This window comes from Weizmannia acidilactici, from assembly GCF_008974185.1.
GTDB classification, from domain to species: domain Bacteria; phylum Bacillota; class Bacilli; order Bacillales; family Bacillaceae_C; genus Weizmannia; species Weizmannia acidilactici.
This window is the reverse complement of sequence record NZ_BKZP01000026.1, coordinates 1-46,832: the sequence shown is the minus strand read 5'-3', so window position 1 is coordinate 46,832 and position 46,832 is coordinate 1. Positions and strand designations below refer to the sequence as shown.

The 46,832-nt window shown below is 45.9% G+C and carries 48 protein-coding genes and 2 pseudogenes; 35 read left to right on the top strand and 15 right to left on the bottom strand.

Translation table 11 applies throughout. The features are described 5' to 3' along the window. Positions 1-91: 91 nt before the first annotated feature. The 7 genes and pseudogenes from BpJC4_RS11620 (at position 92) to BpJC4_RS11590 (ending at position 3,826) form a co-directional block, all read left to right on the top strand. Positions 92-343 carry a hypothetical protein gene (locus BpJC4_RS11620; RefSeq protein ID WP_253693708.1) on the top strand — a complete coding sequence of 84 codons (252 nt, stop codon included), beginning with the start codon at positions 92-94 and terminating at the stop codon, positions 341-343. 291 nt (positions 344-634) lie between these two features. Next, positions 635-883, top strand: a pseudogene (locus tag BpJC4_RS11615) (type I restriction-modification system subunit M N-terminal domain-containing protein); the annotation flags it as partial. A gap of 24 nt (positions 884-907) precedes the next feature. Further along, positions 908-1,099, top strand: coding sequence for a type I restriction enzyme endonuclease domain-containing protein (locus BpJC4_RS11610; RefSeq protein ID WP_253724316.1), 192 nt, complete (start codon positions 908-910; stop codon positions 1,097-1,099). A gap of 507 nt (positions 1,100-1,606) precedes the next feature. Next, entirely contained in the window at positions 1,607-2,803 is a 1,197-nt protein-coding gene (locus BpJC4_RS11605; RefSeq protein WP_151680907.1) for a trans-sulfuration enzyme family protein, read from the top strand. A gap of 177 nt (positions 2,804-2,980) precedes the next feature. Beyond that, on the top strand, positions 2,981-3,346 hold the full coding sequence (locus tag BpJC4_RS11600; RefSeq protein WP_151697937.1) for a transposase: 366 nt from the start codon (positions 2,981-2,983) through the stop codon (positions 3,344-3,346). Beyond that, on the top strand, positions 3,247-3,495 hold the full coding sequence (gene yxiS / locus BpJC4_RS11595) for a protein YxiS (protein ID WP_151697936.1): 249 nt from the start codon (positions 3,247-3,249) through the stop codon (positions 3,493-3,495). Before BpJC4_RS11600 ends, yxiS begins: the two co-directional genes overlap by 100 nt. Before the next feature lie 112 nt (positions 3,496-3,607). After that, positions 3,608-3,826: a hypothetical protein gene (locus BpJC4_RS11590; RefSeq protein ID WP_151680903.1), complete on the top strand. Its 219-nt coding sequence runs from the start codon at positions 3,608-3,610 to the stop codon at positions 3,824-3,826. Between the two features lie 126 nt (positions 3,827-3,952). On the opposite strand, the gene BpJC4_RS11585 is transcribed toward BpJC4_RS11590, so the two are convergent. The 6 genes from BpJC4_RS11585 to BpJC4_RS11560 form a co-directional block, all read right to left on the bottom strand. Beyond that, positions 3,953-4,243 carry a hypothetical protein gene (locus BpJC4_RS11585; RefSeq protein WP_151680902.1) on the bottom strand — a complete coding sequence of 97 codons (291 nt, stop codon included), beginning with the start codon at positions 4,241-4,243 and terminating at the stop codon, positions 3,953-3,955. 12 nt (positions 4,244-4,255) lie between these two features. Further along, on the bottom strand, positions 4,256-5,284 hold the full coding sequence (locus BpJC4_RS11580; protein WP_253693705.1) for a YeiH family protein: 1,029 nt from the start codon (positions 5,282-5,284) through the stop codon (positions 4,256-4,258). A gap of 876 nt (positions 5,285-6,160) precedes the next feature. Next, positions 6,161-8,107 carry an FtsX-like permease family protein gene (locus BpJC4_RS11575; RefSeq protein ID WP_151697934.1) on the bottom strand — a complete coding sequence of 649 codons (1,947 nt, stop codon included), beginning with the start codon at positions 8,105-8,107 and terminating at the stop codon, positions 6,161-6,163. Beyond that, on the bottom strand, positions 8,097-8,855 hold the full coding sequence (locus BpJC4_RS11570; RefSeq protein ID WP_151680900.1) for an ABC transporter ATP-binding protein: 759 nt from the start codon (positions 8,853-8,855) through the stop codon (positions 8,097-8,099). The genes BpJC4_RS11575 and BpJC4_RS11570 overlap by 11 nt, the downstream gene beginning before the upstream one ends. A gap of 97 nt (positions 8,856-8,952) precedes the next feature. Continuing rightward, positions 8,953-9,957 carry a sensor histidine kinase gene (locus BpJC4_RS11565; protein ID WP_151697933.1) on the bottom strand — a complete coding sequence of 335 codons (1,005 nt, stop codon included), beginning with the start codon at positions 9,955-9,957 and terminating at the stop codon, positions 8,953-8,955. Continuing rightward, on the bottom strand, positions 9,954-10,646 hold the full coding sequence (locus tag BpJC4_RS11560; protein ID WP_151680898.1) for a response regulator transcription factor: 693 nt from the start codon (positions 10,644-10,646) through the stop codon (positions 9,954-9,956). Before BpJC4_RS11560 ends, BpJC4_RS11565 begins: the two co-directional genes overlap by 4 nt. A gap of 336 nt (positions 10,647-10,982) precedes the next feature. Between BpJC4_RS11560 and BpJC4_RS16845 the strand changes: the two genes are divergently transcribed. The 6 genes from BpJC4_RS16845 to BpJC4_RS11540 all read left to right on the top strand — a co-directional run bounded on the left by BpJC4_RS16845 (position 10,983) and on the right by BpJC4_RS11540 (position 17,241). Further along, on the top strand, positions 10,983-11,117 hold the full coding sequence (locus tag BpJC4_RS16845) for a hypothetical protein (protein ID WP_259371268.1): 135 nt from the start codon (positions 10,983-10,985) through the stop codon (positions 11,115-11,117). Positions 11,118-11,375: 258 nt separating this feature from the next. After that, on the top strand, positions 11,376-12,146 hold the full coding sequence (locus tag BpJC4_RS11555; protein WP_151682013.1) for a class I SAM-dependent methyltransferase: 771 nt from the start codon (positions 11,376-11,378) through the stop codon (positions 12,144-12,146). 142 nt (positions 12,147-12,288) lie between these two features. Next, positions 12,289-14,196, top strand: coding sequence for a S53 family peptidase (locus BpJC4_RS11550; RefSeq protein ID WP_151681739.1), 1,908 nt, complete (start codon positions 12,289-12,291; stop codon positions 14,194-14,196). A gap of 348 nt (positions 14,197-14,544) precedes the next feature. After that, the gene (locus tag BpJC4_RS11545) at positions 14,545-15,954 is read left to right on the top strand and encodes an amino acid permease (RefSeq protein ID WP_151697932.1); all 1,410 of its coding nucleotides are present in this window, start codon (positions 14,545-14,547) and stop codon (positions 15,952-15,954) included. A 165-nt stretch (positions 15,955-16,119) separates the two neighbouring features. Then, the gene (locus BpJC4_RS16180) at positions 16,120-16,284 is read left to right on the top strand and encodes a hypothetical protein (protein WP_172968362.1); all 165 of its coding nucleotides are present in this window, start codon (positions 16,120-16,122) and stop codon (positions 16,282-16,284) included. A gap of 135 nt (positions 16,285-16,419) precedes the next feature. Then, positions 16,420-17,241 (top strand): hypothetical protein, encoded by an 822-nt coding sequence (locus tag BpJC4_RS11540; RefSeq protein ID WP_151681742.1) that lies wholly within the window; start codon positions 16,420-16,422, stop codon positions 17,239-17,241. Positions 17,242-17,413: 172 nt separating this feature from the next. On the opposite strand, the gene BpJC4_RS11535 is transcribed toward BpJC4_RS11540, so the two are convergent. Beyond that, positions 17,414-18,769 (bottom strand): MFS transporter, encoded by a 1,356-nt coding sequence (locus tag BpJC4_RS11535; RefSeq protein WP_151681743.1) that lies wholly within the window; start codon positions 18,767-18,769, stop codon positions 17,414-17,416. 205 nt (positions 18,770-18,974) lie between these two features. Here BpJC4_RS11535 and BpJC4_RS11530 point away from each other — a divergent pair, with 205 nt between their 5' ends. The 4 genes from BpJC4_RS11530 to BpJC4_RS11515 all read left to right on the top strand — a co-directional run bounded on the left by BpJC4_RS11530 (position 18,975) and on the right by BpJC4_RS11515 (position 24,398). After that, positions 18,975-19,289: an iron-sulfur cluster assembly accessory protein gene (locus BpJC4_RS11530; protein WP_151697931.1), complete on the top strand. Its 315-nt coding sequence runs from the start codon at positions 18,975-18,977 to the stop codon at positions 19,287-19,289. Positions 19,290-19,728: 439 nt separating this feature from the next. After that, positions 19,729-21,483, top strand: a complete 1,755-nt coding sequence (locus BpJC4_RS11525) for an ABC transporter ATP-binding protein (RefSeq protein WP_151697930.1) — start codon at positions 19,729-19,731, stop codon at positions 21,481-21,483. Continuing rightward, the gene (locus tag BpJC4_RS11520; protein ID WP_151697929.1) at positions 21,483-23,501 is read left to right on the top strand and encodes an ABC transporter ATP-binding protein; all 2,019 of its coding nucleotides are present in this window, start codon (positions 21,483-21,485) and stop codon (positions 23,499-23,501) included. Before BpJC4_RS11525 ends, BpJC4_RS11520 begins: the two co-directional genes overlap by 1 nt. Positions 23,502-23,657: 156 nt before the next feature. Next, positions 23,658-24,398: an NAD-dependent deacylase gene (locus tag BpJC4_RS11515; RefSeq protein WP_151681754.1), complete on the top strand. Its 741-nt coding sequence runs from the start codon at positions 23,658-23,660 to the stop codon at positions 24,396-24,398. A 38-nt stretch (positions 24,399-24,436) separates the two neighbouring features. On the opposite strand, the pseudogene BpJC4_RS11510 reads toward BpJC4_RS11515, so the two are convergent. Further along, positions 24,437-25,227 (bottom strand): annotated as a pseudogene (locus BpJC4_RS11510) (solute symporter family protein). A 61-nt stretch (positions 25,228-25,288) separates the two neighbouring features. Further along, positions 25,289-25,492 carry a DUF485 domain-containing protein gene (locus tag BpJC4_RS11505; RefSeq protein ID WP_151697928.1) on the bottom strand — a complete coding sequence of 68 codons (204 nt, stop codon included), beginning with the start codon at positions 25,490-25,492 and terminating at the stop codon, positions 25,289-25,291. Positions 25,493-25,767: 275 nt separating this feature from the next. Here BpJC4_RS11505 and BpJC4_RS11500 point away from each other — a divergent pair, with 275 nt between their 5' ends. Beyond that, positions 25,768-27,978, top strand: a complete 2,211-nt coding sequence (locus BpJC4_RS11500; protein WP_151697927.1) for an alpha-galactosidase — start codon at positions 25,768-25,770, stop codon at positions 27,976-27,978. A gap of 51 nt (positions 27,979-28,029) precedes the next feature. On the opposite strand, the gene BpJC4_RS11495 is transcribed toward BpJC4_RS11500, so the two are convergent. After that, a complete protein-coding gene (locus BpJC4_RS11495) occupies positions 28,030-28,305 on the bottom strand; it encodes an alpha/beta-type small acid-soluble spore protein (RefSeq protein WP_151681748.1) in 276 nt (91 codons plus the stop codon). A 169-nt stretch (positions 28,306-28,474) separates the two neighbouring features. On the opposite strand from BpJC4_RS11495, the gene BpJC4_RS11490 reads away from it, so the two are divergent. From BpJC4_RS11490 to BpJC4_RS11475, 4 genes are all read left to right on the top strand, one after another. Beyond that, on the top strand, positions 28,475-28,867 hold the full coding sequence (locus BpJC4_RS11490; RefSeq protein WP_151681749.1) for a CidA/LrgA family protein: 393 nt from the start codon (positions 28,475-28,477) through the stop codon (positions 28,865-28,867). Further along, positions 28,839-29,516 (top strand): LrgB family protein, encoded by a 678-nt coding sequence (locus BpJC4_RS11485; protein ID WP_151681750.1) that lies wholly within the window; start codon positions 28,839-28,841, stop codon positions 29,514-29,516. The genes BpJC4_RS11490 and BpJC4_RS11485 overlap by 29 nt, the downstream gene beginning before the upstream one ends. Before the next feature lie 40 nt (positions 29,517-29,556). Beyond that, a complete protein-coding gene (locus tag BpJC4_RS11480; RefSeq protein WP_151697926.1) occupies positions 29,557-31,176 on the top strand; it encodes a long-chain fatty acid--CoA ligase in 1,620 nt (539 codons plus the stop codon). Between the two features lie 100 nt (positions 31,177-31,276). Further along, entirely contained in the window at positions 31,277-31,885 is a 609-nt protein-coding gene (locus BpJC4_RS11475) for a lytic transglycosylase domain-containing protein (protein ID WP_151697938.1), read from the top strand. Between the two features lie 29 nt (positions 31,886-31,914). Here BpJC4_RS11475 and BpJC4_RS11470 read toward each other — a convergent pair whose 3' ends face one another. Both BpJC4_RS11470 and BpJC4_RS11465 read right to left on the bottom strand, forming a co-directional pair. Further along, positions 31,915-32,166, bottom strand: coding sequence for a GlsB/YeaQ/YmgE family stress response membrane protein (locus tag BpJC4_RS11470; protein ID WP_151681752.1), 252 nt, complete (start codon positions 32,164-32,166; stop codon positions 31,915-31,917). A 126-nt stretch (positions 32,167-32,292) separates the two neighbouring features. Next, positions 32,293-32,439 carry a small acid-soluble spore protein P gene (locus BpJC4_RS11465; RefSeq protein ID WP_151681753.1) on the bottom strand — a complete coding sequence of 49 codons (147 nt, stop codon included), beginning with the start codon at positions 32,437-32,439 and terminating at the stop codon, positions 32,293-32,295. Between the two features lie 111 nt (positions 32,440-32,550). On the opposite strand from BpJC4_RS11465, the gene BpJC4_RS11460 reads away from it, so the two are divergent. Together BpJC4_RS11460 and BpJC4_RS11455 are read left to right on the top strand one after the other, a co-directional pair. Next, positions 32,551-32,808, top strand: coding sequence for a hypothetical protein (locus BpJC4_RS11460; RefSeq protein WP_151681721.1), 258 nt, complete (start codon positions 32,551-32,553; stop codon positions 32,806-32,808). Positions 32,809-32,937: 129 nt separating this feature from the next. Beyond that, positions 32,938-34,182: an aminopeptidase gene (locus BpJC4_RS11455; RefSeq protein ID WP_151697925.1), complete on the top strand. Its 1,245-nt coding sequence runs from the start codon at positions 32,938-32,940 to the stop codon at positions 34,180-34,182. 87 nt (positions 34,183-34,269) lie between these two features. Here BpJC4_RS11455 and sspO read toward each other — a convergent pair whose 3' ends face one another. Further along, the gene (gene sspO / locus BpJC4_RS11450) at positions 34,270-34,419 is read right to left on the bottom strand and encodes a small acid-soluble spore protein SspO (protein WP_151681723.1); all 150 of its coding nucleotides are present in this window, start codon (positions 34,417-34,419) and stop codon (positions 34,270-34,272) included. A 256-nt stretch (positions 34,420-34,675) separates the two neighbouring features. Between sspO and acnA the strand changes: the two genes are divergently transcribed. From acnA to BpJC4_RS11420, 6 genes are all read left to right on the top strand, one after another. Next, positions 34,676-37,408 carry an aconitate hydratase AcnA gene (gene acnA, locus BpJC4_RS11445; protein WP_151681724.1) on the top strand — a complete coding sequence of 911 codons (2,733 nt, stop codon included), beginning with the start codon at positions 34,676-34,678 and terminating at the stop codon, positions 37,406-37,408. 120 nt (positions 37,409-37,528) lie between these two features. Beyond that, positions 37,529-37,654 (top strand): FbpB family small basic protein, encoded by a 126-nt coding sequence (locus tag BpJC4_RS11440; RefSeq protein ID WP_371862171.1) that lies wholly within the window; start codon positions 37,529-37,531, stop codon positions 37,652-37,654. 65 nt (positions 37,655-37,719) lie between these two features. Further along, positions 37,720-37,863 (top strand): acid-soluble spore protein N, encoded by a 144-nt coding sequence (locus BpJC4_RS11435; protein ID WP_151681726.1) that lies wholly within the window; start codon positions 37,720-37,722, stop codon positions 37,861-37,863. Between the two features lie 25 nt (positions 37,864-37,888). Further along, complete coding sequence (gene tlp / locus BpJC4_RS11430; protein ID WP_151681727.1) at positions 37,889-38,122, top strand: small acid-soluble spore protein Tlp; 234 nt, start codon at positions 37,889-37,891, stop codon at positions 38,120-38,122. Between the two features lie 347 nt (positions 38,123-38,469). Continuing rightward, positions 38,470-38,889 (top strand): acyl-CoA thioesterase, encoded by a 420-nt coding sequence (locus BpJC4_RS11425; protein WP_151681728.1) that lies wholly within the window; start codon positions 38,470-38,472, stop codon positions 38,887-38,889. 14 nt (positions 38,890-38,903) lie between these two features. Continuing rightward, positions 38,904-39,206 carry a hypothetical protein gene (locus BpJC4_RS11420; RefSeq protein WP_151681729.1) on the top strand — a complete coding sequence of 101 codons (303 nt, stop codon included), beginning with the start codon at positions 38,904-38,906 and terminating at the stop codon, positions 39,204-39,206. Positions 39,207-39,329: 123 nt separating this feature from the next. Here the strand turns inward: BpJC4_RS11420 and BpJC4_RS11415 are convergent, their stop codons facing one another. Further along, positions 39,330-39,623, bottom strand: a complete 294-nt coding sequence (locus BpJC4_RS11415) for a HesB/YadR/YfhF family protein (RefSeq protein WP_151681730.1) — start codon at positions 39,621-39,623, stop codon at positions 39,330-39,332. Between the two features lie 86 nt (positions 39,624-39,709). Next, the gene (gene plsY / locus BpJC4_RS11410) at positions 39,710-40,309 is read right to left on the bottom strand and encodes a glycerol-3-phosphate 1-O-acyltransferase PlsY (RefSeq protein ID WP_151681731.1); all 600 of its coding nucleotides are present in this window, start codon (positions 40,307-40,309) and stop codon (positions 39,710-39,712) included. 200 nt (positions 40,310-40,509) lie between these two features. On the opposite strand from plsY, the gene BpJC4_RS11405 reads away from it, so the two are divergent. The 5 genes from BpJC4_RS11405 to BpJC4_RS16390 all read left to right on the top strand — a co-directional run. Further along, positions 40,510-40,923, top strand: coding sequence for a CoA-binding protein (locus BpJC4_RS11405; protein ID WP_151681732.1), 414 nt, complete (start codon positions 40,510-40,512; stop codon positions 40,921-40,923). Between the two features lie 216 nt (positions 40,924-41,139). Continuing rightward, positions 41,140-43,119, top strand: a complete 1,980-nt coding sequence (parE, locus tag BpJC4_RS11400) for a DNA topoisomerase IV subunit B (RefSeq protein ID WP_151697924.1) — start codon at positions 41,140-41,142, stop codon at positions 43,117-43,119. Then, positions 43,116-45,560 carry a DNA topoisomerase IV subunit A gene (gene parC, locus BpJC4_RS11395; RefSeq protein WP_151681734.1) on the top strand — a complete coding sequence of 815 codons (2,445 nt, stop codon included), beginning with the start codon at positions 43,116-43,118 and terminating at the stop codon, positions 45,558-45,560. The genes parE and parC overlap by 4 nt, the downstream gene beginning before the upstream one ends. Positions 45,561-45,673: 113 nt before the next feature. Further along, positions 45,674-46,438: a YybI family spore inner coat protein gene (locus BpJC4_RS11390; RefSeq protein WP_172967495.1), complete on the top strand. Its 765-nt coding sequence runs from the start codon at positions 45,674-45,676 to the stop codon at positions 46,436-46,438. 166 nt (positions 46,439-46,604) lie between these two features. Then, the coding region (locus BpJC4_RS16390; protein ID WP_151697923.1) for a hypothetical protein at positions 46,605-46,832 on the top strand (228 nt) is incomplete at its 3' end.

The following is a 46,832-nucleotide window of genomic DNA, read 5'->3' as shown; positions in this document are numbered from 1 at the left end:
GTTTAGGCTGCGGGAATTTGGGCATTTACCGTGACCTATTATGAACGCCTACGTAATTTATAATGATTAACCAAGAAGGAGAGAATGCCCAGTGTATGAATTTTACCACGATCCGTATAGCCCGGCTGATTATTATCAGGAGCCATATGATCCTTACAGGCAATTGCAGCTGCCACAATTCCAGCGGCTGGAACGCAGAATTAACCAGCTGGAACGGCAAAATGAGCGCCAGGACAGGGAAATCCAGCAACTCCAGCGCCGTCTGCAGCGTGTAAACCAGCGCGTCCGCGTTTTGGAAAACAGGCTGCAAATCCCGTTTACGCCGTATGAAGGAGGATTTTAAAAAAAGGACCGGAAATTCCGGTTCTTTTTTTCATAAATCAGCGGGGCCAAAAGCTCCAGATCTGACATTGATATTGTTTTCAATTGCCGAATATAAATCGTAAGAATTTTATGGAAAATTCGCAAACACCTTATACTTGGAAGCCGTATTAATTTATAAAAAACGCAACATCAAACTGAACTTTTGGCATTTTAAAATGCATTTTTCAAAAGTCTCCCATATGGTGGGTGGCTTTTTTGCTATAATAAAAATAAAAACATATTCCAGAGGGAGTTTACTGTACATGGCAGAATCGGTTTTGAAGAAAAGTTATGGTCAGCGGCGGACAAATTGCGCAACAATATGGATGCCGCTGAATATAAACATGTGGTATTAGGGTTGATCTTTTTAAAATACGTGTCGGACACGTTCCAGGAAAAATGGGAGGAACTGATGGAACTGGATCCGTATTTTGCCGAAGACCGCTACGCTTACACGGCGGACGTAATTTTTTGGGTACCTGCCGATGCGCGTTGGAATTACATCTCGGAACGAGCGAAACTGAAGACGAGGTTTTGATCGCGATTGCGAAAGACTTGTCCAAAAACGGTGAAAGAACATCGCACCCACGACTGGGATAAGAAAGAACAGGCACAGGCCCGCTTGCGGCTCTTTATCAAAAAAGTGCTCCGTAAACACGGCTACCCGCCAAACAAAGAAACGAAAGCAGTCGAAGACGTTCTCGAACAGGCAAAACTGCAGGCTGCGGGAATGTAAACATAAAAAAATCGATTTTCTCTTTCTGGCCCGAAAAAGGTAATCGATTTCGATGCAGGCATCTGTAGTGTTGATTGTATCAGTGATCTGTTGTGATTTTTGCAACAAAAAAGAAATAACTCACCAGCCACGCATGGAAGGTCATTGTTTATGAGTAGGAGGCAATTCTTCTACAAAGAAATATTCCTCCCCGCTATACCCAATGGTCGAAGGGTTATTTCTCCCAAGGATTACTGCAAATCTTGCAGTGCTGCTGTATAACAGGGATACCGGCGCCAAATGGTGGTCCCTTTTATATGTGCATATTCTTTCTTACTGTAAACCAAAAAGGACAGTTAAAATAAATCTTTATCATGACACCAGGCTTGGCTCGAAGTTTTTTCATTGTGTAAGCCTGTTTTATTTAACTGCATGTTTACCTAAATATTACTTCTTGGTATAATAATAACAATTGATTGAAAATTTATTCTTTAACTACACTGAAAGAAGCAGAAGGGAGCCTGGTGAATGGAAAAAGAAAGTTTGAAACCGGCCGGAAAGAACTGGCGCCACAATGAAACCGTGGTGATCCACGCGGATGGCAGGAAAGGCGGCCCGGTATCTCCGCCCATTTATTATACCGCCACATTTGAAGCGGAAGATTCCGCTGATTTTGCAAAAATGGCTGGAACACCGCGTCATCCCGAATATTATACAAGATACGGCAATCCGGTACATGAACGTGCCGCAAAAATTCTTGCGGAGTTGGAAGGAACAGAAACCGCCCTTCTTACAGGTTCCGGTATGGGGGCCATTTCCACAACGCTCCTTGCCTTGTTGCGTGCGGGTGACCATGTGATTGCCCAGACACGGCACTATATGAGCACCGCGAAAATTATGGATGAGATGCTGCCGCGCTTTGGCGTGGAAGTCACTATTGTCGAACAATCGGATATTCATGCATTTGAAGAAGCGATTAGGCCGAATACAAAATTAATCATGGTTGAGACGCCGGCAAACCCTACACTTGTTATCACGGATTTGCGCGCTGTTGTCAATCTCGCACGCCCGCGCGGCATTCTCGTGGCAGCAGACAACACTTTTGCATCACCGATCAACCAGCGCCCGCATGACTTCGGCGTTGATATTGTCATACATAGTGTGACAAAATATTTAGGCGGGCACCATGATATTACAGCAGGCGCCATTTGTACAAGTGAACAATTGGCTGAACAAATTTGGCGTACACATACCTCAATCGGTTCGGTACTATCGCCAATGGATGCCTGGCTGTTATTGCGCGGACTACGGACGCTTCCAATGCGCGTGGAAAGAATTAATGCGAATGCCCTCGCTTTAGCGGAATTTTTGGAAGAACAGCCGCAAATTGAACAAGTATTTTACCCGGGATTGCCGAGCCATCCGCAGCACGATTTGGCAAAAAGCCAGATGAGCGGTTTCGGGGCTGTTATTGCATTCGCAATAAAAGGAGGTTACAAAGCGACGGAAAGGTTTGTAGCGTCTTTGCAACTTTCGCTCAATGCGGTTAGTTTAGGAGGCGTCGACTCTCTTGCCGTCCATACTGCTGCCATGTGGGGCGGGGTGATGACGGAAGAACAGATGAAAGTTGCCGGAATTCCGCCGAATTTTGTCCGCTATTCAGTCGGAGTTGAGCATATTGAAGATTTGAAGCAAGATGTGTGGCAGGCATTGCAGCAAATTTGACATGAGGAAGGAACGTACGTTTTTTAGAAAGGATAACAAAATTGAATCAACCAATCCGCATTTTTGTATACGGCACGTTACGGGAAGGGGAAGAGAACCATTATCTTTTAAAGGAGGCAAAATGTCTAGTCTGCAACTGCTGGACTGATGCTAGTATAGTTTCATGGACACCCTTTAGTGAAATATAATATTAACGAAGGGATGTGTCCTGATATGGGTAACACAAGCGAAAAACGTAAAAGTTATCATGCTGAATTTAAAGAAATGGTGGTTGAGCTTTATCAAACTGGAACACCAGTAAAACAGATCTGCAGCGAATATGGCCTGTCTGAAACGACAATCTACAAATGGATCAGAAAACAAAAACCGGTTAAGCTGGATGACGGGAGCTCTTTTACCCCGGAAGAATTTCTGAACCTGCAAAAAGAATTGCACCGGCTGAAATGGTTCTTGTTTTTGCCCAATGGTGTGTCAATCACGGGCTTGATCCGGAAGAACTGTATAGACGCGCCTACCCGAGGCAGGAAAAAAACCTGTTGTTAAAGAAAGCAATTGAACGTACGCTGCCAAAAGAAGAAGCGGGGGACATCAGCAATGACACGGTATTGAATGTATTATCCCTGTTTGGAAATGGTGACCTTGCATTTGTCGTATTTGAAGAAATTCAAAAATTCCATAGTAAAAGTAAATGATTTAACCTGCAGTTGAATCAACTTTATATATGGAAGAGGAGAACCCTTTTCTTTATAAGAATCATCAATCCGGTTTGGTATATACAGCGACGATTGAAGAAAAGCTTTTTGTTTGCTGAAAAAAGATGGGGATTGCGGGGGCAATTGTGAATTGAAAATAAAAGAGCGTATGAATCACGACCATGTAACCGGTTTAAGCATTGCATGGATAAACGGTGAAAATAGCAGAACAGAGCACTATGGTTTGCTGGAAGCAGGAACAGATAGAAGTGTTGATCATGATTCCATTTTTCGCGCTTGTTCAGCGATCATGGATGTTAAGATCAAATAGTTGGCATGGGAAAAACTTTTGGAATCATAAAAAGCCATGAATAGCTTTTGAAAGAAAGAATCCTCCTTCATTACCGGGGAGATTCTTTCTTTGAATGGCGATTATTTTTTGAGACACTGGATCCTGCTAAAGCAGCCCCCATTTGCGTTCATACTCAACGGACAGATCATAATCTGTTTCTCCAATGCCGTTTTTGGATAAAAACTCGGTGAGACGATTGAAATCAAGATCTGTGGTTTCCAGTACAATCAGGTTTTGGGTTCTGTGAATTTTCCAATTTACATTTGTTTTCTGTAAAAGTTCAATCATCCGCCGGCATTTGCCGGCTTGGTTCGGATCAGCAGCCTTCTTAGGATGGAAGGGGAGGGACACTTTTATGTGCTGAATACAGGTTTCGTTTTCTCGTTTCATACGCATCTCCCTATGCCCCTAAATATTTGACCAAAAAGCATGTAGAAAGACAACGGATAACAGATACCCTAATATGACGTTAATGATCGCACCGATCCCGAATGCAGCAGCAGGTTTCCATCCGACAGCAGTCAAATCTTTGAAACGGGTAGTTAAGCCGATCGATAAAAAGGTAAATGTAAATGCCCATGTCCGGATTGTTTTAATGGGGGCAGTTACATCCGTACTGATGATTTCCTGTGTGCCGGAAGAAACGTTCGCAAGTAACAATGTCAGCAGAATCGATGAAATAAAAAATCCAAGAACAAATTTAGGAAATCTGGAGACAATTTGTCCTGCATTCGCTTTTGTCCCGGCACTCTTTTTTTCCCAAAATGTGATGGAGATAAAGGCCAGAACGAAGCACCAAATCCCGATGAACATGTCACGTCCGATCACTTTCATTAATGTAAAAGAAGAAAGGGCTTGATCGCCAAAAGCGCTGGCTGCGGTAATGCCGGCTGCATCCGCAAATTCTGAAGTCCCAATCCAGGCGCCGGCCGGTCCCGATTCGATTTCCAATAATTTAATAAGAAAAGATAATAGGAATATAAATACGATCGCATAAATGACAACTAATGAAATGGTAATCGACACATGTTCTTTTTTCGTTTTAATCGAACTTCCCATTGCAATTGCAGCCGATACCCCGCAGATAGAACCGCCCGCGCCCAGTGTTGCCGCGAACCTTTTATCGAGGCCTAACCATTTGGTTGCAGTAAAATATATAATGAGAAAAGTGGCAACGGCAATGATGGTGGCCTGGAGGAAGGCAACCGGCCCGGCTTTTACAACCATAGTAAAAGGAAGGGTTGCCCCCATAAGGACGATTCCGGTTTTAACATATAGCTCTGTCCGTAAAGCAGCATCGAACCAAACAGGGATTTTTACAAGATTTCCGATGAAGAGGCCCAAAACAAGTGCTGCTAAGGGTGCTTCTATCCCGTATTGGCCCGCCCATTTCCAGGCGCTGAATATATTGATAAGAACACTTAAAACAAACAGCAAAAGAAACCCTGCGATAAAATGGGTTACCTTTACGCCTTGAAAAGATACGGCGATTGAAAAAAGTACGGCCAACAGGATAAATAAAAGAAAAATCTTCCCAAGGTTATGCGTCAAACCGGAAGTGAACGAATGAAAATCCGACCAGGTCGGAATCTGAGGGGTGAATAATGTAATGGATGGTCCTGCCAGCCAGAGAATAATTGCGAAAACGACTCAAAACAAACCGATCCAAACGGTCCACCAGTCTTCTTTTTGAATCAATGATACCCATCTGCTTTGTTTTGGTACTTGCCGTTCTAATTGAAGATCACTTGGCATTTTGAGACACTCCTTTATAAATGAAATTATAAAAATTGGGATACTAGGAATAAATGCAAAAATAAACATTTATCCTGATTACCTTTTTATCTACTTCATTTTAACTACCTCCTCTTCATTTTCAATTCATGTTTGCAGGATACACCTCTGGGAGAGGACTTAGGTTGTCGGTAATTCCCAGGCCTAACCCCTCAACCTTTTTAAAAAGTATGAATGAATTATGAAATATTTTCTATGATTTAGAATGTTAACCCAATTAATCCAAGGTGTCAACTGAGATTTTGAAAAATTTTGACTTATCATCGTTTTTCTTTATAATCGTAAAAAGCCTGGGATGCCGGCGGATCGCTGCTTTCGGAACCCCCTCTCTTCCAGGCATCGAGTCCGGACAGCATAACCAAACCGTGTATGGGCAGGCGACATGGGGACATTGATTGAACAGATTACATCCCGGGTGGCATCAACTACCCGGCGGACATTGGAGCAGCACGCTGGGAAACCGTTTGGGTCGTGACGGAAGAAAAAATACCCCTTGGCGGCTGCCAAGGGGTTTATAAATTATAAAGCATCCCGGATGGCTTTCTTGTATCCTTCCACAGAAAGCAAGGCAAACACCGAGTACAGCAAGGTATAGAGCCCCATCACGATCAGCATCGGTGCCCAGAGTTCAGAGCCGAAAAAGAACCAGCCGGATTGAACTGCAAAATAACTGTGCAGCAGGCCGAGCAAAAGCGGGATGCCGAAATTAAACAGCTGCTTTATTCGGATACCTTTAGCTAAATCATGATCAGTAAACCCGAGTTTCCGTAAAATCGTATACGTTGGTTTTTCTTCTTCGCTTTCTTCCATCTGTTTAAAGTACAGGATGCAGCCGGATGTGACCAAAAAAGTAAGTCCCAGGAATCCAATAATAAACATTACGATCCCCATATTTTCTTTTTGTTGTTTAATCATTGCCGGGCTCGAATAACTTGAATCATTCCTGTTAAAGCGAATATTCCGGAAAAGGCGGCCGGCTTTTTCAAGATCTTGATTACGGCTGAGATTTACACTGATAAACAGGGAAGAAGAACGTTGAATTTTTGGATCCGCATCTTTTTGCAAGCCTCTAAAAAGGGCATCGTCTACAACCACAGCAGGCATGCCTCCGTTTGAAAAATAACTGGATAGGAGCCGTTCTTTCCGGAGTGCGACACAGCGAAGCGTGGCTGTTTTTTGTTTTCCAGTTAACTCAAAGTTTCCGGACGACTTCATTGGCATAAACTTTGCGAGTGCATCAACATAGCCGGATAATACGGCCTGCCCCGGCTTCACATCAAGCCCTATCACCGAACGGTCGCTGATCACGGAAACCTGCACGGATTTTGGGTTGAGATTTAAATCTTTTGTGTCAACTTGGAACAAGCTGCTTAAATCTGCTTTTTCCTGCACAACTGCAATTTCTTTTTTTCTGAACGGAATTTTGTTGGTGCGTAGTTTTTGCGCAAACTGCTCCGCATCCTTCGCGTTTGTAAATGAAAAATCTGCCGCTGCGGCATTCCTCGCTGCTTTTTCAGCGGAATAATAGGTGATATAGCTCAAGGACAATAACCCGATGGCAAGCGCCGACACTGTCGTAATAATCGTCAGCAGCACAGCATTCGATCTCATACGGAACATGATTGTCGATAGTGACATTACTTCGTTAATGTTTAAATAACCGTCTTTCTTTTTGCGGATGAGATGAAATACAAAGCGGACTGATGTTTTGTAAAAAAGATATGTTCCGAATATGACGAGCGCCAGAATGGAAGCCATGGACGTAAAAAGGGCATTGACCGTCGTAATATCACCGTCAAATAATTTTGAGGATATGAAGTAGCCGGCTGCAATGCATACAAATCCCAAAATGCCGGAGAATATTTCAAATCCCGAGATATTTCCGGATTTGTCCTCCGTTGCCGTAACAGCCTGGAATAGTCCTAAAATGCTTTGCCTTTTGATAAAAATGTAATTCATCAATAGCACAAGAATAAAAATCAGGGTAAAAACAAACAATATCTGCACGAAAGCTTTCGGTGAAAAATTTAGGGCAACGCTGATATTGATATTTAAAATTTTGAATAAGATCATCAGGAGCAGCTTTGAAGCGGCAAACCCTAAGAAAATCCCGATCAGAAGCGAACCAAAATAAAGCAGAAAATTTTCGACGCTGAATATCCAAAATATTTCTTTCTTCATCATGCCGACTAACTGGAACAGACCGATTTCCTTGCTGCGCCTTTTGATAAACAGATGATTGGCATACAGCAGGAAGATTGCGACAATCACAACCAGTAAAATGGAAGCTGACCGAAACGCCGCAAGTCCCTTTACGGAAGACTTTACTTCATTTAAAGAAGGCGCATACTGCAGCGTTACAAAGGCGAAATAGAGTGCCGCACTGAAGGCAAGCGCAAAGATATACAGGGCATAATGCGGAAGATTCTTTTTGAAATTGCGGTAAATTAAGCCGTTAACGCTCATACTCCACACCGCCCAGCACAGCCTGAGTTTTTAGGATCGCCTGATAGAAATCCTGCCTCGATTCTGCTCCTTTATGCAATTGGGAGTAAATCTGTCCGTCTTTAATAAATATCACCCTGTTTGAATAGCTTGCTGCCGCCGCGTCATGTGTCACCATCAAGATTGTCGCTTTTCTGTTTACATTTAAACGGCTTAACTTGTTGAGTAGATCGGAAGCGGATTTTGAATCGAGCGCGCCGGTCGGTTCATCGGCAAATATGATGCTTGGTTCATGGATAAAAGCGCGGGCGGCAGAAGTCCGCTGCTTTTGTCCGCCTGAAATTTCATTCGGGTACTTGTCCTGAATGTCGGAAATGCCAAGTTCTTCGGCAATCATGAGAAACTTTTGGTCCGCCTCGTGCTTTGAAACTTTTTTTACAGACAGCGGCAGCAAAATATTTTCCTTCACCGTCAGCGTGTCCAGCAAATGGTACTCCTGAAAAATAAACCCTAAATGGCGTTTCCGGAACTCCGCCAGCTGCCTTTCTTTCATTTTTGTAAGTTCTTTTCTTCCAATCTGAATCGAGCCGCGGCTAACATGGTCAATCGAAGATAGGACATTAAGCAAAGTTGTTTTGCCGGAACCGGACGGGCCCATGATACTTGCAAACTCTCCTTTCTCAATACTTAAATCAATGCCTTTTAATACTTCCTGTTTGTTCCATTTGTTTCCGTATGATTTATAAATATTTTTGGCTTCAAGAATCATTTGTATCCTCCTCTCTTAACTGATTTCATTATAAAAAAGCCTGCGGAAAGCTTCCTTCGATTTTCCTAACAATAAAGAAAAGCATATGACAGTTTTGTCACATGCCGGTAATGTACTGGAATTCATTTTTGCGCGGAAAAATGAGTGTAAAGGTGGAACCCGTGCCGGGCGCGGATTGGACCGTAAGCCGTATATGCAATTTTTCCGCCGCCCTTTTGGCCAAATACAGCCCAAGCCCGGTTGCAGCCGTGTTTTGATTGCGGTCTGTTGAGGTAAAACCTTTTTCAAAGATTCGCGGCAAATCTTTCGGGTCAATGCCGCACCCGTGGTCTGCCACTGCCAAATGCAGGCGGCCATTTTTGAATTCACCGGAAATCGTGATATCCGTCCCTTCACTGTATTTGACGGCGTTTGTGATCAGCTGCCGAAGAATAAACGCGAGCCATTTTGCATCCGTCACTATTTTCGGTATGTCAAGTTGTATATCAAAACCAATCCCTTTTTGGATGCACCACGACCGCAATGCTTTAATTTCTTGATGAATCAAACGTTTCAAGTCGACATTCTCTATATATAAATCGTTTTCCATATTGCCAATCCGTTTCTGATGGAGCTGCTTGTCAAGAAGGAGGTGGATGCGCAGCCATTCATAGCTTAAGGAGGCTTTTGTGTTTTCATCTTCAATCCGGTCGATCATCAACTGCATGGCGGTCATCGGTGTCTTGATTTCATGGACCCAGGCTGTTAATTCGTCCTTTTCCACTTCCAGCATGGCAACATTTCGGGCAGTGTCCGCTTTTAAATTTTCCGTTTGTGCGACCAACGCCGTTTCAACCAATTTTTCAAAAGGACTGTCAGGTTTCTCTAATTCATTGAGGTCAAGGCTTTCGTCCCAGTCTTTTAAGCCAGCATAAAATTTTGTTTCTTTACGATAACGGTACAGCAAAAACAAAAGAAAGATGACCAAATTTAAAAAGATAATATAGAAGGCAGATTGCACAGCAAATTGCCGGTCGATGGAGGCAATGAACAAAAGGAGCAGCTGTTGCGTAATAAAAATCATCAGCCAGCTTTTCCTTTCATCCAGAAACATCCGGATCATAACATCCCGTCCTTTTCAAGCGCCATATATCCCTGGCCTACTTTTGTTTCAATATAATCGCCGAGCCCGATTTCCCCGAGCTTTTTCCGTAACCGGTTGACATTGACGGTCAGTGTATTATCGCTGACAAACCGTTCATCATCCCATAAACATTTAATCAGATGCGTGCGGCTGACAATCCGGTTTTTCTGATCGACCAGCAACTTTAAGATGAACATTTCATTTTTGGACAGTTCAATGCAGCCATGTTCGTTTTCCACTGTATTTTTCTGTAAGTCAATCGTTGCCCCGCACCATGTTTTCAAAACAGCCTGTTCGCTTGTGTATGCATACACCCGGCGTAGAGTGGCTTGTATTTTGGCGATTAAAACATCGATATGAAAAGGTTTCTGCACATAATCGTCAGCCCCGAGCTGCATCGCCATCACCATATCAGTCGGGTGGTCGCGCGAAGACAGGAAAATAATTGGAACATGGGAATGCGCGCGGATCAACCGGCACCAGTGGAAACCGTCAAATTTTGGCAGTTGGACGTCAATGATGACAAGATCGGGCTGAAATGCCGCGAACGATTCCATTACGTTATGAAAATCGTGAACCCCTGAGACATTAAATGACCATTGCCCGAGCCTTTCTTTTACTTCCCGAAAAAGCGTCTTATCATCTTCAATGATCAAAATTTTAAACAAGAAAACCACTCTTTTCTGTATTGCTACTATCGATTTTACAAGAAAAAGGGCAAGCCTGCTACCCAGGATCGATATCTTAAGAACATCAGTTTCTGTTTATTAGGAATTTTTTACTTCTTTGTCATTAAGATTGGAAATGAATGGCTGTATGTTTTTCCATCCCCGGCTAATATTAAAATAAGCGGAAAGGGGAGTGAGACAATGGGCAAGAAAGATAAACGGGGCGGACAGTCGCTTTTTACATTCGGGAACGGTTGAAATCAGTTTTGAAAAAGAGCCGATGCATTCAAAACTTGCGGTAAATCCCGGCAAACTGGATCGGAAAGGAGGGTCTTCATGAAAACGAAAGATGATTTTCTGGAAGGCGCCAAAGTCACAAAAGACAATCAAATTTACGGGACGCCAAACAGCAAAGCAAAAGCCGGAACCGGCAACTCGCCGAACGATGATCTCGGAAAAAGAAAAAAGTAACCGGCAGCCAAGTATTTCTTGGCTGTTTTTTGTCATAAGTCCGGCTTATGGCAGCTGATCTGAAAATGGAAATGGCTTTTTCCCCAGCCGGTCGTATAGTAAAAATGAGGGAGGAGAAAGAATTGTCCCAAATAATCCTGTTCTCATTATCTAGAAATATCCCGGGACACCCAAGAAATTTGACTTATTACTGCAGGCAAGTAGAAAATGCAGGTTCCGAAACAAGGGCCTAAAAATAATATACGAGGGGGATGGAAAATGGACAATAAACAGGATGTGATAAAACAATTCGGCCAAAATCCGGAAAGCTATGTGGAAAGTGCGATCCACCGCGAGGGGAAAGATTTGCAGATGCTTGTTGAAATGGCTTCGCTTCAAGGCGGCGAAAAGTTCCTCGATATCGCAACGGGCGGCGGGCATACCGCTAATATTTTTGCACCGCTTGTGACGGAAGTGGCGGCACTCGATTTAACGGAAGGAATGCTAAAGGCTGCTGAAAATTTTATCAGGGGAAACGGGCATCAAAACGTTACGTTTATTCAAGGGGATGCCGAAAACCTTCCTTTTCCGGATAGGGTATTTGACATCGCCGCCTGCCGCATTGCATCGCACCATTTTTCGAATGTAAAAGGATTTGTCAGAGAAGTGCAGCGTGTGTTAAAGCAGGGTGGGCAGTTTCTTCTGGACGACAATGTCGCTCCGGAAGACGATGAACTCGATCAATTTTATAATACGATAGAAAAATGTCGCGATTACAGCCATTTCAGGGCATGGAAAAAATCGGAATGGGTCCGGATGCTGGAATGTGGCGGATTTGATTTAGTGGAAATGCGCATTTTCAGAAAAACGTTCTATTTTGAAAAGTGGTGCAGGCAAATGAACCTGCCGGAAAAAGAAAAAATAAATTTGAATCGTTTCATATTGGCATCAAATGAAAAAATCAATAACCATTTTCATATTGTGATAGAGGATGGACTGGTACAAACCTTTCAAGGGGAAGCGGTGTTGATCAAAGCCGTTGTACGCTGATAAACGGATACGCGTACTTTTTATAGTACGCGTTTTTTGTGGAAAAATATAATATTTTCAAATGAAAGTTTATTGTTAAAATTCTAATGGAAGCGTATAATCCAAATTGTAATAATATACCATAGGGAGAAGGCGAATAGGGATGAAAAGGTGGAGAAAAATTGCAGGGTGTATTGCCGTCAGTTCGTTGCTGCTTTTCGGCGCAGTTCCGCCTGTTACGCATGCGCAGACAAACAGCACTGTAAACGTCCAGCAGGCGGGGAGCCCGAAAGACGCAAAAATTTTTGGGGATTTGCCGGGGGATACCCAAGTTTCAGTCGATTTGGTCATGAAAATCCAAAATAAGGACAAGCTGGCGCAATTCATCAAGGAAACGACGACACCGGGAAACAAGAATTATAGAGATTATTTATCAGTTTCCGATTTTAGTAAATCATATGGCGCCAAACCGCAAGTAATTAAAAAAGTAACGGATTATTTAAAAAGTTATGGTATTGCAACAAGCGTTGAGCCGAATCACTTAATCATTAAAGCCAACGGGACGGCCGGCCAATTTAACAAGGCATTTTCGGTTCAATTGAAAAAAGAAAAATATAAAGGAAAAACTTTCCATGGAACAAAAGACAAACCGCGAGTTCCGGCAAGCATCGGGCATGACCTGCTCTGCATTTTAGGGTTGTCCAATTATTCGAATTTCAGTTCTCATGTAGTGAAAAGGGTTCCGTTAAGTAAAGGTGAAAGTGTTCCAACCGGCCCGCTGAACTTAACGCCAAACGATCTCATAAAACAATATCATGTCCAGCCGCTTTACGACAAAGGCGCTGCCGGGGATGGCCAAACGATCGGCATTGTGACCCTTGCCGACTTTAATACGGAAGATGCTTACAGCTTTTGGCAACAGCAGGGAATTTCTGTGAAAAATGACCGGATTACAAAAGTGAATGTGGACGGCGGTTCAGGTTGGGACGGATATGATGAAACGACGCTCGATGTTGAGCAGTCGGGTGCTTTGGCACCGCAAGCCGATATCCGCGTATATATTGGGCCAAACACGGATACTGGTTTTGCCGATGCATTTGCCGCAGCCATCGATGAAAATAAAGCACAGCAAATTTCCGTCAGCTGGGGCGAAAGCGAAATGGCTGTAAATTATTTGGTGCAATTGGAAGAAGAATCACCTGCATATGAAGAAGTGTTTAACCAGTTGTTTATGCAGGCTGCCGCCCAGGGTATCAGCATGTTCGCCGCTTCAGGGGATGAAGGGGCGTATGATGCGGTAAAGGAATTCGGTTTAACGTCAGGCGTTACAGGTGCATCATCCTTGTCTGTCGACACACCGGCGGACAGCCCGTACATTACGGCAGCGGGTGGAACAACATTGCCGTTTACGTTCCATTCCAATACGTATAATATTGATGTCACCAACAGCAAAGAACGTGCATGGGGCTGGGATTATCTCTATGACTATTTTGATGCACGCGGCTTCAATAATGTTGATTCATGGGCAAGCCGGTACCTTGCAGGGGGCGGCGGCGGTTTCAGCAAAGTGTTTGCGACGCCGTATTACCAGCAGAAAGTGCCGGGTGTCAATACGTTTACAGGCGTAAAACAATGGACGCCGAACAGCGACGAATCTTCCCTTACCCGTGACGAAACGCCGACGATTGTAAAAGGCACCGGAACAGGGCGGAACTTGCCGGATATCAGCATGAACGCCGACCCGTACACTGGTTATCTTGTATATTTCAGCGATCCGGGGGAACCGGGAGCATATGCGGGTTATGCCACTTACGGCGGGACAAGCTTTGTTTCTCCGCAGCTTTGCGGCCTTTCCGCTTTGATCAACAGTGCAAATGGTTCGCAAGCAGGTTTCTGGAACCCGCAGCTTTATCGTTTTGCCGTCCAGAAAGATTCGCCGCTGCACCCGCTAAACGATAGAGGTGCGACAAATGACAACGGTTTTTACACCGGAACGCCGGGAACAGTTTACAACCAGGCTACAGGGCTTGGGACACCGGACATTTTCGCACTTGCGAAAAAATTGAAATAAACTTTAGATGACTGTTCCAGAAGTTTGGAACGGTCTTTTTCTATTTTTGTATAAAAATAGAAGCGGACATAGCGCATCTTCCATTAGCAGCGAGTGAGGGATAACTTGGCCAATGTTATCCTCGTTTTTTATCTATTTTTAAAAAAGGTATTATTATAAAATAATAAAATATTTGTTTTTTCGCTACAAACAATTGTTTTTTTAGAGAAAACATACTAAAATGAAATAGTAACTTGTTACAAAAACTGATAAAGGTATTTTATATGTTTTAAGAATTTTTGGTAGATTGGTGTATTCATGAATGCAGCAAACCATATCACGATCAAGATTGTAGCTGGAGTGAAAGGCATGGAAATAAAAGAATTAAACAGAGGCTTGCGGGCGCGCCATATCCAAATGATTGCGATCGGCGGCACGATCGGCGTCGGGTTGTTTATGGGCTCGGCAAGCACGATCAAGTGGACCGGCCCGTCAGTTCTTTTGGCATACGCCATTGCCGGCATTTTTATTTTTTTTATCATGCGCGCCATGGGTGAAATGATATACGTTGAGCCGAGTACAGGGTCATTTGCCACTTTCGGCCATAAATATATCCATCCGCTTGCAGGCTTTATAACAGCCTGGAGCAACTGGTTTCAGTGGGTCGTTGTCGGCATGTCGGAAATTATTGCTGTTGGTTCCTACATGCAGTTCTGGTTTCCGCATTTGCCGGCATGGATTCCGGGATTCGTTGCGATGGTGATTCTCGGCACCGCCAATTTAGTTTCCGTAAAATCGTTTGGCGAGTTTGAGTTTTGGTTTGCCATGATCAAAGTGGTTACCATTGTTCTCATGATTGTCGCCGGCCTCGGCATTATCTTCTTCGGATTCGGTAACGGGGGGCATGCCGTTGGATTCTCCAATCTTTGGCAGCACGGCGGTTTCTTTACAGGCGGAGCAAAAGGATTCTTCTTTGCATTATCTTTGGTCATCGGAGCTTATCAGGGAGTCGAACTAATCGGGATTACGGCTGGCGAAGCGAAGGATCCGCGGAAAACTTTGACGAGCGCCATCCAAAACATCATATGGCGCGTGTTGATTTTCTATATTGGCGCGATTTTTGTTATTGTCACTGTTTATCCGTGGAATGAACTCAATTCAATTGGCAGCCCGTTCGTGGCGACTTTTGCTAAAATCGGGATTACAGCTGCGGCCGGCTTGATTAACTTTGTTATTATTACAGCGGCTTTATCCGGCTGCAACAGCGGGATTTATAGTGCGGGGCGCATGCTATATACGCTCGGGGTGAACGGCCAGGCTCCGAAAATTTTCACGAAAGTTTCCCGGAATGGGGTTCCGCTTCTGGGGACGGTTGGAGTTCTCGCTGGCCTTTTGATCGGCGTCGTTTTAAGTTATATCGCGCCGAAAAACTTATTTGTATATGTATACAGCGCAAGCGTGCTTCCGGGTATGGTGCCGTGGTTCGTCATTTTAATCAGCCAAATCCGTTTCAGGAAAATTAAAACGGCCAAAATGGCGGATCATCCTTTCAAAATGCCGTTTGCACCGGTTTCCAACTATTTCACGATTGCTTTTCTTCTTATGGTATTAATCGGCATGTGGTTTAACCCTGAAACAAAAGTTTCCTTGATCGCCGGAATCGTATTTCTCGGTGTTGTTGTCGCCGGCTATTACGTGTTTGGCGTCGGACACGCGGCTTCAGTTGCGGAAGAACCGGCTAAAAAGCAAAGCAAAAATTTACTGAACGAGTTAAAATAATGTTCTATAAAAAAAGGGGTTGTCCCAAGCCGGCAAATTGGCAAGGGCACCCCTTTTAAAATGCATTGCAATTGGTGATAGCAAATTTTACGAGAGATTTCTGCGGGAAAAGCAGGCCGGGGCGGGATCGTGCTGAGGCATTACATAAGGAGGCTTGCGGCTCGCGTGAAAGAACGTGAATTTCGGAGTAGTTCACAATCTGTGACCAATTTCCCGACCTGTTTTGCAGAATCAGTGGAAACTCCGGAAAAATCAGCGGAAAGATTCGAAAATCGGCGAAAAGTAGAAACAGCAGGAGAAAGAGCTGCAGTCCCCTTGAAAAATTCCTAACACAAACTTCTTTTCAAAATCCATGAGCCCGCCTGGTTTGTTATTAATTAAAAAAACAATTCAAACAACGGATAAAAAGGATTTCTTGACTTCAAGGTGTTACAGCATTAAAATGCTAGGAAACGGGGTGATGTATTGCAAACCATTCTGCATCTTTTACTGCTCAGCCTGGTTGAATTGGTAAATCTTCTGGGGATCATTATTTTGGTCGGGTTTATGCTCGGGTTTCTTGAAAAATGGACGGTACAAGTTTGGTTCCGTGCGTTCGGCTGGAAGGGCATAGCCGCAACAGCATGGCTCGGCACGCCCGCCCATGAACTCAGCCACGCCCTCATGTGCATTGTATTCGGGCACCGCATTACGGAGATCAGATGGCTGCAGCTGAACAGCGGGGATGGGACGCTTGGGTATGTCAGCCACCAATACAATCCAAATAGCATTTACCAAAAAGTTGGAAATTTTTTTATCGGAACGGCGCCTGTGTTTATGGGGATTTTAAATTTGACTCTCGGGATGCATATTTTAGTGCCGGAATCATACGTGCCTTTTGTTGATGCCGTATATGCCATGGTCCGCGAAGATAAGAGCGGCGGCTGTTCCCTTGCTTTGTTGGGCGGGTCCATCGCCGCAGTCACACAACATTTGTTCACAACAGAAAACTTCGCCAACCCACGTTTTTGGCTCTACTGTTTGCTTGCCGTATGCATTTCTTCGCATATTGCGTTAAGCGCGGCAGATTTAAAAGGTGCTTTCAACGGGTGCGTGACAATTTTCGGAGTAATCGTATTACTGAATCTGCTTTCCTTTGTATTTGGTTTTCATACGGATGATCTTATCGCCAAAATTGCGGCTTATAATTTGTATATCATTGCATTTTCAAGCGTCGCAATCCTTTTCTCGCTGCTTTGGCTGTTTGCGGGGATGGCCTTATGCTTGTTGAAGGGAAGGCGTACATAATAAAAAGGGGCTGCCCGATAAACCGGTAACCGGCAAGGGACACCCCTTTTCAAATTGCGTAATTTTTTGCTGATTGTGAAATTTATGAACATTTGCATAAATAGCTTGCAACATGTGTGAAAACGGGTAAATTTCGCGATCATCATATTATCCCGGCATGGGAAGGTCACTTTTAAGCGGCTGCCCCTGCCCGCTTCGGCTTGATGCTGATCAAAAACGAAGCCACACTGACGGCGATCAGAATAATGCCAAGCAGCAGGAACTTTGCCGGTGTAATTTGGCTGGCAAACACAATCCCCAGCACGACCGAAGAAAGGATCGAACCTAAGTACCGGCATGTCTGAAAAAGGCCGGAACTGGTGCCGACCATATTTTCCGGGGATTCTTCAAGCATTGCGGCCTGGAGGGCAACATTGCCGATGCCGTATCCGATGCCGAGAATAAACAGGATAATGCCCATGAGCCAAACCGGTGCGTTGACAAAGAAAAGCGCCATTAATACGGAACCGGCAATCATGGTGAGGGCGCCAATTCGGATCGGGCCGGCTGTACCGACAGCGTCTATCCATTTACCGGATGCGAGGGAAACGAGAATGCTTGCACCCGACATAAACAGCATCATTAAGCCGCTCGTATGCACGCTAAAATGCAGCCCGTCCTGGAAAAAGCTCGGCAGCCCGAAAAATAAGCAGTAGTTAAATAAATTCAGTACGATAAACTGGACATACACAATTGTTAAAGAAGGATGACGGGCCAAAAAGCGGACATCGATAAAAGGCGTTTTCGACTTCAATTCATACAAAATGAACAAAGCCAGCAAAACGGTGCCGGAAATTGCCGCCCACCATCGCACCGCTGTTTCAAGTGTTAATAGAAAATATAACAGCAGGACTAGCCCGGTTGCAAACAGGAAGATGCCCGCCCAGTCCAGCTGGTGGGTCACGTTTTTCAATGTGGCACCTTTTTTTGCCAGGTCTTTCGGAATCATAAACCAGCCGAGCAACAAGCTGACCGCGATAAAAGGGAAATTCACAAGAAAGATGGACGGCCAGCCCCCGATACCAATCAAAAGGCCGCCGACTGTCGGGCCGAGCGCAGTCATGGCAGAAGCGAAAATCGACAGCACCGCCAAAGCGGAAGCCTGGTTTTCGTGAATGTGCTTGCGGATCAGCGCCACCCCTGAAGGATAAATCGCGCTTGAACCGATGGACTGGAACAAGCGCATCACAAGCAGCACGAAAAATGCCGGGGCAAGCGGTGCTCCGAATGCCGAAACCGCAACGAGCAAAAGCCCTGCGAGAAATATTTTTTTACACCCAATCATATCGCCGATTTTCCCCGTCACAGGCTGTGCGACTGCACTTGCCAAATAAAAGGATGAAATCAGCCATGACACCGTTGGAAAACTTAAATGGAAGTCTTTCTGGATGCTGTGGAGGGCGAGCGAAATCATCGATGAGTTCAGCGGGTTCAACATCGTTCCGGATGCAATTGCCGTTAAAAATACTGTTCTTTTAGATAAAGCCATACGTTCATTCGCCTCACTCGTAATAGGAAACCTTTCCGACAGGCTATCCATTTCAATCTTTTTCATTCTTATAAAAACAGGAATATGATACTACAAATATTTTGGATATGCAAATATTAAGATGGTGAAGAATGCATCCCATTTTGAGATTGGCGCTTTTTCTGGCATAATAAAGAAGCAAAATCGATAGAATTGAGGTTGGAAGATGAAAGTAAAAATCAATCGCAACGCAGCAAAAGTGTTAAAGAATATGCTGAACTTGGAAGAGGCGGAAGGGAGAATGATCCGTGTTTATGTAACCCATATGCATGGCGATCATGCCCATTACGGCATTATGTTCGATACGCCGGGGGAGCATGACGAAATTGTGAAAACAGACAAGGATATTGATATTCTCCTTGATTCCCGCGAATCGTTTCTGGACGGCATCTGGATCCAATATTTTTATGTCCCGCAGGAAGAGTTTGTCATCACGAATCCGAGGATTGAGCGCGAGCACGGTCATCACCATCATCATTAATTTGAGAAACATTACAAAGATGAAAATTTTCCCAAAAATCCATTGACGGATTCCGGCAGGCGTGCTACAATATGGCTACTAAAATAAAGTACGGAAAGGAGGCTGCGTGCGATGAGAAGAATGCAAAACCCGCAAAAATTTGCACAATTCCATATGCACGCAGCCTTTGCGGTTTCTGCCTGACCGGGCTTTAAGTTGCAAGAAAGCCGCATGGCATGTTGTGTGCGTCGCCTTGCGCATTTTTATGAAAGCATAGTATTGCTCGTCATAAAGAGCGTGCTGTGCTTTTTTGCATTTTTAAAGGAATTCAGCTGATCAGGCTGTTCTCATATTATCCGGCAAAAGAGAAGGAGAGGAAATGAGGAAAAGAATGGTTTGGCTTTTCAATTTTGCTGAGAAAGAGAGCGGATAGAAGAAAATTCGGAAGGAGGACGACGGTTTGTTTAGCGTACTGGGGAAATTGCGCTGGTTTTTTAAAACATACTGGAAAAGATATACGATTGCGGTTCTTGCGCTCTGCATCGTGAATTTGTTGGAAGTCGTTCCGCCGATGATTGTTGGCGATTCCATCGATAAGATTTTTAACGGGGGGATGACGGCGCAAATTTTTACCTATTATATTGCCGGAATGCTGGCCATTGCGGCTGCGCTGTACGGGCTGACGTACATATGGCAGTACAATTTGTTCGGCGGTGCGTTTATCGTGGAAAAAACGCTGCGTTCCCGGCTGATGAACCATTTTTTGAAGATGGCGCCCCCTTTTTTTGAGAAAAACCGGACGGGGGACTTGATGGCGCGTGCCACGAACGATCTGCGCGCGGTATCGCAGACGGCGGGCTTCGGTATCCTAACGCTTGTCGATTCGACAATGTATATGCTAACGATCATCATTACGATGGGCTTGCTTGTATCTTGGAAATTAACGCTCGTTTCCGTATTGCCGCTCCCTTTTCTTGCGGCAGGCATCAAAGTGCTGGGCGAAAAAATCCATAAGCGTTTTACGGTTGCCCAGGATGCATTCGGGGACTTAAATGACCGCGTGCTGGAGTCGGTGGCGGGCGTCCGCGTCATCCGTGCCTATCATCAGGAACAGGCGGATGAAGCGAAATTCCGGATGATGACAGAAGACGTTTATCACAAAAACATCGCGGTTGAAAAAATCGATGCGCTTTTTAATCCGCTCACGAAAATCATTACCGGGCTGAGTTATACAATTGGTCTTGCATACGGCACATATTTGGTCTTCCGGCAGCAAATCACCCTTGGGAATCTCGTCTCCTTTAATGTGTATTTGGGGATGCTGACATGGCCGATGTTTGCGATCGGCGAGCTGATGAATGTTATGCAGCGCGGCAATGCCTCACTCGACCGCGTGCAGGAAACATTGCGGTACGAGGAAGATGTGAAAGATCCGGATGTGCCGAAAACCGTTGAAAACCCGGATGAGATCGACTTCCGGAATTTTTCATTCCAATATCCGCAGTCCCGTAATAAGAATTTGCGGGACATCCATTTGCATATCCATAAAGGCGACACCATCGGGATTGTCGGGAAAACCGGAAGCGGCAAAACGACGCTGATTAAACAGTTGTTGCGCGAATATCCGCTTGGGAGCGGGGTGCTTTCGGTTTCCGGGATGCCAATCGAGGAACTGGAAAAAGGGAAAGTCCGTAGCTGGATCGGATATGTGCCGCAGGATCATATCCTGTTTTCCCGGACGGTAAAAGAAAACATTCTTTTCGGCGTAGACACGTCATCGGAAGAAGAACTACAGAAAGTGATCCGGATTACCGCTCTTGAAAAAGATATCGGGATGTTACCAAACGGATTGGATACGCTTGTCGGCGAAAAAGGCGTGGCGTTATCCGGCGGCCAGAAGCAGCGGATTTCGATCGCCCGGGCACTGATAAAAAACCCGGAAATTTTAATCCTCGATGATGCCCTTTCTGCAGTTGACGCGAAAACGGAATCGGCTATCATTGCGAACATCCGGAAAGAACGGCAAAATAAAACGACCATCATCGCGACACACCGGCTGTCGGCAATCGAACATGCGCAATGGATTATCGTCTTGGACGGGGGCCGGATAGCGGAAGAAGGCACGCATGAACAATTGCTTGAAAGACGCGGCTGGTATTATGAGCAGTACATGCGCCAGCAGGTCCTTGCGTCGCACGAGGAGGTGAAAGCATAGTGGCTGCCAAACGTCTTATCCAATATGCGCTAACGTTTAAAGGCATCATTATTACCGCTTTGGCGGCGCTGATGGTGGCGGTTGGTGCTGATGTGCTTAGTCCGATCGTTTCAAAAAATATGATCGACCACCATATTACCGGGATTGAAAGCGAGTGGGTGGAAACGGCCAAGTCACCGCAGGCCGTAGCCTACGGAAGCCGTTATTATAAACGGTTAGCATATGCGTCTGAAGAGGAGAAAAAAGGGAAAAAGGTTTCAATCGTGCAGGTTGGCAAAAACTTTTACTTCGCGGAAGGAAAAGTGGAAACCGACGGAAAGCATTCAATCCGGAACGGAAAAGTCTATGTCACCTATAACGGGAAAACAACAACCTATCCGGCTGTACGGTTGTCTTATTCGGAAGTGCTGCGTTTTTACAGTCCGGAAGTCCCATATATTATCAACCTACTAGTCCTATATTTTGCCCTCTACATTGTGTCGGGCCTCGGTCAGTTTGCACAGTATTTTTATCTGCAAAAAGCGGCAAACCGGATCATCCAGAAAATGCGCAACGATGTGTTCAGCCATCTGCAAAAGCTGCCGATCCAGTTTTTTGACAATTCGCCGGCCGGAAAAATCGTTTCGCGCATTACGAATGATACGGAAGCCATCCATGAGCTGTATGTGGCCGTGCTGTCGAATTTTTTCAGCGGCGCCATTTATATCATTGGTATCTATATTGCGATGCTTTTACTTGATTGGAGGCTCGCGATGATCTGCACGGTTTTAATCCCGGTTTTGTTCATTTGGATGCGGGTGTACAGAAAGTTTGCACAAAAATATAATTACATGATCCGTTCCAAAGTAAGCGAAATGAACGCGATGATCAATGAATCGATTCAGGGGATGCCGGTTATCCAGGCTTTCCGCCGCGAAAAACAAACGAAGAATGCTTTTGAAAAACTGAATGGGACGCATTTCCGCTACCAAAAAAAATTGCTTGTTTTGAATTCCTTGTCGTCCCATAACTTAACCGGTATTTTGAAAAACTTGGTGCTCGTCTCGTTCCTCTGGTATTTCGGGCACGATGCGGCTTCAGGGCTTGTTTCGGGGCTATCGGTCGGCCTGCTGTATGCGTATGTGGATTATATTAACCGGTTGTTTAACCCGATCAGCAATATTGTAAACCAGTTTGGTAATTTGGAGCAGGCAATTGTTTCCGGCGAACGGGTTTTTAAACTGCTGGGCGAAAAAGGAGAAGATGTTAGCAGCGAAGCAGTGCCGCGCTTTAAAGGCCATGTCGTTTTTGACCATGTATACTTTGCCTACAAAGAAAATAAATACGTGCTAAAGGACATCGATTTTGAAGCAAAACCGGGCGAAACAGTTGCGCTTGTCGGTCATACCGGTTCCGGAAAAAGCTCGATCATGAATGTGCTGTTCCGGTTTTATGACTGTACGAAAGGCGAAATCCGCATTGACGGCACCGATATCCGGTCGCTTCCCCGGCAGACTGTGCGCGAACATATGGCGATTGTGCTTCAGGACCCGTACTTGTTTACAGGCACCATTTATTCGAACGTGAGTCTTGGCGATCCGCGCATTACACGGGAAAAAGCAGCCGCTGTTTTAAAAGCAGTCGGCGCCGATAAAGTGCTTGGGAATCTTGAAAAAGGGCTGGATGAGCCGGTGATCGAAAAGGGAAGCACCCTTTCTTCCGGCCAGCGCCAATTGATTTCTTTTGCGCGCGCGCTCGCTTTTGACCCTGCCATTTTAATACTGGATGAGGCAACTTCAAATATTGATACGGAAACTGAAACGCTAATACAGGAAGCAATGGATGTGCTGAAAAAAGGGCGCACAACTTTCATCATCGCCCACCGATTGTCCACAATCAAAAATGCGGACCAGATTTTGGTGCTGGACCGCGGCCGGATTGTTGAACGGGGAAACCACGAGGAACTGATGGGAAGAAAAGGTAAGTATTACCAAATGTATCAGATGCAGCACGGAAACCGGGCGGAAGAAGCAGGTTAATGGGCAGGGCGCACCGTAAATGCCGGTGGTGCGCCTTGTGAATAGGTAAATGTTTATTCCCTTTTTGCCGTTTTTGGTAAAATAGAATATAGAAGAAACTTCATATCGTCCGGGAAGGGAAATATGATGAAGAAGGGAAGTGATCGTTTGCCAATTATGGAAGATGAAGAAAGCTATGTGATCCATGAACTGAGCCAAAGCCTGGTTGCGGCGAAGCACACGACCGTCTTTACAGGTGCCGGAATGTCGACGGAAAGCGGGCTTCCTGATTTCCGTTCATCCACAAAGGGGTTATGGAAAAAAGTGCATCCTGAAACGGTTGCAAGCGTATCGGCGATGAATGAAAACGTGCAAAGTTTTATTGATTTTTATTACGAGCGGATGAAAAGCCAGCAGCAAGTGGAGCCCCATGCCGGCCATACCATTTTAGCCGTTTGGGAAAAACAGGGGCTGATTTCATCCATTATTACGCAAAATGTTGACGGACTGCACCAGGATGCCGGCAGCAGCAATGTCATCGAATTGCACGGCACTTTGAGAAAATGCCATTGCAACCGCTGCGGCAAGGAGTATCCGGATACGGCCTTTCTGAAAGGTGATTACAAGTGCGCTTGCGGCGGATTGATCCGGCCTTCCGTCGTTCTATTCGGCGAGAGCCTGCCGTTTGATGCGTTTTACAAGGCAAGCGAAGAAACGGAACAGGCCGACCTCTTTATCGTGCTCGGTTCCTCGCTTTCAGTGACGCCGGCCAACCAGTTTCCGCTTGCCGCAAAGAAAAACGGCGCGAAGCTGGTTATTGTCAACATGGAACCGACGGAACTGGATTATGCGGCGGATTTGGTGATAAGGAACTGGAAAATCGGTGAACTGCTTGAAACGGTAAACCGGTTTGTTTAAAAAATTTATCCCCCGCGTATTACAGCGGGGGCTTTTGCTTACTCTTTAAATCCGGTGTTGGCTTTTACCGTTACTTCCGCGAACCGTTTTGCATCCTGTTTATTGGAAGCAACAGCCAATATAGGAGCCGATAAATCCGATCGGAACGGAAAAAATCGCCGGATTGGTCAGCGTGATGAGCGGGTTCACGGAAAAATGGCCGCCCCTTCAACAGGGAAAAACACATTCGGGCTGACCGCCACCAGTACAAGTGAAGAGATCAGGCCGCAAAGCATACCTGTGATCGCGCCTGCGGTATTAAATTTTTCCAATAAATCGTATAAATCATGACCGGCAAATTTGCGCTCTCCGCCACGCAAAAGGCAAGCGTAACGAGAAAAGCTACGTTCATTTCCTGCGCAAACAATGCGAGCAACGAAAATACCGCAACACCGATGGAAGCATAACGGGCCGCAAGCATCTGCTGTTTCTCAGACACCTGTCCTTTTTTAACAATTTGGCCGTAAATATCATGCACAAATGCTGATGCACCGGAAAGCACAAGGCCGGAGACCACCGCCAAAATGGTTGCAAACTACAGCACAACGTGATAAGCGACAAGATAACCGAAGCTGTAGAAAAATCCGTCAATCCCGTTTAAAGCAATCATTCCGGAAATGCCGAGGAAAGAAGCCGCGGATAAATAATTGCCGGCAATCGCCATGCCGTTTTGCCAGCCGCTTAAGCCCCCGCCCGCCGTGTAAAATTCGTTAGCGGTTTTCGTGTGTTTTGTGGCGTAGTAAGTGATGACGAGCGTCAAGGCAACAATAATGATAACGATTTCATTCATACAACTTTATCCCCCTTTTGCATATGCTTATCAAGGACATCCTGCGCCAGCCGGTCAATGGTCAAAAAAGCGGTTTTCTGACGTATACGGTACATAAGATCCAAGTCATCACAATTTGAGAAATTGCAAATACCCAGGTCCATGTAATATCACCGGCATACGGACGGTTCAACACTTTAGAATATGAGGTTAAAACGGGAAGGGAGAAATAAAAAACAAGAAAGAAGGCGGTAAGCGGTACTATAAATTTCTTTTTCTCTGCCATCAGCTTTTAGAGTTTGGGACTTGATGCAATCTGTTCAAAATCCACATTTGACGAATGATTGCGTACCAATTTCTCCATAAATGCGACTCTTTTTGATGGAATTTCCCCTAATCGTAACGGATTGTTCACAAAATTGCAATGTTATTTTTAGATAATTAAAAAAATAAAATGCGACCACAGAATAGTTTACGAAAAGAATGATTTGTGGAAGAAAAAATATGATTGCAATGCCGTTTATACGCGTATAAATGAAAAAAACGAATGAGAGGTGCAGAATGCCGATTTTTGTAAATGAAAAAACGCAGGAATTTCATCTGCAGAATAATGGGATCAGTTATATTTTTGGCGTCATCAGCGAGAGCGGGCAGCTGGAGCACTTATATTTCGGGAAAAAAATCCGCCACCGCCCGTCTTTCCAACATTTAAAGGAAAGAAGAAGGCACAGTGCTTCGACGAACCGCATTGAAGGCAGCTATACGACATCCCTCGAATACATCAAACAAGAATACCCTGCTTACGGCACAACAGATTTCCGTATGCCTGCATATGAAATCAGGGACAAAATGGGGAGCACCATTTCTGATTTCCGTTACCGGGGGTATTCGATCCGTAAAGGCAAGCCGAAACTTGAAGGACTGCCGGCAACCTATACAGAAAACATCCATGAGGCGGAAACGCTTGAAATTTATTTGTTTGACGATGTGCTTGGGGGGGAGCTGATTTTATTTTATACCATTTTTAACGGCTGGGACGCTATTACCCGTCATGCGGTTTTTTCAAATAAAGGCGGGGAACGTTTTTATTTAAATGCAGCGATGAGCGCAAGCATTGATTTTCCTGATTCCGATTTTGAAATGGTTACACTTGCCGGGGCATGGGCGCGCGAGATGGATGTGCAGGCAAAGCCGCTGGGGAGGGGAATCCAATCTGTATACAGCGCAAGAGGGGCAAGTAGCCACCAGTTCAACCCTTTTCTTGCGCTGAAAAGGCCGGATGCGACAGAAGGAAGCGGGGAAGTATACGGCTTCAGTCTTGTGTACAGCGGAAATTTTCTTGCCCAAGTTGAAGTCGATAACTTTCACGTGACACGTATCATGATAGGTATTCATCCGTTCCAGTTTAAGTGGAAACTGAATCCGGGCGAAACTTTTACAACGCCGGAGTGTGTGATCGTCTATTCCGTCCGGGGCCTGAATGGTATGAGCCAAACGTACCATGAACTGTACCGCACCCGTCTTGTCCGCGGCATTTGGCGGGATAAACCACGTCCGGTTTTATTCAATAATTGGGAAGCAACGTACTTCCGTTTTACTGAAGAAAAGATTTTGACGCTTGCAATGGAATCAAAAAAATTAGGGATTGAGCTGTTTGTGCTTGATGACGGCTGGTTCGGCAGGCGGGACAATGACAAAAGCTCCCTCGGGGACTGGGAGCCGAACCTTGAAAAACTACCGGGCGGAATCAAAGGGTTGTCGGAAAAAATCGAGGCGCTCGGTATGAAATTCGGCCTTTGGTTCGAACCGGAGATGGTGAACAAAGATTCCAATTTGTACCGGAAGCACCCGGATTGGGTCATCTCAGTTCCAGGCAGGCCGATGTCGCACGGACGGAACCAATATGTGTTGGACTTTACCCGGGACGAGGTCGTGGGTTATGTTTTTGAAGCGATGAGCAGAACAATCCGGGAATCGAAAATTTCTTATATCAAATGGGACATGAACCGGAATATGACGGAAGTATTTTCAAAAGCATGGCCGAAAAGCAGGCAGGGGGAAATTTTCCACCGTTATATTCTCGGGGTGTATAAGCTATACGAAAAATTAATTTCACATTTTCCAAATATACTTTTTGAATCATGCGCAAGCGGGGGAGGGCGGTTCGATCCGGGCATGCTGTATTATGCGCCGCAGACTTGGGCGAGTGATGACACGGATGCGGTCGAAAGATTGAAAATCCAATATGGAGCATCACTCGTTTATCCGCTTTCCTCCATCGGCAGCCATGTATCCGCTGTGCCGAACCATCAAACAGGAAGGATCACGCCGCTTGAAACACGGGCAAATGCCGCTTATTTCGGCGCCTTCGGCTATGAACTCGATCTTACGTCTTTAACCGTTGAAGAAAAAACCGCCATAAAAAAACAGATCGCTTTTTTCAAAGCAAAACGTGCCCTGTTCCGATTCGGCCGCTTTTACCGTTTGTTAAGCCCGTTCCCCTCCAATGAAGCTGCCTGGATGGCCGTATCCTCGGACCAAAAGGAAGCGGTCGTGGGATATTACCGGGTACTGGCACAGCCGAATCCGCCTTTTTCACGCATCCGGCTTGCGGGGCTTGATCCGGGGATGCTGTATGCGGTGGATGGATACGGCGAACCGGTTTATGGCGATGAATTGATGCAAGTTGGCCTCCTCCTTGATAAAATAGAAACCAAAGGTGATTTTGTATCATCCTTGTATTGCATCCGTGCTGCCGAAAAAGACGGATAAATATATGGTATATATCAATAAAAACGGGCAAGGGTAACCCTTTTCCCGTTTTTACCTTTTTTTCAATTGTTCCTGCGCCAAGCGGACCAATTCTTTCACCATGCTCCCGCCGATCGGCCCCTCGATTTTGCCGACCTGTTCGGCGGTTAATCTTCCGTTGTAGCCTTTTTGGAGTGGAATCCCCTGGACATCCGCTACTACAAATTTTACGTCGTCCGGCTGGTCCGCATCGGTATGGAACCCCTGTTTTGCCATAACATCCGCTTTAAAGCGGTCGAGCGCATTCCTGGATCCTGCAACGAGCGGCTTTCTTTTTCTTCTAGGTATCGTATCACCTCTTTTTTAATATGTGAAACGAGTGCGGTTTTCATTCCGAATGCTCCCGCGGAAAAGTCTATATTTTTTGCAAAAATCTTAAAGGATATTTAAAACTTATATCGAATATTTGTATAATATAAACTGTAATAATACAGTAAACTCAAAGGGAGTATGCAACATGAAAAAGGCTTTTTTCGGTGCATTGCAGATCGGTTTGCTCTGGGTGATATACGAAATCGGGCTGGAAGCGGTTAAAATGCTGCATTTGCCGATACCGGGGAATGTGTTCGGCATGCTGCTGCTTTTTCTATTGCTTGCAACAGGCATATTGAAATTGCAGTGGATAGATATGGGCGCCACCTGGATATTAAAGCATTTATCATTCTTTTTTATCCCGATCTCTGTCGGGCTGATGACGCTCGGTACCGTTTTTATCCATGAGGGGCTTGTGTTGTTTCTGATCTTGGCTGTCAGTGCGGCAGCCGGCATTTTGGGGACGGGGATTTCCGCACAATTTTTGGCAAGGAGCCGTGAGGAAAGCCATGAGCAGCAGCATAGCCACTCTTTATAGCATTTTCGTGACCGTGTTTGTCTATTTGTTGTCTTTACGATTATCGAAAAAATACCCGTCCCCGTTTACAACACCTGTTTTTTTCAGCACAGTTGCCGTGATACTCATCCTGTTGGCCAGCCATGTCCCTTACAAAGAATATCTACCCGCAAAAGGACTGATGACTTATTTTCTCGGCCCGGCTACGGTCGCGCTTGCCGTGCCGCTTTATAAAAACAAGGCCATCCTGCTCCACTATTCGATGCCGGTATTGGGCGGCATGCTTTCAGGCAGTGTGCTCACCGTCGGGATTGCGTTGATCCTCGCGAAAGTGTTCCGACTGTCCAATTATATTTTTGCTTCTCTTGCGGTTAAATCGATCACGGTTCCGGTAGCGAGCGAAGTGGCAAAAATCATCGGTGGAAACCAGGTGCTTGTCGCCGGTTTTGTTATGATTACAGGTATGCTCGGGGCAATGTTCGGTTTGAAACTATTGACATGGGCCAAAATTGATGACCCGATCTCCAGGGGGCTTGCGCTTGGAACCATTTCCCACGGCATCGGCACCGGTGAAGCCGTTAAGGAAGGCGACCTGCAGGGGGCCGTGTCGGGTGTTGCAATGGGTTTAACCGCGATTTTGACTTCTTTTATCCTCCCGTGGTTTTTTTAAGCGGGATGAATATATTTTTACAAAAGTGGGGTAGATGCATATGATGAACACGCCGCTTTTGCTCTCTTCCTTAATAGAGAGGGCTGAGCGCTACTTTCCGAGGAAACTGGTGGTGTCGCGGACGCACACCGGCATACAGCGGATACCGTATGCCGAGATTGCCAAGCGGACGCGCCGGCTTTCCAGCGCCTTGGAAAAGCTTGGCATGAAAAAAGGCGACAGGATCGGGTCTTTTGCCTGGAACCACCACCGCCATTTGGAAGCGTATTTTGCAGTGCCGTGCCGCGGGGCTGTCCTGCATATGGTGAATATCCGGTTGTCGGAAGACCATCTTGCTTATGTCATCAACCATGCGGAAGATAAAATTCTTTTAGTGGATGTTGATCTCGTTCCTCTCATTGAAAAAATCCGTGACAGGCTGAAGACGGTGGAGCATTTCGTTATCATGAGCGATAGCAAAACGCTTCCGGAAACAACGCTTTACCCTGTATCTTCTTATGAAGCAATTTTGAATGAAGGAGATGAAGATTACCCGTTTTTGCATGGCCTCGATGAAAATGCGCCTGCTGCCATGTGTTATACTTCGGCAACTACCGGTTACCCGAAAGGTGTTGTCTATTCCCACCGCGGCCTTTACCTTCACAGCATGGCGCTAGGCCTTGCGGATAATCTTGGTGTTTGCGAACAAGATGTGGCGATGCCGGTCGTCCCGATGTTTCATGTGAATGCATGGGGTCTGCCGTATGCCGCCGCTTGGTTCGGCGCAACACAGGTGCTTCCCGGCCCGTCTTTTACACCGGAGCTGCTGGCTGGACTGATTGAAAAAGAAAAAGTGACAATTACGGCTGGCGTCCCGACGATATGGATCGGCATGCTGAAAGTGTTACAGGAAAAACAATACGATATCAGCAGCCTGCGTCTCATTGTCAGCGGGGGAGCAGCATCACCAAAAGGGCTGATCCGCGCTTACGAGGAAACATACAAAGTGCCGTTTATGACCGGATACGGGATGACGGAAACTTCTCCGATTGTCTCCGTTGCATCCTTAAAAAGCAGCATGAAAGATGATACGCTGGACCAAATTATTGAAACGAGGGGAAAAACAGGCCTGCCGGTTCCCGGGGTTGAAGTAAAAGTCGTAAATGAAAAAGGGGAAGTGCCATGGGACGGGAAAACGATGGGCGAACTTACCATTAGGGGCCCTTGGATTGCGGATGAATATTACCGTGACAACAGTAGGCATGAAGCCTTTAAAAATGGTTGGTTATTTACCGGGGATATTGCGGTTATCGACGAAGAAGGCTACTTAAAAATTACCGATCGAACAAAAGACTTGATAAAAAGCGGAGGTGAATGGATTTCTTCCGTTGAACTCGAAAACGCTCTCATGTCCCATGAAGCAGTGTTCGAAGCGGCGGTCATTGCTGTCCCACATCCGTTATGGCAGGAACGCCCGCTCGGCTGCGTCGTTTTAAAAAACGGCTATGAAAATAAAGTCACCGCCCAAGTGTTGAAAGATTATTTAAAAAAGCAGTTTGCCTCGTGGTGGATCCCGGATGACATTATATTCGTAAAAGAGATCCCAAAAACCTCGGTCGGCAAATTTTTAAAGCGGGCGTTGCGCGAACAGTTGCAGAACCATTATGCGAGCGCCCAATAGAAGGGCAAAAGCCGGAATCTTCCCGTGGATTTCGGCTTTTACATTCGGTATGATATAAAGGAAAGATGTGAAAGGGAAACGAGAAAGGACTTATACGGAAATGCCAAAATCATCCAAGAAGAAACAGAACCGGCGCAAAACATTCATCATCCTATTGATCCCGGTGTTGGTCATCGGCTATTACTTGATTTCCCATGAAGAAAAAATAGAGAAAAAATACAACTCCTACATACCGAAAAAATATATGGCAATATACTTGGAAGCACAAAAAGTTTACGGGGTTCCCTGGTATGTGCTTGCTGCCCATCACCGGGTTGAAACGAGATTTTCAACATTGAAGCCAATGGTTTCACCGGCCGGGGCAGAGGGGCCGATGCAATTTATGCCGTGCACTTTTGTCGGATGGAAGCACCCGTCATGCAGCGGGCTTGGAAAAGGGAATATCCCCGAAAAGGAAAAAACGGACCCGGCTGTAATCAAAAAGTACGGGGGATACGGCATCGATGCGGACGGGGACGGGAAGGCGGACCCGTTTGACGATAAAGACGCCATCTTTAGCGCGGCAAATTACCTTGCGAAAAATGGCGCGGCGGACGGCCAGATTGAAAAAGCCGTCTACTCCTACAACCACAGCAACAAATATGTATCCGAAGTGATGTATTATGTCCGCCTGTATAAAAAAGAAGGCGCGCAGGAAGTAAACCGGTAAAAAAGGGCGGGACCGTCCGCCCTTTTCCATTATGCTTTTCTGGCAGTTCTTAAAATAAAGCTCAATACAAAAACAAGTATGATGGCGCCGATCAGAGCTGGAATAATCGCCATACCTGCAACGGCCGGGCCGAAATTCCCGAAAATTGCGCCCCCGAGCCATGCGCCGATGATTCCCGCAATAATATTGCCGATGATACCGCCCGGGATATCCCTGCCTAAAATGAGGCCTGCAAGCCATCCAATAATCCCACCTATGATTAAATATAAGATAAACGACATTTTACCATTCCTCCTATTCTTTCTATATGGGGCTAAACATAAAGGACAGTATTCAAAAACGTCTAAAATTTACACATTTTTGCGTGCACCGGTGAAGGCGGGGCCAGTCCCTGCCTGCTTGAAGTCTTACATATCGTGTCCTGCGTTATGTTTTTGCCTCGTATGGTTGCGGTTTTTTACTTTTTTTGACCCGCTTAAGGGTTCTGGCTGCCCGCCGTTGTTTACTTTCGGCTGGTTTCTGTGCATATCGTTGCTGTCGTTTTTGTTTGTCAAATTCCATCCCTCCTTTTTATACTTTTTGCTTTTTTGAAGCCGGTTATACGGAATATTTGCGGAAAAATGGTATACACTAACCATTGCAATTTTTTTGAAGGAGAGATGACAATGCCTTACCATAAAGACAAGCAGCAGGCGTTCCAGGCAGCCCAGCAAAGCATGAACCAGACGGAAGATATTTACCGGGATTTCGTTGTGGACAGCGAAGACTACGGCCATCATTTAAAACATTTAAAAGAAGAAATCAATGAAACATACCAGCAGATTGAAAACGCGCTCGAAGTGGCCAGCGAAACGCAGCGTCCGCAATTGGAGCGTTTCCGCAACGATTTGGATAAAATCGTGAAAAAAGTAGATGAAAAATAAGGCGGGGGAGCACCCTGCTTTTTTCATATGGTTGTCTGCCTGAATCTGGTATAATATTGAAATGTATCGGGTCTGCACAAAAAAATATGGTTTATAACAAAAAATTGCATTTATTTAGGAGGGAACAGTATGGTATTATCGGATTTTGAACGGAATTTACAGAAATATGCGAAATTGCTTGTGTCTAAAGGTATAAATGTCCAGCCGGGAGATTGGGTAAAAGTGTATATCACGACAGACCAGGCAAAACTCGCACGCCTTGTCGTGAAAGAAGCTTATGCGCTCGGTGCCGAAAAGGTTATTGTCGACTGGTCTGACGACGAAATCACAAAGCAGCATTATCTGAACCAGCCGGAGGAAGTGCTGACCCATATTCCGGACTATAAAATTGCCGAAACTGAAGATCATGTGCTAAACCATAAAGTCAGCCGGCTTTCAATTTTGTCAAGCGACCCAGGGCTGTTGGATGAAATTGACCCGCATAAAGTCGCCGCTTATCAAAATGCGGCATCGAAAGCGTTCAAGGCGCAGCGGGTGGCCACCCAAAATGATGATATAAAATGGACGGTCGCAGCAGCGGCGGGTGCCGGCTGGGCTGCAAAAGTGTTCCCGGATTTAAAAACGGAAGAAGAGCAAGTCGATGCCCTTTGGGACCAAATTTTCAAGACGTGCCGAGTGTACGCCGACGATCCTGTTGCCGCCTGGGAAGAACATAAAAAGATTTTGAACGAAAAAGCGGCAAAATTAAACGAAATCCAATTTGACGCGCTCCATTATACGGCGCCTGGCACGGATTTGACACTGGGCCTCCCGAAAAACCATATTTGGGCGAGCGCGGGAAGCTTTAACCCGAAAGGCGAGGAGTTCATTGCCAATATGCCGACAGAAGAGGTATTTACCGCTCCTGATACCCACAGGATGGAAGGCGTTGTCCGCAGCACAAAACCTTTAAGTTATGCCGGCACGTTAATTGAAGGGATTGTTGTCCATTTTAAAGACGGCAAGATTGTGGACATTTCTGCCGAAAGAGGCGGTGAAGCGATCAAAAAACTCGTTTTTGAAAACGAGGGGGCAACTGGGCTTGGCGAAGTGGCGCTCGTTCCAGATCCGTCGCCAATTTCACAATCCGGCATCACCTTTTTCAACACGCTGTTTGATGAAAATGCTTCAAACCACCTGGCAATCGGCGCCGCCTATCCGACCACAATCGAGGGCGGCACGAAAATGAGTGAAGAAGAACTGTTAAAACACGGCATGAATGTCTCCAATGTCCATGTTGACTTTATGATCGGTTCTGTCGAAATGAATATTGATGGAATCAAACAGGACGGAACAGTTGTGCCTGTGTTCCGGAACGGGGATTGGGCCATTTAATGAAAAAACATTAATATTATATTAATAAACAACCTCGAATGCACAAAACAAAGAAATCAGCCTGGCAGGCTGATTTCTTTGCATTCTCTACTGTTTTTTCTTGCACTTTTTATTGAACTGCTTTTCCCTCTCGGTTAACGGCTCGTTTGAAACTTCTTCATTATATCCCGCGCCTTTTCCCTGCGCTTTCGCAGCGTTCATGCCTGGGCGTATATGGTTGGCTTTCTGCCTTGCCATCATCGTTCACCTCCAGTTTCTTTAAGCTTAGTATGTTTGAAAAGGGAAAAATCATGTCTGTTTTAGATGGGGTCATAAAATTTTTTCGATTCAAAATCGAAAGTAAAATAAAGAAAACTTATCACTTACAATAACATTATTGTTATTTACTTATGGTGATTATTGTAATATGATGGAACTGCGAGAAGTTTTTACGGATTATTCCGCTTTTCTATGAAATGATGAAAACACGAATCTTGAAAAAGGGGGAAAAGACATGTCGAATGATGTCTTTCAAGCGCGTTCTACGTTTGAAGTAAATGGGAAACGCTATCACTACTACCGTTTGACGGCGCTCCAGGACGCAGGAATTGCCAATGTTTCACGCCTGCCGTATTCGATTAAAGTGCTGCTCGAATCTGTGCTCCGCCAAATGGACGGCCATGCTATTACAAAAGAACATGTAGAAGATTTGGCCAAATGGGGTTCAGATGAAGTGAAGGACAAAGAAGTTCCGTTTAAACCGTCCCGCGTTATTTTGCAGGACTTTACCGGCGTACCGGTTGTGGTCGACCTTGCATCCCTCCGCAAAGCGATGGCCGATATGGGCGGAAATCCGGACAAAATCAATCCGGAAGTTCCGGTTGACCTTGTCATTGACCACTCGGTACAGGTTGACAAATACGGCACACCGGACGCCCTGCAGGCCAACATGGATTTTGAATTCAAGCGTAATGCCGAACGCTACAAATTTTTAAATTGGGCGCAAAAAGCATTTGACAACTACCGTGCCGTTCCGCCTGCAACCGGGATCGTGCACCAGGTTAACCTTGAATACCTCGCAAGTGTTGTCCATGAAAAAGAACTGGAAAACGGCGAATATGAAGCTTATCCGGATACGCTTGTCGGAACCGACTCCCATACGACAATGGTTAACGGGCTCGGCGTGCTCGGCTGGGGCGTCGGCGGGATCGAAGCGGAAGCCGGCATGCTCGGCCAGCCTTCCTACTTCCCGATCCCCGAAGTCATCGGCGTAAAACTTACGGGTTCCCTGCCGAACGGCGCTACTGCAACAGACCTTGCGTTAAAAGTGACACAACTTCTGCGCCAAAAAGGGGTAGTCGGCAAATTTGTCGAATTCTTCGGACCTGGTGTATCGACGCTGCCGTTAGCGGACCGCGCCACAATTGCAAACATGGCTCCTGAATACGGGGCAACATGCGGATTCTTCCCGGTTGACGATGAATCGCTTGCTTACTTGCGCCTAACCGGCCGAAGCGAAGACCATGTGAAATTAGTGGAAGCCTACTTAAAAGAAAACGGCATGTTCTTTACCCCGGATAAAGAAGATCCGGTTTATACCGATGTGCTCGAACTGAATCTTTCTGAAATCGAAGCGAACCTTTCCGGCCCGAAACGCCCGCAGGACCTTATTCCGCTCTCCCAAATGCAGTCCGCTTTCCAAAAAGCGATCACGGCGCCTGCCGGCAACCAAGGTTTCGGGCTGGATGAAAAAGAACTTGAAAAAGAAGCCGTCATCCAATTCAACAACGGTGAATCGGCCCCGATTAAAACCGGTGCTGTTGCGATTGCAGCCATTACAAGTTGTACAAATACATCCAACCCTTACGTAATGCTCGGCGCCGGCCTGCTTGCGAAAAAAGCGGTGGAAAAAGGCCTTGAAGTGCCGAAATATGTAAAAACTTCGCTTGCGCCTGGATCGAAAGTCGTTACCGGTTATTTAAATGATTCCGGTTTAATGCCGTACTTGGAAAAACTAGGCTTTAACCTTGTCGGATATGGTTGTACAACCTGTATCGGAAACTCCGGGCCGCTGAAAGAAGAAATCGAAAAAACGATCGCGGAAAACGACCTGCTTGTCACTTCCGTCCTTTCTGGAAACCGCAACTTTGAAGGCCGGATCCATCCGCTTGTCAAAGCGAACTATTTGGCATCGCCGCCGCTTGTTGTGGCATACGCTTTGGCCGGAACCGTCAACATCGATTTAAATAACGATCCGATCGGAAAAGATAAAAACGGAAATGATGTATACTTAAAAGACATTTGGCCGTCCCAGGACGAAATTAACGAAACGATCAAACAAGTCGTAACACCGGAACTGTTCCGCAAACAGTATGAAAATGTCTTTAGCGATAATGAACGCTGGAATGCAATCGAAACGAGCGACGAACCTTTATACACTTGGGATTCTGAATCAACATACATCCAAAATCCGCCGTTCTTTGAAAACCTGTCTCCGGAACCGGGCGAAGTCAAGCCGTTAACCGGCCTGCAAGTCATCGGCAAATTCGGCGATTCGGTTACAACTGACCATATTTCACCTGCGGGGGCAATCGGAAAAGATACTCCGGCCGGCAAATACTTGCTTTCAAAAGGTGTTGAACCGCGTGACTTTAACTCTTACGGATCGCGCCGCGGCAACCACGAAGTCATGATGCGCGGGACATTTGCCAATATCCGCATCCGCAACCAAATCGCTCCAGGAACGGAAGGCGGCTATACAACTTACTGGCCGACAAATGAGGTCACATCGATTTACGATGCTGCCATGCGGTATAAAGAAAACGGCACCGGCCTTGTTGTCCTGGCCGGCAAAGATTACGGTATGGGCTCTTCACGTGACTGGGCGGCAAAAGGCACATATCTGCTCGGCATCAAAACCGTCATTGCGGAAAGCTTCGAACGGATCCATCGCTCGAATCTAGTGCTGATGGGTGTGCTTCCGCTGCAGTTTAAAAAAGGCGAAAATGCCGACACACTCGGCCTTACCGGAAAAGAAACGTTTGAAGTGCAGATTGATGAAAATGTGAAGCCGCATGATTGGGTTAAGGTTACTGCAACCGATGAAGCAGGAAAGAAAACAGAATTTCAAGCGCTCGTCCGTTTCGATTCCGAAGTGGAAATCGATTACTACCGCCACGGCGGCATCCTGCAAATGGTATTGCGCGGCAAACTGCAACAGTCGAGAGATGAAGTACAGACAAAATAATTTTGCTCCAAAAAGCTGCGATCTTACGGGTCGCAGCTTTTTTGACGCATTTATAATTTTTCTCATAATTGCCCATACTAAGTAAAAATACATACGCAAGGAGTGGCAAAAGTGAGAAAAATGCACAAAAAAACTTTTTCCGATTTGGTTGCCGAAAATAAGCAGGCATTATTACGCGATATGGATGCTATGAAGCAAATAGAAGAACGGCTGGAACGGAAACATGCGATGAAATTAGCAGAATAAGCCACTAGCATCGGCTCATAATTCATCCTTTCCCGGGGGAAGATGTAGGGGGAGGGGGGATAAACATGGGCAACCCAAAAAAGAAAAGCAAATATTTTGTTCCGGATCACCTCGGCACACAGCCACGCGGATTTTCCGGCAATAAAGGGAAACAAATGCAGGACCGTTCGGGACAGCATGCTCAAGTGATCCAGACAAAGGGCGAGTAACTGTGCAGCGAAGGAGGAAAACAGCATGGCCAATAACCAGCCAAAACCGGATGACCGCAGCGATAATGTCGAAAAACTGCAAAACATGATCCACAATACAATTGAAAACATGGAAAAAGCGGAAGAGTCACTAGCATTTACAACGGACGAAACGCAAATCCAGCAAATTAAAGAAAAAAATGAACGCCGGCGCGAAAGCCTTGAAGCAATGAGAAACGAAGTCAAGGACGAAGCCGCTTACCATGAACGACAATCATAATTTTTCACGGCCGGGCCTTCTAAGGAAAAAGGCAATGTTTCCAATATCGAAACAACGCTATTTCCCTCTTGGAGGCCCGGCTTTTTATAGGCAGCGCGTAAAATCGGGACACGATGCTGCCCTTCCTTTTATGCTGGCTCTGTTAAATTTTATTGTTGATTATCGCTAATTTCTGAGACACCTGCGGGATAAGCGAGCAAGAAGAGTTCCCTCGTGCTGAGTGACAAGCTAGGAGGCTCGCGATGCGTGCAGAAAGTGAGCGGATTTCGCGATCATCAACATTGATCACGATCATAGCCTTTATGTTAAAATAAACATATTGACTGTACATAGAAGAGGTGTCCAAAATGCAAGTATCTGAAGCTAAAATTCATGTGCGTTATGCGGAAACGGACCAAATGGGTGTTGTGTACCATGCCAATTATTTAGTCTGGATGGAAGTGGGCAGGACAAAATTGATTGAAGATCTCGGTTTCCGTTACGCCGATATGGAAAAAGATGGGATCATTTCTCCGGTGATTGATATCCAGGTTTCATACAAAAAACCGGTACGGTATGGGGAAACCGCGACAGTTAAAACATGGATCGATCACTATGACGGGCTGCGCGTCCATTACGGATATGAAATCTATACCGGAAACGGTGATCTGGCCGTAACAGGGGTTTCAAAGCATGTGTGCGTGAAAAAAGATACGTTCCGTCCAATATCGATCCGGCGGGTATATCCGGACTGGCATGAAGCATACGAAAAAGCGAAAAAATCGTAAAGCGGGGGATTGTGTTGGCTTTTGGGATTAAGCGGAAACAGATCCAGGAATGGAAAGCGGCAATTGACCGCGGGGAAATTGCGTTTTTAACACACTTTTGGCTCGATGACCGTTTTCCGGAAGCAAAATCGGTCACAAAAGTCGGCTGCAATGACCTCGGAAAGCTCGCGGAATGGGGGGGCCGCTACCAATTAAAAAAAGAATGGATCCATGTCAGAAAAGACGGGTACAGCCATTTCGATCTGCTTGGAAGCAAGCAGCGGGAGGTTTTGGAAAAAGAAGGGCAACTTGAGGCAGCGCTGAAGTTTTTAAAATAGGCGTTGATGACCGTGAAATCCGGTTCTCCGGTATGCATCGCGGAAAATTAACACTCACATCGCCTTAAATTAAAATCGGCGTCCGGGGCTTGCGGCGTATTGCCTCCTGCTCCGGCGCCGATTTTAATGTTTTGGATATTCATAAACCGGTTCATCCAGTTTCGGGTCATATCCGACATATAAATCATGGCCGTCAAAATACCATTCATCCGTGCTTTCGATGAAAAAGGCATGACCGTGCCGTTCAACGGCGGCTGCAGGATCATCGGGGAAATCTTTGCGGACACCGAGTGAAAATCCGTGCTGAACGGGAGTCGAACCGCCGTATTTTACAAAAAAGCGTACAGACTCGCCGTCATCGAGCTCCATTTCTCTTTTAAACCAATTTGCTGCTTCGTCTGTTATGTGAATCCTCATGCCGTTCTTCCCTCCAACTGCTTTTGCTTTTTCTATTATAAATCAAAACGGCAGTTGATCCCTAACCTTTTGCCTTAGGGCTATAGCTATAGCCACTTGACTTTTGGCTCGGTTTTGTCTTTGATCCGTTTAATATTTGCTTTGTGGCGGTAAATGATGAAGGAAGCAAGCGCCAAAATAATCACAAACAGCGGCCAGTCGTGCGTAAAGACCATATAAACGAAAGTATAAATAAGGGCAAAGACAGCGGCCAAGATGGAAGACAGCGAAACATATTTGCTGATTTTCAACGTAATTAAAAAGACAACAACCACCATGACAAATAAAGGCCACTGATAAGCAAGGACAACGCCGGCCGATGTCGCAACCGCTTTCCCACCTTTAAATTTCGCAAATACCGGAAACATATGGCCGACAACGGCGATCAATCCGATCAAGAGCGGGTGCAGCACATGCTCCATTCCAAAAAAGTGCGGGAGAAGGGTCGCCAATGTCCCTTTTAAAATGTCGACAACCGTTACAACGCTTCCGGCTTTTTTACCGAGGACGCGGAATGTGTTCGTTGCCCCAAGATTACCGCTTCCGTGCTCGCGAATATCTATCCTATAAAAAAGCTTACCAATGATCAAGCCGGTCGGGATTGATCCAAGCAGGTAAGCCAAAATAATAATCAGCGCGATTTTCATGTGCAAAACTCCTTAGAAAAATTCTATGCTTATTGTAGCATGAACTTACAGGAAAGAGGAGATTTTTTTGTGATGTCTATTGAATGTATGTTTATTGGATTATTCGGAAGAAAGAAGGATTTTGAAAAAGTAGAATCGAATGGTATAGCTGAGGGAATGAAATATGTATCACCTTAACACCAGAAAAGAGGGGTTGTAAAATGGCGATTGAAAATCCTAGCAGGGAAGAAATCAGGGACATTTTAAAAAAAGCGAGGCGGATTGCGGTTGTCGGATTAAGCAATCATCCGGAAAAAACTTCGTATATGGTTGCTAAAGCGATGCAGGATGCCGGTTATGAAATCATCCCGGTCAACCCGAAAGCAACAGAAATTTTAGGCGAAAAAGCCGTTCCTTCTTTAAAAGATATCAAGGGACATGTTGATATTGTCGACATTTTCCGGCGCCCGGAATATTTGCCGGAACTGGCCAGGGAATTCGATGAAATTGACGCGGATGTTTTCTGGGCACAGCTTGGCATTGAGAACGAAGAAGCTTATCATTTTTTGAAAGAAAAAGGCTATACGGTTGTGATGAACCGCTGCATCAAAGTCGAACATGCATTGACAAAATGAAGGCAAAGCCGCTAAGCAGGTGCCTATTGAAAGGCGCTTGCTTTTCTTTACCCCTTCACTTATGCTGGATGTTATGTCAACCCGCCATTTTACAAATTCCGTTTTATCGCTAAAATGGGTATTAGACGAAACGGGGAAGTGTGTTATAATAAGAACGAATGTTTGTTCCTGTGGATGCCCAGCGGGAACGCTTTTGGTACTGAAAGGGGAATATTTGTGGCAAAGAAACAAAATACATTGGAATATAATGACGATGCCATCCAGGTGCTGGAAGGGCTGGAGGCAGTAAGAAAAAGGCCGGGAATGTACATCGGCTCAACCGATACGCGCGGCCTGCACCATCTTGTTTATGAGATTGTCGATAATGCGGTCGATGAGGCGCTGTCCGGTTACGGGGACCACATCATCGTCAAGATACATAAAGATAATAGCGTCAGTGTGCAGGACTTCGGGCGCGGCATGCCGGTCGGGATGCACAAGCTTGGCAAGCCGACAACAGAGGTCATATTAACCATTTTGCACGCCGGCGGAAAATTTGGCCAGGGCGGCTATAAAACGAGCGGAGGCCTGCACGGTGTCGGCGCTTCCGTCGTCAACGCCTTGTCCGAATGGCTTGTTGTAACCATCCACCGCGATGGCTATGTATATGAACAGCGTTTCCGTGACGGCGGCAAACCGGAAACAACGCTTGAAAAAATCGGCAAAACGAACCAGACCGGCACGGCAATCCATTTTAAACCGGACCCTTCTATTTTCAGCACAACCACTTTCAATTACGATACGTTATGCGAACGGTTACGCGAATCTGCGTTTTTGCTGAAGGGCTTAAAAATTGATATCACGGATGAGCGCTATGGGCAGAAAGATGTTTTCCATTACGAAAATGGGATTGAAGCGTTTGTATCGTACTTGAACGAAGGGAAAGAAGTGCTCCATCCGGTAGTGTTTATTGAAGGTGAAGCGGGCGGGATCGAAGCGGAGTTCGCATTCCAGTTTAATGACGGTTTTTCGGAAAATATTTTGTCGTTTGTCAATAATGTGCGGACGAAAGACGGCGGCACGCATGAAGCCGGGGCGAAAACGGCGTTGACGCGCGTCATGAACGATTATGCGAGGAAAACCGGGCTTTTAAAAGACAAAGATAAAAACCTGGAAGGCTCTGACATCCGTGAAGGATTATCGGCCATTATTTCCGTCCGCATTCCGGAAGAGCTGCTCCAATTTGAAGGGCAGACAAAAGGGAAGCTCGGCACAAGCGAAGCCCGTTCCGCTGTCGATACGATCGTGTCGGAGCATCTCGCTTATTTCCTTGAAGAAAATCCGGAAACAAGCAGCCTGCTGATTAAAAAAGCGATCAAAGCATCGCAGGCCCGTGAAGCGGCACGGAAAGCGCGCGAAGAAGCGAGGAGCGGAAAAAAACGAAAAAAATCAGAAACGACTTTATCCGGAAAATTAACGCCTGCGCAAAGCCGCAACCCGCAGCGGAACGAATTGTATCTTGTGGAAGGGGACTCTGCCGGCGGTTCCGCCAAACAGGGGCGTGACCGCAAATTCCAGGCCGTCCTGCCGCTGCGTGGAAAAGTCATCAACACTGAAAAGGCTAAACTGCAGGATATTTTTAAAAACGAGGAAATCAACACGATTATATACACAATCGGTGCCGGGGTGGGCCCGGATTTTAATCTGGATGATGTCAATTACGACAAAGTCATTATCATGACTGATGCCGACACGGACGGCGCCCATATCCAGGTGCTGCTTTTGACATTCTTTTACCGTTATATGCGCCCGTTAATCGAGGTCGGGAAGGTGTATATCGCACTGCCGCCGCTTTATAAGGTGAGCAAAGGCTCCGGGAAAAAAGAAATCGTCGAGTATGCCTGGACCGAAAGAGAATTGGATGAAACGATCAAAAAAGTCGGACGCGGCTATGTGCTACAGCGCTATAAGGGGCTTGGCGAAATGAATGCCGACCAGCTGTGGGAAACGACGATGAATCCTGAAACGCGCACCCTGATCCGTGTTCGCATTGATGACGCGGCGCGGGCTGAACGCCGGATAACGACGCTTATGGGTGACAAAGTCGAACCGCGCCGGCAATGGATTGAAAACCATGTTGAGTTTGGCCTTGAAGACGACACCAATATTTTAGACAACGAGAACTTAATGATTGAGGAAGGGGACATGAGCGAATGAGGACGGCAGAACGCTTTCAAGACTTGCCTTTGGAAGAGGTGCTGGGCGACCGCTTCGGCCGTTACAGCAAATACATCATTCAGGACCGTGCCCTTCCGGATGCGAGAGACGGGCTGAAGCCGGTGCAAAGGCGCATTCTGTATGCGATGCACGTTGAGGGCAATACAGCCGACAAAAACTTCAGAAAGTCCGCAAAAACGGTCGGGAACGTCATCGGCAACTACCATCCGCATGGCGATTCTTCCGTTTATGAGGCGATGGTGCGGATGAGCCAGGACTGGAAGCTGCGCAACGTCCTGATTGAAATGCACGGAAACAACGGCAGCATTGACGGTGACCCGGCCGCGGCCATGCGGTATACGGAAGCAAGGCTTTCCCCGATCGCATCTGAACTCCTTCACGATATTGATAAAGAAACGGTCCGGTTCATCCCGAACTTTGATGATACGATAAACGAGCCGACCGTTTTGCCCGCCAGATTTCCAAATCTTTTGGTAAACGGTTCGACCGGCATATCGGCCGGTTATGCAACCGAAATTCCACCGCATCATTTAGGCGAAGTGATTGATGGCGCGATCATGCGGATCGAAAACCCGGATTGCACGGTTGACGATTTAATGAAAGTGATAAAGGGACCGGATTTTCCGACCGGCGGCATCGTTCAAGGCATTGATGGCATTAAAAAAGCGTATGAAACCGGCAGAGGCAAAATGGTCATCAGGGGAAGAACATCGATTGAAGATATGCGCGGCGGCCGCCAACAAATCGTTATTACGGAAATTCCTTACGAAGTCAATAAAGCAAATCTCGTAAAAAAAATCGACGAGCTTCGCCTAGACAGGAAAGTGGAAGGCATGTCCGAAGTCCGCGACGAAACAGACCGTACAGGGCTCCGGATTGTGATTGAATTGAAAAAAGACGCAGATGCGAACAGCGTTTTGAACTATTTATTTAAAAACACGGATCTGCAGGTGTCCTATAATTTTAACATGGTGGCTATCCATAACCGCCGCCCGCAGCTGATGGGCCTCCGGGAACTTTTGGATGCCTATATCGGGCACCAGAAGGAAGTGGTCACGAAACGGACCGAGTTTGACTTAAAAAAAGCGCGCGACCGGAAACATATTGTCGACGGCCTGGTGAAAGCATTGTCCATTTTGGATGAAGTTATTGCGGCAATCCGTGCATCAAAAGACAAAAAAGATGCCAAATCAAATCTCGTGGCGAAATTCGGCTTTACCGAACCGCAGGCAGAAGCGATAGTAACCTTGCAGCTGTACCGTTTAACGAATACTGACATTACAACGCTGCAAAAGGAATTGGAAGATCTCGAAAAAAGAATTGAAGAATACACCGCTATTTTGGGGAGCGAGAAAAAGCTTTTCTCTGTCATTAAAAAAGAATTAAAAGAAATCCGGAAAAAATATGCGGATGAAAGAAGAACAACGATCGAAGAGGAAATCCAAGAATTAAAAATCAATCTGAAAGCGATGATTCCGAATGAAGATGTCATTGTGACCGTTACAAAAGACGGCTATATTAAGCGGACGAGCCTCCGCTCCTACGCCGCTTCAAACGGCCGGGACCTGGCAATCAAAGACAGCGACCGCCTGCTCTTTAAGTGCCAGCTCAATACAGTGAATACCGTACTGCTGTTTACGAACAAAGGCAATTATCTTTATTTGCCGGTCCATGAATTGCCGGATATCCGCTGGAAAGACCTTGGCCAGCACGTTGCCAATATCGTGCCGCTTGACCGCGATGAAAACATTATAAAAGTGCTCCCGGTTGAAGATTTTAACCAGCCGCAATATATTTTGTTCTTTACGAAAAACGGCATGGCGAAGAAAACAGAATTGCAGCAGTACCAGGCGCAGCGTTATTCCAAAGCGCTTGTAGCGATGAACTTAAAGGACGATGATGAAGTAATTGATGTTCATCTGACGGACGGGGCAAAAGATGTCTTTTTGGCTTCGCATCTCGGTTACGGGCTCTGGTTTCATGAAGAGGAAATCAGTGTAGTAGGACAGCGGGCAGCGGGCGTCAAGGGTATGAATTTAAAAGAAGGCGACTGGCTGGCCGGCGGGAAAATCGTTGAACATCCGGGAACCGATAAAATCTTCATTGCCACACAAAGAGGCGCGGTAAAGAAAATGAAACTGTCAGAATTTGAAAAAACAAGCCGCGCCAAACGCGGGGTTGCCATGCTGCGCGAATTAAAAGCGCACCCACACCGCATTGTTGGTATGGAAGTCGTGGAAGATACGGACACAGTATGGATCCGTACGGAAAAAGGCCATCTTGAAGAAATGAACATGCACGATATGCGCGACAGCGACCGCTACTCAAATGGCTCTTTTATCCTTGACGAAAGTGAAAACGGCGAAGTCACGGAAGTGTGGAAGCAGGAACTGGAAGAAGAAACAATGGAAGAAAGCTAACGGAAAAAGTGTTTGCTGTATCGGCAAACACTTTTTTCATCCCCAGGCAATTTTTACATAATTTTGCCCTTCCTGCGCATCCTAAAACTAAAACGGATGCGGGGTGAAAGCAAATGAAACGGGAATATATGCTGGGGATCTTGGCATTTTTGTTTATGTCGGTGAGCACGGTTGCGATTGCCGATGCGGGCGATAAAGCGAAAATCAGCAAAGTAACCATCCATCAGTACGATGAAGATGTAACAGGTGACGGAAAAAAAGATCTAATCGTATTAGAAGGCATTCCGTTTGAAACCGGGAGCCTGTACATGAAAAAAATATGGGCACAGATCACGGTATCGGAAGGGAAAAAGTTCCGCATCCCTTATGAACCGGGATATGAACCGGAAATGCAGTTTGCCGACCTCAATCACGACGGTGTCAAAGACATGCTCGGTTCCAGCAATAGCGGGGGCAGCGGAGGTATCATCCAATACCGCCTCGATACGCTAAAAGGCGGAATCCTGAAAAATTTGCCGATGCCGACGGGATTAAAGCTTACCGGGAAATTTGAGAATGCCCTGTCGGCCAGCCTGAAAATTGAAAACACGAATGAAACATATCTTATCGATTTAAGAAAGCGCAAAAAGGACTATATCCGGCTTGGCATCTACCAAAAAGACGGGACGCTCAATGAACCGCTTGAACTGATGATTGACCCGGTTGCTGTTTTCAAACAGGTTAAAATAAAAGGAAAAAAAGGCTACGGACTAACCGGATACCAACAGGTAAGCGGCGCCTACCATGCGGACAAGCTTGGCAATGTCATATCAACCTGGTATTTAAAAAATGGAAAATGGGAGCTTGTCAAAGCAAAATGGCAGGTTTCACAGAAATGAAATGTGGCTGTCCCAAAAGCCCCTTTAAAGCAAAAATTATTCTCAAATGATCTTTTTAAAGCTTCTAAATTTCGTTCACATCGGACCGTTTCCATGGAGAAATTTTACTCTAACGGTTCTGAAAAAGCTTCTCAGACTTCCGGCATGCTTAAGCCAAAACGGATGATTGGATGCCGACTACGGCGGGGAAGCCAACTATTTGTATGTGCGGTCGTTCCGCAAATTTATCTTGCAGGAGCTGACCAAGGTAAACATCGAATTCGGGCTGGTAGTCATCTCCTACAACCTACTGAAACAGGCAGAAAAGAACCACCTGCTTCAGAAAGAAGATCCGGAAAATGAGAAAACCCGACGAGAACAAATATTGTATCTCATCGGGTTTTATTGTTTAATA

Excerpts from the sequence above, each read along its gene's own strand:
- BpJC4_RS11605 (WP_151680907.1), top strand. The coding sequence starts at position 1,607 with ATGGAAAAAGAAAGTTTGAAACCGGCCGGAAAGAACTGGCGCCACAAT.
- yxiS (WP_151697936.1), top strand. The coding sequence starts at position 3,247 with ATGGTTCTTGTTTTTGCCCAATGGTGTGTCAATCACGGGCTTGATCCG.
- BpJC4_RS11585 (WP_151680902.1), bottom strand. The coding sequence starts at position 4,243 with ATGCGTATGAAACGAGAAAACGAAACCTGTATTCAGCACATAAAAGTG.
- BpJC4_RS11575 (WP_151697934.1), bottom strand. The coding sequence starts at position 8,107 with ATGAGCGTTAACGGCTTAATTTACCGCAATTTCAAAAAGAATCTTCCG.
- BpJC4_RS11570 (WP_151680900.1), bottom strand. The coding sequence starts at position 8,855 with ATGATTCTTGAAGCCAAAAATATTTATAAATCATACGGAAACAAATGG.
- BpJC4_RS11565 (WP_151697933.1), bottom strand. The coding sequence starts at position 9,957 with ATGATCCGGATGTTTCTGGATGAAAGGAAAAGCTGGCTGATGATTTTT.
- BpJC4_RS16845 (WP_259371268.1), top strand. The coding sequence starts at position 10,983 with ATGAAAACGAAAGATGATTTTCTGGAAGGCGCCAAAGTCACAAAAGAC.
- BpJC4_RS11555 (WP_151682013.1), top strand. The coding sequence starts at position 11,376 with ATGGACAATAAACAGGATGTGATAAAACAATTCGGCCAAAATCCGGAA.
- BpJC4_RS11550 (WP_151681739.1), top strand. The coding sequence starts at position 12,289 with ATGAAAAGGTGGAGAAAAATTGCAGGGTGTATTGCCGTCAGTTCGTTG.
- BpJC4_RS11545 (WP_151697932.1), top strand. The coding sequence starts at position 14,545 with ATGGAAATAAAAGAATTAAACAGAGGCTTGCGGGCGCGCCATATCCAA.
- BpJC4_RS11535 (WP_151681743.1), bottom strand. The coding sequence starts at position 18,769 with ATGGCTTTATCTAAAAGAACAGTATTTTTAACGGCAATTGCATCCGGA.
- BpJC4_RS11530 (WP_151697931.1), top strand. The coding sequence starts at position 18,975 with ATGAAAGTAAAAATCAATCGCAACGCAGCAAAAGTGTTAAAGAATATG.
- BpJC4_RS11515 (WP_151681754.1), top strand. The coding sequence starts at position 23,658 with ATGGAAGATGAAGAAAGCTATGTGATCCATGAACTGAGCCAAAGCCTG.
- BpJC4_RS11505 (WP_151697928.1), bottom strand. The coding sequence starts at position 25,492 with ATGGCAGAGAAAAAGAAATTTATAGTACCGCTTACCGCCTTCTTTCTT.
- BpJC4_RS11500 (WP_151697927.1), top strand. The coding sequence starts at position 25,768 with ATGCCGATTTTTGTAAATGAAAAAACGCAGGAATTTCATCTGCAGAAT.
- BpJC4_RS11490 (WP_151681749.1), top strand. The coding sequence starts at position 28,475 with ATGAAAAAGGCTTTTTTCGGTGCATTGCAGATCGGTTTGCTCTGGGTG.
- BpJC4_RS11485 (WP_151681750.1), top strand. The coding sequence starts at position 28,839 with ATGAGCAGCAGCATAGCCACTCTTTATAGCATTTTCGTGACCGTGTTT.
- BpJC4_RS11480 (WP_151697926.1), top strand. The coding sequence starts at position 29,557 with ATGATGAACACGCCGCTTTTGCTCTCTTCCTTAATAGAGAGGGCTGAG.
- BpJC4_RS11475 (WP_151697938.1), top strand. The coding sequence starts at position 31,277 with ATGCCAAAATCATCCAAGAAGAAACAGAACCGGCGCAAAACATTCATC.
- BpJC4_RS11470 (WP_151681752.1), bottom strand. The coding sequence starts at position 32,166 with ATGTCGTTTATCTTATATTTAATCATAGGTGGGATTATTGGATGGCTT.
- BpJC4_RS11460 (WP_151681721.1), top strand. The coding sequence starts at position 32,551 with ATGCCTTACCATAAAGACAAGCAGCAGGCGTTCCAGGCAGCCCAGCAA.
- BpJC4_RS11455 (WP_151697925.1), top strand. The coding sequence starts at position 32,938 with ATGGTATTATCGGATTTTGAACGGAATTTACAGAAATATGCGAAATTG.
- sspO (WP_151681723.1), bottom strand. The coding sequence starts at position 34,419 with ATGGCAAGGCAGAAAGCCAACCATATACGCCCAGGCATGAACGCTGCG.
- acnA (WP_151681724.1), top strand. The coding sequence starts at position 34,676 with ATGTCGAATGATGTCTTTCAAGCGCGTTCTACGTTTGAAGTAAATGGG.
- BpJC4_RS11440 (WP_371862171.1), top strand. The coding sequence starts at position 37,529 with ATGCACAAAAAAACTTTTTCCGATTTGGTTGCCGAAAATAAGCAGGCA.
- BpJC4_RS11435 (WP_151681726.1), top strand. The coding sequence starts at position 37,720 with ATGGGCAACCCAAAAAAGAAAAGCAAATATTTTGTTCCGGATCACCTC.
- tlp (WP_151681727.1), top strand. The coding sequence starts at position 37,889 with ATGGCCAATAACCAGCCAAAACCGGATGACCGCAGCGATAATGTCGAA.
- BpJC4_RS11425 (WP_151681728.1), top strand. The coding sequence starts at position 38,470 with ATGCAAGTATCTGAAGCTAAAATTCATGTGCGTTATGCGGAAACGGAC.
- BpJC4_RS11415 (WP_151681730.1), bottom strand. The coding sequence starts at position 39,623 with ATGAGGATTCACATAACAGACGAAGCAGCAAATTGGTTTAAAAGAGAA.
- plsY (WP_151681731.1), bottom strand. The coding sequence starts at position 40,309 with ATGAAAATCGCGCTGATTATTATTTTGGCTTACCTGCTTGGATCAATC.
- BpJC4_RS11405 (WP_151681732.1), top strand. The coding sequence starts at position 40,510 with ATGGCGATTGAAAATCCTAGCAGGGAAGAAATCAGGGACATTTTAAAA.
- parC (WP_151681734.1), top strand. The coding sequence starts at position 43,116 with ATGAGGACGGCAGAACGCTTTCAAGACTTGCCTTTGGAAGAGGTGCTG.
- BpJC4_RS11390 (WP_172967495.1), top strand. The coding sequence starts at position 45,674 with ATGAAACGGGAATATATGCTGGGGATCTTGGCATTTTTGTTTATGTCG.